This is a genomic window from Acinetobacter lactucae, assembly GCF_013122135.1.
GTDB classification, from domain to species: Bacteria; Pseudomonadota; Gammaproteobacteria; order Pseudomonadales; family Moraxellaceae; genus Acinetobacter; species Acinetobacter lactucae.
In genome coordinates this window covers 807,058-864,728 of sequence record NZ_CP053391.1, presented here as the reverse complement: position 1 = coordinate 864,728, position 57,671 = coordinate 807,058, and the positions used below count along the sequence as shown (strand labels likewise).

Genomic DNA, 57,671 nt, shown 5'->3' with positions numbered 1-57,671 from the left:
ACTTTGTAAGAACAGGAACATCACTAAAATAACTAAAATAATCGCTTCAATAAGTGTTTTAACAACTTCTTTAATTGACTCTTGAACAAACGGCGTATTATCTCGTGGATAAACAATTTTATAGCCAGCAGGTAATTTTGTTGTAAGCTGATCTAGAGTTTGATGGATGAGTTTAGAAGTCTGAATTGCATTTGCACCCGAAGATAGCGAAATACCTAAACCAGCGGCTGGATAACCATTAATGGTGTTAAAAGACTGATAATTTTCTGCCCCCAATTCCACTCTAGCAATATCTTTTAAGTAGACATAGCTGGCTGTTTGATTTGCTTTCACTACAATATTTTGAAAATCTTCGACTGTTTTTAGTCGAGAACCTGCAGTGACTTTAGTATTTAAATACTGTCCATCAATGACGGGTAAATCACCGATTGCACCTGCGGCAACTTGGGTATTTTGAGCAGTGATTGCATTCGCTACATCACTTGGCATTAGATTATATTGTTTTAATTTCTCTGGATTTAGCCAGATTCGCATTGCATATTGCGAACCGAAAACATCAGACTCACCCACCCCTTCAATACGGTTTAGGTTATCTACTACATGCGTAGTTAGATAGTCTGATAGCTCAATATTTCCCGATTTACCTGTCGAATCATATAAACCTACCACCATAAAAGTATCGCCGAGTGACTTACTCACGGTCACCCCTTGGCGTTGTACTTCATCGGGTAAACGTCTTATGACGCCACTAATACTATTTTGTACTTGGACCTGTGCTGTATCTGGATTTGTTCCATTATCAAAACTAATGGTGATTCGGCTACGTCCTGATGAATCACTGGTAGAGCTGAAATAAAGTAAATTATCAATACCTTGTATTTGTTGTTCTAAAATCTGAGTAACACTTTGTTCAACCGTTTGTGCATCTGCACCACTATAACTTGCCGATACTGTAATTTTAGGAGGAGCAATATCAGGATAGCGCTCTACGGGTAAATTCAGCACCGAAAAAATACCAAATGCCATAACAATAATTGCTAGTACACTGGCAAAAATGGGACGCTGAATAAAAAATTTAGATAGCATGGCTGCTCAAAATTAGGTCGTCAATTAACAAATGGCAATACCAAATTTGCCCTCTTGATCATCAACGAGCAATATAAAAAAGACAAGTAGAATTAACACAATAAATGCAATTAGAACAAAAACAAAGCAAGAACTCGTATTTCCTACAAACCCATAAACAAGGTTTTAACAAGTGTCACTGAAAATTCATGAATTCTTCATGATCATGTCAAGTTCAATTATCAGACTAAATGCGTTTCGACTAAAACAATATGAGTAGAATTATGTTTAAAAGAGCACTTTTATGCTTAAGTTTAATTAGCTTGGTTGGTTGTAATGACGATGATAAAACTGAAAACACACCGACCACACCAGAATATCAACTTCCTAAAATTTTAGTGGTAGGCCACCGTGGCGCTAGCGCTTTACGTCCAGAACACACATTAGCTTCATATCAAAAAGCCATTGATGATGGTGCAGATTTTATTGAACCAGATCTAGTATCTACAAAAGATGGCGTATTGGTTACTCGCCATGAAAATGAGATTGGTGGAACAACCAATGTAAGCACTTTAAGCCAGTTTGCAGATCGTAAAACAACAAAAAATATTGACGGTAAAGATTTAACAGGCTGGTTTACAGAAGACTTCACATTAAGTGAATTACAGCAACTTAAAGCACGCGAACGTATTCCTGAGTTCCGCCCAGCAAACACAGCCTATAACAATCTCTACCCTGTCCCGACGCTAGAGCAAGTAATTGAACTGGCTGAAGCAAATTATAAGAAAACGGGGAAAATTATTGGTTTATATATTGAAACCAAACATCCGACTTATTTTAAAAATCAGAAACTGGCAATGGAAGATACCCTTCTTAAAACCTTAGCCAAATACGAATATACACGTGATATTGCACCTGTCTATTTACAGTCGTTTGAAGTGAGTAATTTAAAATATTTAAAAGACCAGCTCGACCTTCATAAAACGATTAAGCATGCACAAATCATTCAATTATATGATGCTAAAACCTCTCAACCAGCCGACTTCGTTGAATCTGGTGAAACTAAAACTTATGCCGATTTAGCCACAGCACAAGGCTTAAAAGACGTAGCTAAATATGCAAATGGTGTAGGACCAAGTAAAGGCTATATTCTTAACTTTAATGACGATGGCTCGGTTCAAACGACTTCTTTTATTTCTGATGCACATACAGCTGGCTTAAAAGTACACCCTTATACTTTCCGTCCAGAAAATAATTATTTACCAAAGCCTTTAAAATGTAGTCAAGATAAACCAGCTGAACGCTGCCCATCTGGTGCTTTAAAAGAGTTTGAAGCCTATTTCAAAGCTGGTGTTGATGGCGTCTTTACAGATGACCCAGCACTTGGCCGTGAAGCCGTTATTAATTTTGAGAAAGCCGCAAAATAAATAAAGTTAGTAAGAAAAAACAGGGCAATAAATGCCCTGTTTTTTTTATTTCTCTATGACATTATCGAAATAAAGAGGAATCCACTGATATTGCTGTGCATTCACTTTATATACATGCCCAATGCCTGGGAATGGTAAATGTGGTGCTGCAACCCATTGCTGTTTATTTGAAATTTCAGCAAACATTTTTAGACGGGTATTAATTGCCTGCTCAGAATTTACATCAAAATCTACCCCAGTTTTTGGAGCATCAAATTGCAAAGAATGTGAATGAACGATGTCTCCAACAAAAATGATTTGCTGATCATTACTTTTTAAGCGAAAGCTATGGTGGCCTGGTGTGTGACCACGAGTATCAATCACCTCAAAACTTTGAATAACATCGCCATCTTTAAATGTCTTAAAAGCTTTTTTTGCTTGATATGGAGCAAGAGCAGTTTTTACGTTTTTAACGGTGCCCAAATAACTTTCTTTTTTGTCTGCTGGCACTGTTTTTTCAGAAGCAGGATTTAACCAGTAATCAGCTTCACGCTCATGGGCATATACAGTTGCGTTAGGAAATACGGCTTTTCCATTTTGAGCAATCCCACACACATGATCTGGGTGTAGATGAGTAAGCAAAACAGTTTTTACATCAGCAAGCTTATAACCTGCCAATTCAATATTTTTTGCAATCGAACCAAGTTGAGGACCAAAACAACTTGCTGCCCCACTGTCTACAAGCGTTAAGCTTTTACCATCATCTACTAAAAATGCATTTACCGAAGTCTGAATCCCTTTCTCATTAACAGCAGCATATTTAGTTAAAATTTTAGTTTTTTGCGCCTGATTTAAATTTTTGAATAAATCAGGCTTTAAATAAATTGTACCATCAAGCAAAGAGGTAATGCGGTAGTTGCCAAATTGATGGTGATAATATCCCGGTACTTGCGAGGTTGCAGTTGGCTCAGCATAACTTGCATGTATGCTACCAATTGCAAGACCTAAAGCGACACATAATTTTTTCATCTATTCTTCTCTATCAAGTTATAAAGTCAAAATCTTTAAAAAAGATTTAATAATTTTTTAAGACCCAAATTATATAATGCATGAAAAGTGTCAGAAATATAAGTAAATGAATAGCTATTCTCCTTATAAGGGTAAAAGTGGTCTTAAGCGTATATTGAATGCGATGGGCTACTCTATTTCAGGATTTAAAGCAGCTTATAAAAATGAGGCCGCTTTTCGCCAAATTGTTTTAATTAATATTATTTTGATTCCAGTTAGTTTTTTTCTAGATGTGAGCCGTAGCGAACATATATTACTGATTATCGTATGTCTTTTTGCAATGATCGTTGAACTATTCAACTCGGCTATTGAGGCAGTAGTTGATCGAGTCTCTCTTGAAAAACATCAGCTTTCCAAAAATGCAAAAGATATGGGAAGTGCTGCCCAATTTGTTGCACTTTCTATCATTGCTATTACATGGTTAATTATTTTATTAGGCTAAAAAAAACCATGCCTACAAGTAAATAAGCATGGTTGTAACAAAAGAGGAACTTCTAGCTGCTGTTCCTGTTTTTTAATATAAATAGTTAAACTTAATTATTTCTTAAAATCACATGAAAAATAAAAAAATCCCTGCATAAGCAGGGATCTTTTGGGTAAAGCGTTGATGCGTTATTACATCATTCCGCCCATACCACCCATACCGCCCATATCTGGAACAGCTGGTTTATCTTCTGGAATGTCAGTAATCATACATTCTGTAGTTAACATTAAGCCAGCAACAGAAGCTGCATGCTCAAGTGCAGAACGAGTTACTTTAGCTGGGTCAAGGATACCCATTTCTAACATATCGCCATATTCACCAGTTGCAGCGTTGTAACCAAAGTTACCTTCACCACCTTTAACAGCATTAATCACTACAGATGGCTCATCACCAGCATTTGCAACGATCTGACGAAGTGGAGCTTCGATCGCACGGCGTAAAATGTTGATACCTGCTGTTTGATCTTCATTAGCGCCTTTTAAGCCATCTAATGCATTTACCGCACGTACTAGAGCAACACCACCACCAGCAACAACACCTTCTTCAACTGCTGCACGAGTTGCATGAAGTGCGTCGTCTACACGGTCTTTCTTCTCTTTCATTTCAACTTCAGTCGCTGCACCGATTTTAATTACAGCAACACCGCCTGCTAATTTAGCAACGCGTTCTTGTAATTTTTCACGGTCATATTCTGAAGTAGATTCTTCAATTTGAGCACGGATTTGTTGAACACGCTCAGCAATACCAGCAGCATCACCAGCACCATCAACAATAACAGTGTTTTCTTTAGAAACAGTAATCTTGTGCGCTGTACCTAAATCTTGAAGAGTTGCTTGCTCTAAAGACATACCAACTTCTTCAGAAATAACAGTTGCGCCAGTCAAGATTGCGATGTCTTGAAGCATTGCTTTACGACGGTCACCGAAACCAGGAGCTTTAACAGCACACACTTTGATAATACCGCGCATGTTGTTTACAACAAGCGTAGCAAGCGCTTCACCTTCAACATCTTCAGCGATGATAAGAAGTGGCTTACCAGTTTTTGCAACTGCTTCTAAAACAGAAATCAATTCACGGATGTTGCTGATTTTTTTGTCAACAAGAAGAATGAATGGGTTTTCAAGTTCAGCAGTTAAAGTATCTTGCTTATTTGCGAAATACGGAGAGATATAACCACGGTCAAACTGCATACCTTCTACAACGTCTAACGCGTCTTCGAAGCCAGAACCTTCTTCTACAGTAATTACGCCTTCTTTACCTACTTTTTCCATCGCTTGAGCGATAAGCTTACCAACAGTAGTATCAGAGTTAGCAGAGATAGAACCTACTTGTTCGATCGCTTTGAAATCATCAGCTGGTTTTGAATTTGAACGAATATTTTCAACTACAGTTTTTACTGCGATATCGATACCACGTTTTAAATCCATTGGGTTCATACCTGCAGTTACAGATTTGATCCCTTCATTCAAAATTGCTTGAGCAAGTACGGTTGCAGTTGTCGTACCGTCACCAGCGATGTCGTTAGTTTTGCTAGAAACTTCACGAACAAGTTGAGCACCCATGTTTTCAAACTTGTCTTTTAATGAAATTTCTTTAGCAACAGTTACACCGTCTTTAGTAATGTGCGGAGCACCGAAAGAACGATCAATAACAACGTTACGACCTTTAGGGCCTAAAGTCACTTTAACCGCATCTGCAAGTACGTTTACACCTGCAATCATTTTTGAGCGAGCTGAATCACCAAATTTTACGTCTTTAGCTGACATATTAAACTCCGAATCTTTTTAAATACTGAATCTGATAATGAATTGAGTTATGGATTGATTAGCCTTCCAACACAGCTAAAATGTCTGACTCTTTCATGATTAAGAGTTCTTCACCACTTACTTTCACTGTTGTACCTGCATAAGTACCAAACAATACTTTGTCACCAACTTTAACATCCAAAGCACGTACGCCATTCTCAGTGATTTGACCATTACCTACTGCAATTACTTCACCTTGAGATGGTTTTTCAGCAGCAGAACCTGGAAGTAAAATACCACCAGCAGTTTTGGTTTCTTCTTCTACGCGACGAATTACAACGCGATCATGTAATGGACGAATGTTGCTCATAATTAACTCCATCAGACTAAGTCTTTTTGATTAATCGTTATTGCTTTAATCCAGAGCAATAACAAAATATTTAGATGTCACTTTTGTGGGGATGAAAAAAAAGGCTTCAAGGGGAAAATGAAAAAAAACTTATCTTTTTTGGTCATTTTTTAACAGGTTGTGAAGAGTTTTTATTAAATTTAAAGCACAAAATAAAAGAGGCCATTTTCATAGCCTCTTTTATAAAGATAAATTTTATTGTTAAACAAAGAGTTGCTGATTATTTAACAATTCATCTAATGTTGTATTGACCTGATTTAAGGTTATCAATGACGCGCTACTAAACATTGTACCTTCACCATCTCGGTCAAGACTAATAGTCGTGTTTCCAGCATCTTGCTCAACAGTAATAAATTTCGCTAATGTGCTCACATCTTTAGAATAGTCAATCAATAGTTCACTTAAATCGATTTTGTCAGCTTGGGGGTCAGTTCGTACATCACCTAAAGTAAAATCTAACACCGTATCATGTCCATTCCCGCCTGTCGCATCTTGGCTATTTAGCAATTGGAACAGAATGGTATCAGCACCTTCATTAGTCATATAGGTATCGTTACCTTCACGCCCATTCAAAACGTTATTACCAGAGTTACCTGTTAAAAGATTATCTAAAGCATTACCTGTTGCATTTAGATGAGCAGAACCAACCAGCTCCAAATCTTCAACATAACGCCCGCTTTCAATTAATATTGATTCACCAGTTTCAATATTGGTCATCCATTGAGAGTTACCTACTAGATTAAAACTAACAGAACTAATTATTTTATCGTGCCCACCAAAATCCGTATCTTTAAGTTCGGACCCAACTATTTGTGTTTCTGAATACCCACTTTGAATCCACACGTTTTCGTAATGGCTCGTATCTATCCAAGTCTCTTCATTATAACCATCAAACACATATTGTTGCTCATAATAACCTTGTTCAATCCATTGAGATTCATAGTGCCCATCTTGAACGAGTTGTTGTTCAAGATGTCCAACCTCTAGAGTATTAGGACCCGATAGTTCATATCCTGACTGCCACTGATTTAAATGATAATCATAGTAGGTATTCACATATTGATTATACGAACCATCATCTGAATAGTAATTTATGCCATTTGAGTCCATGTAAACGTCTATTACGCCATCAACGACCCATGTATCTTGATAATAGCTCGTATCAATCCAAATATCTTGCGAATAGCTTGTGTCAATCCAAACATTCTCAAAATGGCTTGTATCTACCCATATATAATCAGTATAACCAGAAGCTACCCATTGCTCCTCATAATGACTTGTATCTATCCAGACATCCTCAAATACTTCAACAACAGCAACCCCATACTCTTGAACAAAATCACTTATATGATCAACTATATAAGTATTATCCGCAGCATCACCTTTAAACTGATCGACAGTGATCGTATGTAAATCAGTAATCGCTTTGCTGATAGTTTCACTACGATTTCCTGCACGATCAATAACAGTAATGTCAAATGATGTCGCATTGTCATATATATAAAGAGAGAAAGTTCCATCTGGCCATGTTGAAGTAATATCCATATACGATTCTTGGTCAGCAAAATGATAAGTGACTTCAATAGCAACGTTGGTTTCAGCATGTCCAACCAACATATTTCCCCAATCATTAATGGCAAGCTGCGTGGCTACACTCGGTGCTGTTGTATCATTTGTAGCAACAATTGTTGTACCCTCACTCTCATTTTGATTAGCATCAACTACTTTTACCGTCAATGTTTCACCATGCCAATAATGAGACCGTAACTCTATTGAGAAAGTTCCATCAATCCTAACTATAGTTTGACCAACCTGATTATTATTAGCATCAAAAATATTAACTGTTGAATAGGCTTCTGCCTGTCCTGAAAGAATATTTCCATCTTCCAAAACAAGCTGCGTTGCTGCACTTGGTACAACTATGTCTATGGGTGCAATAATTTCTGTATATGTACTTTGATAGCCATTTTGTTCCACAACCACACGTAAAGTCTGTCCACTTGCCTGAGGTGGGTATAACTGGACATTAAAATGCCCCACTTCATCTACATAACCACTTGCAATAGGATTACTATGTATATCAAAAATACGCACACTACTATCTGGTGTAGCAGTTCCCTCAATAAAGAAACCATTTTCAGAAACAACAACATGATCTGCTGATGGCGGTGCATTAGTATCTGCATTAAAAGTAATATTAAATGGAGTACTTATATTTTTAGCTAAATCCGTAGCCGTAATAAATAACTGCTCTCCACGTAATAATGGTGGATAAATACCAACATTGAAATTTCCAGACATATCCGTTTGGAACTCTGCTCTTACATCCCCATCCATATCTACTATCTTAATAGTTGCTTTTGAATCAACCCATCCAGTAACACTATCTCCATAATTACTAATCACCAGTTTATCAATCACTGGAGCAATATTATTTAAGGGGGCAATAATTTCAGTGATTAAGCTATATTGATTCGTATTCTGGTCATAAACTCGAACTTGTAATGTCTGTTCTTGTAAATCATGATAATCATTGAACGAAATAGTAAAACTACCATCTTCATTAACTATACTGTTTCCCAACCAACTAATACTCTGACCTTTAGTGGATGTAACGGTAATTGTCATTCCCGCTGTCGCCACTCCTGTCAAAATATAATTATCTATATCGAATTTTAGCTCTGTTGCAGCAATTGGTGAGTTCGTAAATACTGGCACTAATTCGTGAACAGCTTCACTACGGTTACCAGCTTGATCTTTGACAACAATACTTAAATTTTGTGTTTGATATTGACTCAGATTGATCCATTGATAAAAGCCTCCATAATATCCGCCATTAGTTGTTGTGATAATTGCACCATATTGGTCAATAATTTCAATAGTTGCATTAGGCTCAGCCTCACCAAAAAGCAATCCTTCTGAGCTTAAAGTAATATTTGTAGCTGCTGCTGGTGCTACATCATCAATTAAAGCATTGTGTTTAACCTCAATACTTCGGTTACTTGCTTGATCAATTACAACAAAAGTAAGCTCCTCGCCATGTAAATAGATTTGATTAAAATAACCTGAAACATAGCCAGTGCTAGTTGCTGAACCATAACCTATGATTTCACCATTGGCATTTTTAATTTCAATTTGGCTATTTGCTTCTGCTTGTGCCGTAAAGTTTTGACCGTTTGAGTCAAGTACAATATTTTCAATCGGATTTGGTGCGACATCGTCATTCAAAGCATTTTTTTTAACTTCTGCACTACGGTTACCAGCACGGTCTACTACAACAAAAGTAAGTTCCTCACCATGTAAATACACTTGGTTCAAGGAACCCGATACATTACCAAAGATACCTACATAACCAGAACCTATCACTTCACCGAAAGCATTTTTAACTTCGATTTGACTGTCTGCTTCCGCTTGCGCTGTAAAGTTCTGTCCATTGATATCAAATATAATATTTTCGATCGGATTCGGTGCAATATCATCAATTAAAGCATTTTGCTTAAATTCAATACTTTGATTACCTGCTCTATCTATAACGGTAAAAGTGAGTTCCTCACCTTTTAAATAAATCTGATTGAAATGACCTGTCACATTACCAGTACTATCGACAACACCATAACCGACAAACCCACCCGCGGCATTTTTGACACTAATAAAACTATTTGCTTCCGCCTGTGCTGTAAAGCTTTGACCGTTTTCATTAAAGGTAATATTTTCAATCGGATTTGGTCCAATGGTATCCATCAAAGCATTTTGCTTAAATTCGATACTGCGATTACCCACTCTATCTATGACAACGAAAGTTAATTCTTCTCCATGTAAATAGACTTGATATAAATAACCTGAAACATTGCCCATACTATCGGTTGAACCAGACCCGATAATCTCACCTGCAGCATTTTTAACTTCGACCTGAGTATTTGCTTCTGCCTGTGCTATAAAATTTTGACCATTCGCATCAAATACAATATTTTTAATTTGGTTTGGAGCAATATCATCAAGTGGAGCCTTTATCGAAACAGCTTCACTCACATTTCCAGCTCGGTCTTTAACAATGACTGTAAATTCTTCACCATGTAAATTGTAGTTACCTAGAGAAATGTTGAATGTACCATCAGCATTTACGCTCTGACTCCACGTATTCACCTGTTGACCATTTTGATCAAAAATCTGAATGAACGTATTCGGTTCAGCTACACCAGAAAGGGATGAACCATCTTCACTAAACGTGAGATTACTTGCAGCCACAGGAGCAACATCATCAAGCGGTGCTTTTACAGTAACCCCACCACTCAAATTACCAGCCCGATCTACTACAACTACCTTAAACTCTTCGCCATGCAAGTAGTTACTGTATAAAGAGATGTTAAATGTTCCATCCCAATTAACATTATTATTCCACTGATTTACCAATTGACCATTCTGATCAAATATTTGAATCGTAGCATTTGGCTCAGCCATACCAGTTAGATATGAACCATCTTCGCTAAATACTAAATTAGTCGCATTTTCTGGTGCCGTATTATCAAGAAAGGCTGCTTGTTTTACTTCAACGCTACGATTACCAGCTTGATCAATCACAACAAAAGTGAGTTCCTCACCTTTTAAATAAACTTGATTCAAATAACCCGAGACGTTACCAGCACTATCTACATAACCAGTACCTACAACCTCACCCACAGCATTTTTAACTTCAACTTGAGTATTTGCCTCTGCTTGCGCTGTAAAGTTTTGACCATTTTCATTGAAGATGATGTTTTCAATCGGATTTGGTGCAATATCATCAGTTAAAGCGTTTTGCTTGATCTCTGCACTGCGGTTACCCGCTCGGTCTACTACAACAAAAGTGAGTTCTTCTCCATGTAAATAGACTTGATATAAGTGACCTGAAACATTACCCATACTATCGGTTGAACCAGACCCTATAACTTCACCAGCAGCATTTTTGACTTCAATTTGAGCGTTTGCTTCTGCTTGAGCTATAAAGTTCTGTCCGTTCGCATCAAGTACAATATTTTCAATCGGATTTGGTGCAATATCATCAATCAAGGCATTCTGCTTAACTTCTACACTACGGTTACCCGCTCGGTCAACGACAACAAAAGTGAGTTCTTCTCCATGTAAATAGACTTGATATAAATAACCTGACACATTACCAGCACCATCTACGTAACCTGAACCGATGACCTCACCCGCAGCATTTTTAACTTCAACTTGAGTATTTGCTTCTGCTTGCGCCGTGAAGTTTTGACCGTTTGAGTCGAGTAAAATATTTTCAATTGCATTTGGTGCAATATCATCAATCAAGGCATTCTGCTTAACTTCTGTACTACGGTTACCCGCTCGGTCAACGACAACAAACGTGAGCTCTTCGCCATGTAAATGTACTTGATAAAAAGATCCTGAAACATTGCCTGTACTATCTGCTGATCCATATCCGATGACATCACCATTGGCATTTTTAATTTCAATTTGGCTATTTGCTTCTGCCTGAGCTGTAAAGTTCTGTCCATTGATATCTAATATAATATTTTCAATCGGATTTGGTGCGACATCGTCATTCAAAACACTCTGCTTGACCTCCGCACTGCGGTTACCCGCTCGATCTACTACAACAAAAGTAAGTTCCTCACCGTGTAAGTAAACTTGCGGGAAATAACCAAATACATTACCTGAGCTATCGGTATAAACAGAAGCAATCTTATTTCCAGCCTGATCGAATACATCAATAGAGCTTCCCGCTTCTGCCTGAGCTGTAAAGCTGTGGCCATCTTCGTTGAAGATGATATTTTCAATCGAATTTGGTGCAATGGTATCAATTAAAGCATTTTGCTTAAATTCGACACTTCGGTTACCAACTCGATCTATGACAACAAAAGTAAGTTCTTCACCATGTAAATAGATTTGACTGAAAAAGCCTGAGACATTACCAGCACTATCTGTAGAGCCCCAACCTGTCTGATTACCCAATGAATCAAAAACTTCGATCTGACTATTTGCTTCTGCTTGTGCTGTAAAGTTTTGTCCGTTGGCATCAAGTAAAATATTTTTAATTGGATCCGGTGCAATATCATCAAGTGGAGCATTTATTGAAACAGCTTCACTCACATTTCCGGCTTGGTCCTTAACGGTGACCGTGAATGCTTCTCCATGTAAATTATTGCTACCTAAGAAAATAGTAAATGTACCGTCCGAGTTGACGGTATTATTCCATATATTCAATGGCTGACCATTATGATCAAAAACCTGAATCGTAGTGTTCAGTTCTGCTATACCTGTAAGATATGAACCATCTTCTGAGAAAACTAAATTGCTGGCTGGTGTAGGAGCAACCGTATCAGCGGTAATTACTGTATCAGCACTTACTTGCCCACGAGCATCCTTAATTGATAAGAACAATTGCTCACCATCAATAAGAGGGCGGTCAAGCTGGAGTTTAAAGTAACTTGATCCATTCCAACCGTTATCTTCACCGACTTTAATTTCGGCTACGATTTCCCCTTTGGCATCTTTAACAATGAGAGTACTATTATTTTCAGCTTGCCCACTGATCACTCCGTCCGAAGTAAAGCTATCTACATATGGGGCAAAAGCATAGTTAGGCGCCTGTATCTGAGCTGCTAAACTTACATTTCCATTTACATCTGTAGCCGTGACATAAACTGTCTCGGCATTGGTTAAAAACATACCTAGTTCTATCGAGAAACTTCCACTTTCATCGGTCCAGTTATTCCAGAACCATTTATTAAGAATGTTTCCTTGTCCATCTTTAACTAAAATTTCAGAGAAAGGTTCTGCATGACCATAAACTAGATCACCAGCATCATTGAAATTTAAATCTGTTGGAATAGGTGGAGGAGTCAGATCTACAACAATATTCTGCTCAGGACTCATCAAACCTTTATTATCAATAATTTGAACGGAAATTTGCTCTCCATCAATTAAAGGTCGGTTTACACTCAAGCTAAAATGACTAAATTCATTCCAACTATTATCATCACCTAATGTAACCTTTCCTAATTCATTTCCTTCAGCATCACGCACGATTACCGTACTATTATCTTCAGCAACTCCAGAAATTAAGCCTTCTTGTGTAATACGTTCGACATGTGGAATATAAGCAAAGTTTGGAACTTCAATTAGGGTTTCACTAACATTCTGATTTTTATCCACTACCTGTACGGTAACCGATTCGCCTTCTTTTAAAAATTGGAACACTTGTAAACTTGCAAAGCCTTGCTCATCGGTAAAACCTGTAGCAATTAAATTGCCTTCTCCAGAAAATGCACGAATAAAGCTGTTCGGCTCATTAACATGTACTGATAAAGTTTCACCACTAACATCAAACTGTGGAGTTTCTATAAATACCGCGGGCGTATAGTCTGCAGTAATATATTGTGGATGACCTGAAACATTATCTTTATCTGTAGAGATAATAATTTGAGTCCCTTCCTCCAAAGGCTGATCGAGGGACAAAGTAAATGGTGTGACTTCACCTAATGCCATTACACTAAATGGTGTAATACCAGAGCTATCAAATACATTAAAATTAAATTCTTGTAGAATATTTCCATTCTGATCTTTTACAATAAAATGACTGCCTTCGGTCGCATAACCAGTGATCACACCTTCTGGACTAATTCTTGTAATACTAATTGCAGGAACTTCAGTAACTAGGCCAATTGACGAATTTTCACTGCTGTATCCATTATAAGTAGCGACAGCATAAACCTCTTGATTTGAGTTAATTGAAAGGTCTTGTAAAGTAAATTTACCTTCTTCATTAGCTATTGTAGTTGCAAGCAATTCACCATTTTTATTATAGATATCGACCTTACTTCCTTTATATGCACTACCTGAAATGATAGCTCCATCTATATTATTGAAAGTTAATGAATCTAGAATTGGAGAATTCGGAGTATGATCTACATTATAATTTTGGGTCTGTTTAATAATGGCTGTATTGCCAGCTTGATCAGTAAGACTAATATCAATTGATATATTGGTTTGCGATTCTTCTGACCACAAGAACTCTGCCGGAATTTCAGTAACCCACTCTTGGGTGACCTCATCAAAATGAAAGTTATAAACAGCATCGTTTAAAGTCGTATTTACTGAAGTCAGAGAATTATTTAAATCTGTTGGTAGATTACCTACTTCCAGTCTTATAGAAATAATTTGATCTTTTTCAAGTAGACTTATTGTATTGTCTTCAGTAATTGGTTTAACAGTTACTGTAGTTGATTCAATATTTAAAGAATTATCTATAATTACCTTTTCCACAGCAGTTTCTGATGTGTTGCCTGCGAGGTCTGTCACTACAGCTTTATAAAGGTAACTTCCATCAGCTAAATCTTTTTGATCAGCTGTTGTCTCCTGCCAAGTTTTTCCTTCATTGGTAGAGACTTCATAGTGATCTAGTAAAGCAGCTTGCTCTCCGATTACAATCGGTTGAGTTAGCTTCAAAGTAAAATTATTATCTTGCGTAATTTGGTCTGTTGCCGAAACACCTGTATCACTTAAATCAGATAAAGTCAGTTCACCTGCTTGCGGCACTGTTGTATCGACAACAACTTTTTGTATAGCAGTTTCAGATGTATTGCCTGCAACGTCGGTTACTACTGCTTTATATTGGTAAACACCATCAGCCAAATCTTTTTGAACTACCGTTGTTTCCTGCCAAGTCTTTCCATCATCTTTCGATATCCAGTAAGTGATTTGGCTATTCACTTCTTGTCCGCTAACATTTAAATCAAAAGTTTTATCTTGCGTAATTTGGTCTGTTGCTGAAACACCTGTATCAGTCAAATCAGATAGAGTCAGTTCACCAGCTTTAGGCGCTGTGGTATCTACAACAACTTTTTGTATAGCAGTTTCAGATGTATTGCCTGCAACGTCGGTTACTACTGCTTTATATTGGTAAACACCATCAGCCAAATCTTTTTGAACTACCGTTGTTTCCTGCCAAGTCTTTCCATCATCTTTCGATATCCAGTAAGTGATTTGGCTATTTATTTCTTGTCCGCTAATCTTTAAATCAAAATTATTATCTTGCGTAATCTGATCTTTTGCAGAAACACCTGTATCGCTCAAATCAGATAAAGTCAGTTCGCCTGCTTTTGGCGCCGTAGTATCCACAACAACTTTCTGTACAGCAGTTTCCGATGCATTTCCAGCTCGGTCTGTTACTACGGCTTTATAGAGATAAGTACCATCAGCTAAATCTTTTTGAGCTACTGTCGTCTCCTGCCAAGTTTTCCCTTCATCGGTAGAAACCAAATACGTTACTCGACTACCACCTTCCTGTCCTTCAATCTTTAAATTAAAGTTTTTATCTTGAGTAATCTGGTCTGCAGTTAATAACCCCGAATCTAATAAATTTTTGAGATTCAACGTACCAGGCTCAGGAGGTGTCGTATCTTTAGAATCTTTTCGAGACAATAAAGCAACTGTTCCAACCCCGGCTAAAGCACTAACTACCCAAGACCATATAGGTACAGAAGATGAAGAATCTATAAACTTTGGTGCATCTTTTAATTCTAAATAATTAACAGTGGTCTGTCCGCTAACATCTTCTCCCAGATTAGCAGCCCAATAACTCTGCCCTTCATTTAAAAGAATTTGCGGATTTTCGCTAATAAAATAGTTTTCTAAAACAATTTCAGTTCCATCTTTTAGATGAACAATTGCACTGTTTCCTTCTCTTGTTATTGAAGAAATTTTTTCTGGATTTATATCGATTTTTGCAACTTCTTTAGGATTTACTACAATATTTTTTGTCTGGCCTACATTAATATCAACTGTATTATTTTTTGAAGCGTTATTTGCCATTAATGATACTTGTACCATTTTTCCACCATGAAATTTCAAATAGTTATTAAGTTTTTCTAAAATATTAAGTCAAATAGATACTCATTTTAATCAAATATTATTAACTATCATAAAATACTAAACCCTTATTGTAGCTACTTAAAATCGTGGCTTTTTATATAGTTAAAAAAATTTATGCGTCCATTAATATTATTTTTAAAATGATAAAACATTTAGAATGTTTTCCTATTCCCCATATATAGAATTTAAAGCTTAGGCATTGTAATGGATAAAATTTTATCAATCTACTCTTAAGTTAAATGTCTTATAGAATTTTTATAAATTAAATTAATTGAAAAATCTTTAAATCGTAATTAAACCAATAATGATTAATTTTTCCTTCATTTGAAATGACATTAAAACTATTTGGAACATGATAATGCAAACGGCTAGAAGTTGCTGTTCCTGCATGAATATCATAAATAGGATGATCTATCTTTAACTGATAAATTTGCGTTAAATCATATACAGCAGTTTTATGTAAATGCCCATGTAACATTCCAAATAGTCCCGTTGTACTCCATTTTTCGAGTGCCATTTTTCCTAATACAGGACAATCTTTAATACCATGCTCGTCATCAGGTGGAGTATAAAAAGGTTGATGGAAAACAACTAATTTGATTTTATCCGCTGGCGCTTGCTGTAATCGCTCATATGTAGTTTGAATTTGCTCAATCGAAATATGTCCACGAGTATGATAACGACGGCGGATACTATTCACCCCAACAATATAAAAATGTTCAGTTTCTAAAGTTGGTTCAAGCTGACCAAAAAAATATTGATAGCGAGTAAATGGTGAGAAAAAACGGTTCCAAACATGGTACAACGGAATATCATGATTACCAGGCACAACAAGGTAAGGAATATTAAGGCTATCTAAAAACTGACGGCATTTATAAAACTGTTGATATCGAGCACGTTGAGTAATATCTCCACTTACAACAATGACTTCAGGTCTATGTTGAGTGCAAAAAAGTCGGATCGCATCTAAACATGCTTCGATTTCTGTTCCAAAGTGCAGATCAGACAGATGTAACAGCATTTGGCACCATAATATTTAAAGCGTTCTTTTCTACAGAGAAATTTAAAGGTGTTTTCATCACTATTATTTCACCATCTAATGCGACTGTAAGTTTTGATCTTTTTGCACAATCCACCACCACATGGTCTGCACAAAAACTATAAACATCTTGTGCCTCTTCGACTTTGCCCTGAATCCATTGCCACAACATGTTTAATAAACTAAGCCTATCACTTTTTGTAATGACCACTCCAGCGACCCGCCCTTGTGCAGCACAATCGGCAATTCTTAATTTCATATCACACAATTGCAGTTGATTATTACCAAAGAAAATTAAAGGTGTTTTGACTGGATATTTTTTTCCATCCACTGTGACAGAAAGCTTCATGGATTTATTTTCTCTTAATAAGACATCCAAAGCTGAGGTATAGGCATGTAAAGGTAAACGTCCTAAGTACTTATTATAAAGCTCACGTTTTTTTATAAATAATGGATACAACCCTAGGCTCGCATTATTCAAATAAACATGATCATTAATTGTCGCAATATGTACAGAGCGTGGTGTACCTGTAGCGATAACTTCAGCAGCTTCTAACAAATCTAAGGGGATATCTAAAACTTTAGCGACATAATTAAAGGTTCCCAAAGGTAAAATTCCCATAGGTATATTGGTATGTCTAAGCTTTGATGCTACCGCATTTAAGGTTCCATCCCCACCTGCTGCGACAATAACACCTAAATTTGTATTTTGACTATGCCGGTGGATCACTTGACTCATTAAATCATCAAAAGAAACATCTTCTGCCAATTCAAAAACTTGTATTTCGAAACCAAATTCGGTGAATAAAGTCATTAACTGTTCATACATATCTTCATGTTTTGACGCATGAAAACCCGATTTTTGGTTATAGATGATAGAGAGAGGTTTTAAAGTCCGCATTTTTATTATCTTAGAGGGATTCATCATAAATATTGTATATAAAAACGCCTAATAAAAGTCTCTTTATGTAAATTTCGAATGAACATCATTTGTATAATCAATAATAATTCTCAAGAAAAAATTAAGAATCAAGTATATGATTTTTAAAGAAATAAATAATATAAATAACATACATACAACATAAAAATATGCCGACCAAGATATTGTAAAAAACTATAACCATATGATTTAAATAACAAAAAAATTAAAAATCAAAATATCTATTTCTTAGTCTTTAGTCTTATTTTTTTTATGATTTTGTGCTTTAATACAGCCACTTTTTTATTTGATCTTTCATTGTACCTCTCAATGAATGACTTGTACGTTGTACATATTTTGAATAGGCCTCACCATGACCACAGTGAACGCACCAGAATTCGTTCGTCATCCTAAGCTTATCGCATGGGTTGAAGAAATTGCAAACTTAACCAAACCAGCAAAAATCGAATGGTGTGACGGAAGCGAAGAAGAATATCAACGTCTAATCGACTTGATGATCGCTAACGGCACCATGCAGAAATTAAACCAAGAAAAACATCCTGGTTCTTATCTTGCAAATTCTGACCCATCTGACGTTGCACGTGTTGAAGACCGTACTTACATCTGCTCTCAAAATAAAGAAGATGCTGGTGCGACAAACAACTGGGAAAACCCGGCTGTTATGCGTGAAAAATTAAATGGTTTATTTGAAGGCTCAATGGAAGGCCGTACAATGTACGTTGTTCCTTTCTCAATGGGTCCTTTAGGTAGTCACATTGCTCATATCGGTATTGAGTTAACTGACTCTCCTTACGTTGCTGTTAGCATGCGCAAAATGGCACGTATGGGTAAAGCAGTTTATGACGTATTAGGTACAGACGGCGAGTTTGTTCCTTGTGTACATACAGTAGGTGCTCCACTTGCTGAAGGTCAACAAGATGTTGCTTGGCCATGTAACCCTGAAAAATACATCGTTCATTATCCAGAAACTCGTGAAATCTGGTCTTTCGGTTCTGGTTACGGCGGTAACGCATTACTTGGCAAAAAATGTTTAGCTCTTCGTATCGCTTCTGTCATGGGACGCGAACAAGGTTGGTTAGCTGAACACATGCTTATTCTTGGTGTAACTAACCCTCAAGGTGAGAAACACTACATCGCTGCAGCATTCCCATCTGCATGTGGTAAAACAAACTTTGCAATGCTAATTCCGCCAGCAGGTTATGAAGGTTGGAAAATCGAAACTGTAGGTGACGATATTGCATGGATCAAACCAGGTGAAGATGGTCGTTTATATGCGATTAACCCTGAAGCTGGTTTCTTCGGTGTAGCTCCTGGTACAAATACCAAGACTAACCCTAACTGTATGGCAACTCTTCATAAAGATGTTATCTATACAAACGTAGCGGTAACTGAAGATGGTCAAGTATGGTGGGAAGGTCTTTCTAAAGAAGTTCCAACAAACTTAACAAACTGGAAAGGTCAACCTCATGTAAATGGTGAAAAAGCAGCGCATCCAAATGCTCGCTTCACTGTTGCAGCTGGTCAATGTCCTTCTATCGATGCTGACTGGGAAAATCCAGCGGGTGTTCCAATTTCTGCATTCATTTTCGGCGGTCGCCGTGCAGATACAGTTCCTTTAGTTTCTGAAGCTTTCGACTGGGTTGACGGTGTCTACAAAGCTGCAACTATGGGTTCTGAAACTACTGCTGCTGCTGTTGGTCAACAAGGTATCGTTCGTCGTGACCCATTCGCGATGCTTCCATTTGCTGGCTATAACATGGCTGACTACTTCGATCACTGGTTAAACATTGGTCAAGAAGTAAGTACAAAAGCTGAAGCAGCTGGTAATAAATTACCAAAAATCTTCAATGTAAACTGGTTCCGTCGTGATGCTGAAGGCAACTTCGTATGGCCTGGTTTCGGTCAAAACATGCGTGTTCTTGAGTGGATCATTGACCGTTGTGAAGGTCGTGCAAATGCTGTTGAAACACCAATTGGTCTTGTTCCAACATATGACGACTTGAACTGGCAAGGTACTGAATTCTCTAAAGAAGAGTTTGACCTCATCACAGCTCAAAATAAAGATCAGTGGATTACTGAAATTGAAAGCCACACTGATTTATTTAATAAATTAGGTGATCGCTTACCGAAAGCATTAAAAGAACGTCAAGCAGCTTTACTTGAAGCTGTAAAAACTGGCTTCTAATTGCTAAATATAAAAAAGGTCGCTATGTGCGACCTTTTTTATTATGCGGCATCGTCTTTTTGTCGGCGCCCCGATAAATAATCTTCTAATACTTTTACTTGTTTTTCATCAAATGCTAGACCCAATTTGGTTCTACGCCACAATATATCCTCAGCAGTACTCGCCCATTCATATTCACATAAATATTTAACTTCGCATTCAAATAAATCATGTCCAAAATTCTGGCCCAATTGCTCTAATGCATTTCGCTCTTGAAGCATATTCCACACTCTTGTGCCATATGCATGCGCCCAACGGTTAGCAAGTGCCTTAGAAACCCCACTTACACGTGACTGAATCTGATGCGTTAAATCATCTAATGTTGTCCAGTTTTCAGCGCCAGGTAAAGGTTCGTTTGCAGTCCACTCATCTGCCATGTCATTAAAAAACGGAGAAAGATGCTCTAAAGCAGCTTCTGCCAATTTTCGGTAAGTTGTGATCTTGCCACCAAATACAGATAATAAAGGTGCTTTTTTATGTTCAGCCTGTAGCGCCAAAGTGTAGTCACGTGTAATGGCTGAAGGATTATCCGACTCATCATCACATAAAGCACGCACACCCGAATACTGACTTACAATATCAGCTCGAGTTAACTGCTTTTTAAAATGTGAATTGGTCACTGTTAAGAGGTAATCAATTTCTACCTCTGTAATCTCTACCTTTTGCGGGTCACCTGTATATTCCTGATCTGTCGTACCAATTAGGGTATATTTTTCTAAATATGGAATCGCAAAAACGATGCGTCGGTCTTCATTTTGCATGATAAAAGCTTTATGACAGTCATATAGTTTTGGCACAACAATATGACTTCCTTGAATCAATCGGATTTGATAAGGCGATCTTAAGTTTAGATTTACACTAATAATTTCTTCAACCCAAGGTCCTGCCGCATTCACTAAAGCTCTTGCACGAATCTGATAAAACTCAGCCCCACTTTGTAAATCCAAATACCACAGTTCTTGTTCTTTATAAGCCTTAACACATCGTGTTCGTGTCACGACTTTGGCACCTTTCTCTTTGGCCTGCAATGCATTTAACACTACAAGACGTGCATCATCTACAGTACAGTCAGAATATTCAAAACCACGCGTGATAGCTGGTTTTAAAGGGCTATCTTCTCTGAAGTAAATAAGATTCGAACCTAATAATTTTTCTCGTTTTCCCAAGTGATCATAAAAAAACAGTCCTGCACGAATTAACCATGCAGGGCGTAAATGTGGTCGATGAGGCATAATAAAACGCATGGGTTTAATAATATGTGGAGCTTTAGCCAATAGCACTTCACGCTCGGCTAAAGCTTCTCTAACCAATCTAAATTCTTTATGTTCTAAATAGCGTAAACCACCATGGATTAATTTGCTACTAGCAGATGAGGTGTGGCTAGCTAAATCATCTTTTTCACATAAAAATACGGACAGTCCACGGCCTGCTGCATCATTAGCAATACCGACACCATTAATACCGCCACCAATCACGGCAATGTCATATATTTTTGAATAATCATTAGCCTGTACTTTCATTTCTCATTTCTTTTTATTGTTGATCTTATAAAAATTAAAACATCAAATTGATGAAACAACAATCAAAAAAGTAGAATAATCAATTTTAAATAACCAAGAATTTAACCGTTAATTGCTTACCCTACTATTGAATTCAACTAGTTAAATAGCAGATCAATCTTCAGCCCAATTTTGACTGCGCTTCACTGCCTTGAGCCATCCTTTATAAATCAGCTCGGATTGCTCAGAAGACATTTTCGGTTCAAATACCTTTTCTATGGCAGATTTATTCCTTAACTCGTGAAGGTCTTGCCAGAAACCCGTCGCTAGTCCAGCAAGGAAAGCCGCACCCAAAGCTGTAGTTTCTTTCATTATTGGACGTTCTACTGGTGTTGCTAAAATATCGGCCTGAAATTGCATTAAGAAATTATTTTCCGTCACTCCCCCATCAACACGGAGTGTACGCAGCTCTTCTTCTGCATCTTGCTGCATGGCATCTAAAACATCTCGAGTTTGAAAAGCAATCGACTCGAGAGTTGCACGAATAATATGTTCAATGCTGGCACCACGAGTAAGTCCAAAAATTGCTCCACGCGCAGTTGGATCCCAATACGGTGCCCCTAATCCAGTAAAAGCAGGAACGACATATACCCCATTGCTGTTCTTCACACGTGTTGCATAAAGCTCAGAGTCTTTAGCGTTCTTAATGACCTTTAACTCATCACGTAGCCACTGTACGCAAGAGCCACCATTAAATACGGCGCCCTCTAAAGCATAGTTCACCTCACCACTTGCACCACATGCAATCGTCGTCAGTAATCCATGTTCTGAGCGGACAATCTTCTTACCTGTGTTCATGAGTAGAAAACAGCCTGTGCCGTAGGTATTTTTTGCTTGGCCTGACTCAACACACATTTGTCCGAAAAGTGCGGCCTGTTGATCGCCTGCAATTCCTGCAATGGGGATACCAACTTCTTGCCCACTAATGGTATGTGTATATCCATAAACCTCAGATGAGCTACGTACCTCGGGTAAGATTGCTCTAGGAATATCTAAAGCTTGTAAAAGTTTTTCATCCCATTCAAGCTTTTCGATATCAAAAAGCATGGTTCGTGAAGCATTGGTAAAATCAGTAACATGGACCGCACCGTTGGTGAGTTTCCAAATTAACCAGGTGTCCACTGTACCGAACAATAACTCTCCTCGCTTAGCGCGTTCACGACTTCCTTCAACATGGTCTAAAATCCATTTAATTTTTGTGGCTGAAAAATATGGATCAATCACTAGACCTGTGGTTTTTCGAATGTATTCTTGCCATCCTGCTTTATGCAATTGATTGCATATTTCAGTTGTCTGTCGGCTTTGCCAAACAATCGCATTGTAAATAGGCTTACCTGTTTTTTTATCCCACACAATTGTGGTTTCCCGCTGATTGGTAATGCCAATTGCTGCAACTTGCTCACTCTTGATGCCTGCTTGAGCTAGAGCTTCTACCCAAACAGCACTTTGTGTGGCCCAAATTTCCATAGGATCATGCTCGACCCAACCAGGCTGCGGATAAATCTGAGTAAATTCTTTTTGAGCAATACTCACAACGTTAGCATCATGGTCTAAAACAATTGCTCTTGAGCTTGTTGTGCCCTGATCAAAAGCAACAATATATTTTTTTGGGCAATTTGACATCTGAATGTCCTTTTCATTATTCACACACATCTAGTCCACAATGCCAAGACATCATGCCTAACTGTATTTACTTAAAATTTTCTTTGGAATATATCATTATTTTTAAGGGATATAGTTTTTCTTCGTCCAAACATTACTCATTCTTTATCAGTTTTTTACTACTTGGAAAAAAGAATATTCGAAAAATAAGAATTAGATGATGAAAATGTGCTGATCGGCTAATTTGAAAACATATAAATATTCAATTTATTCCTTTGCTTAAATAATAAACATTGTTTTACAGACATAAAAAAAATAAAGTGAAATACTCCTCTAGAAAATATGTAAAAACGGAATAAATCTCTCTTTTAGCATTCAACCCAAGCGAAACATGGAGCGACTCATGGTTGATCAACCTTCTACCGCAACAACTCCACAATCTAACCTAGATACAAAAACCCGCCTAAAATCAATTTTGGGTGGTTCTGCGGGTAACCTTGTCGAATGGTACGACTGGTATGTATATGCCGCATTTACGCTCTATTTTGCTCATGCTTTTTTTCCAAAAGGTAGCCAGACTGCTCAGCTCCTTCAAGCAGCCGCAATTTTTGCTGTAGGCTTTTTAATGCGCCCAATCGGTGCATGGATTATGGGAATCTATTCAGACCGTAAAGGGCGTAAAGCAGGCCTTACACTTTCGGTCACATTAATGTGTATAGGTTCGCTGCTTATTGCCGTGACACCAAGTTATGAAAGTATTGGTGTATTTGCCCCTCTTCTTTTAGTTGTCGCTCGTTTAATTCAAGGTTTAAGTGTAGGCGGCGAATATGGTGCTAGTGCTACCTATTTAAGTGAAATGGCGGAAAGAAATCGTCGAGGTTTTTTCTCTAGCTTCCAATATGTAACATTGATTGCTGGCCAGCTCACCGCTCTATGTGTTCTATTAATATTACAGATGGTATTGACTGAAGAACAACTACATGATTGGGGATGGCGTATCCCATTCTTTATCGGGGCTTTACTTGCAATTGTAGTTTTCCGTATTCGACGTGGCCTATTAGAAACTCAATCTTTTAAAAATGCTCAGACAGAGACAGACCAGCCAAAATCTGGCATGTTTTCTTTATTTAAACATTACCCTAAAGAAGCCTTCACAGTATTGTTTTTAACCGCTGGCGGGACTTTAGCTTTCTATACTTACACGACTTATCTGCAAAAATATTTAGTCAATACTTCTGGATTTACCAAACCTGAAGCCACTCAAATTACAACTTTAGCGCTATTTATTTTTATGTGTCTACAGCCTGTAGCGGGTGCTTTGTCAGATCGTATTGGGCGTAAGCCACTTATGATCGCTTTTGGTGTAACTGGAGTTTTATTTACTTACATTCTATTTAATACCCTTGCAACAACAAACAACTATTGGACAGCTTTCTGGTTATGTTTAGCTGGTTTGGTCATGGTAACAGGCTATACATCAATTAATGCCGTGGTTAAAGCTGAGCTCTTCCCTGCGCACATTCGCGCTTTAGGGGTAGCTTTACCTTATGCGATTGCCAATACATTATTCGGTGGTACAGCAGAGTTCTTTGCTTTAAGTTTTAAAGAGGCTGGACATGAATCTTGGTACTTTATTTATGTCAGTATCATGATCTTCATTTCTCTCATTATTTATATTTTTATGAAAGATACCAAGCATCACTCAAAAATTAAAGAACATTAATACTTTACTCACAAGGGCTAATATCGTTCGCCGATGTTAGCTCAAATCATGCGATTAAGCCCTAACAACCTTTGTATTTTATGAGATACTAGCTATAAGAAAATAAGGACGATACTGATGAATAAAAGTATTTTATGCTTGGCATTAAGTAGTATGTTTGTTTTAACTGCTTGTCAGACCACCCCTCGACAATATAATGGTTCAACTGGATACCAGATTGAAAACAAAACAGATACTTCAGCGACCTTAGCTTACACTTTAGCTAGTCGCAATAACCAGCAACTCGATGAGCGTAAATTACAACGCGCTTGTCAAAATGTGCTCGGTGCTCAGAAAGTTTATAAATTATCAGTTTTGAGCATCAACGAAATTCCTAATCCAGCAAAAGATGAGCATTATGGAATTCAACTCGGCGAAACTCGTGCTTCTTTTGGCTTATCCAATACACCTAGCTTAAATAATGGTGAAGACTATGCGACTCGCCAAGCACTTGAAGCTCGTCCAAGCACGCTAAAAGTTGTTCGTTATACTTGTTCATAAAAATATAAAAAAAGACGCTGTTCTTTTTACAGCGTCTTATAAAAACTCACATTTCTAAACTCTTTAGCTTCATCCAGATCAGGCCATGTAGAAGCACTTCTTTCATCAATCTTTTGATATTTAGGATGACTAAAGTTTTTAACACGGCTATCAGCTACCCAGACTTCTGGCGCAAACTTTAAAAACTCATCTAAGAAAAAGCGGTTGCATTGATCATATAAAACATCAGCTGCCAATAAAACATCGACTTGCTCAGCCTTATATAAATCATCCAAATATTCTAGCTCAACATCATTCAACAAAGCGTTTTCACGGCAAGCATTTAAACTAACTTGATCAATATCACAGCATATTACTCGTTTTGCTCCTGCCATTTTTGCAGCAATTGCGACTACACCGGAACCCGCACCAAAATCCAAAACAACTTTATCTTTAACATGGTGTGGCTCTGCAAGTAACCACTGGGCCATTGCTAAACCCGATGCCCAACAGAAAATCCAATACGGTGTATCATTCCAAATACGGCGAATAACTTCATCATCTAAGCGATCAGTTGGAAAAACAGGTGGAATCAACCACAAAGAAATAGGCGTTTCTGGTAACTGTTGTACCATCAATTCACAATTGGGAATAACTTCATTGAGTGCTTGAAGTAAATGTTCAGGGGCTTTGGTCAATTGAAAGGTGCAGCTCATCAGATTTCTTTTAATTCATTTTTATAACAAGCATAACAGAGTCATTCCATTATGATTTGAATTTTTAGAATAACCTTCGGTTAGACCTACTTTTCTTTCGGGAAAAGTAGGCAAAACCATTGTCACCCGCAAAACTCGGCAGATACTCTCTAGAATCGAAAGCATCGCAGAAACATTAATTTTTTAATGTATTTCTGCCTCAAACAATTGCGGATGACGGTTACGCGTATCAATAACAGCCTAGCGTTAATTAAATTAACCTAAAGCTTTTTCAGCAGCTTCTACAGTTTGACGAATCAAAGTAGTAATTGTCATTGGACCCACACCACCCGGTACTGGTGTGTAAGCAGAAGCAATTTCTTCAATACCTTGTAGTTGAATATCACCTACACCACCGCCATCACGTGGATGAAAACCAGCATCAACAACCACTGCACCTTGTTTAATCCAATCTTTTTGGATAAGTTCAGCTTTACCTACAGCACCAACAATAATGTCAGCTTGTTTCACAAGCTCAGGTAAGTTTTGTGTGCGTGAATGACAAATCGTTACCGTTGCATTGGCTTGCAAAAGCATCATTGCCATTGGTTTACCTAAAATTGCTGAACGACCAACTACAACCGCGTGTTTGCCAGCAATTTCGATATTATTTTCTTTAAGAATCGTCATAATGCCAGCAGGAGTCGCTGAACCATATGCAGCTTCACCCATTGCCATACGGCCAAAACCAAGGCAAGTTACGCCATCTACATCTTTTGCTAAAGAGATCGCATCGAAACATGCACGCTCATCAATTTGCTCTGGAACTGGATGTTGTAAAAGAATGCCGTGTACATCTGGGTTAGCATTAAGTTTTTCAATTTCAGCTAATAATTGTTCTGTTGTCGTTTCTTGTGGCAATTCAATTTTTAAAGAGTCCATGCCTACTCGACGGCAAGCATTTCCTTTCATGCGTACATAAGTTGCAGATGCACCATCATCCCCAACTAAAATAGTCGCCAAAATTGGGGTACGACCTGTTTTAGCTTTTAAAGCTTCAACACGTACTGACAAATTTTCTTCAATTTGCTTTGCTAATGCGCGACCGTCTAAAACCAATGCCACAGCACATCTCCAAGGTAGACATGAATTTAATGTGCCAATAATACATGATTATTTGGGCAAATTTATTCTAGATGTTGCTTTTATGTTCATCTTATCTCAAAACAGTATTGTTTTTTTTGTAAAGGTTGCTAATATGTGCATCACCAAATGTAGGCGGGGTGGCAGAGTGGTCATGCAGCGGACTGCAACTCCGTGGACGCCGGTTCGATTCCGACCTCCGCCTCCAAATTTGGTAAAGCCCGGGTGGTGAAATAGGTAGACACAGGGGATTTAAAATCCCCCGCCCACAAAGCGTGCCGGTTCGAGTCCGGCCCCGGGCACCATTTTCTAGTACAGAAATTGGTGTCATAAAGAATCCAGCGAAAGCTGGTTTTTTTATGTCCAAAAAAAGGATACTTATTAGCATCCCTTTCTCGTCCCATATATTTAAGCGGTTTTTTGCTTATCTCTTTCAGGTGTTAAATTCGCATCCAACACTAATTGATAGTTTCGACTTGAATCCACTTTATATTCTGCATTTTTAATTGAATCTACGAAAATCCAATCTGACTGTACCTGCTTATCATCCAGCGCAACCATCAAATAGCCCCGCTGATTTAAATTACAATAAGCCAATTCATCAATAAGCGTAGTAAAGGCAAATTCAAATTGTTGCAACTGAGCCAGTGGAATACTTAAATATTTTTCAAGACCTGGCGAAGAAACTGAACTCGTCGCCAGTTCCACACCGACATATTCACCCTTTTGGTCATACAAGTAAGATGTCCATGCATTATGAGTATCGCCAGCCAAAACAATAATTTTCTTATTAAACTCTGCCAATTTACCGTACACAAACTCTCGCTCAGCATAGTAACCATCCCAAGCATCAAGGTTATATGGAACTAATGTTGTGACTCGCGCTTTTTCTTGAACAGTTAAAGTTGGATCACCCTGCTCTAAACGTAATTTTAATGTGACTAATTCTATAATTTGCGCAGTCATTTTAGCTAATGTATCAGACGAAGTTCCGCCTGAAGTAATTTGCCCCAGCGATGCCAACAACTCAGCTGGAATCCACATTTTACTCATTAAGACTTGCTGTCCCACTACATTCCAGATTGCTGTAGATTGCTTTAATTTATCAACCAGCCAATCTCTTTGTGTATACCCCATTAAAGTACGTTTTGGATCTGTTAAATCAGTCTGAAATTTTTGCGCATCTAAACCAGAAGCTGTCATGTAGTCTTTATATTCAAGCTGTTTATCCCGCGCAATAATACGGGTATCTAGCATTGTTAGCTGTACGAGTGAGCCAAAATTAAATTGACGATATATATTCAAATGATCTGTACTAGAAACTGGACGAATCGGCATCCATTCAAAATAAGCTTGTAGAGCTTCTAGTTTACGTGTCGAAAATGATCCTTCATTATCTTGATGGTTTTCCGCCCCATCACGCCACGTATCATTTGCCAATTCATGATCATCCCAAATCACAATAAAAGGATGACGCTGATGAGCTGCCTGTAAGTCTTTATCTTGACGATACAGTGCATAACGCTTGCGGTAATCATCTAATTTAATAATTTCTTTATTATTATCTGATGGCAAAGTACGACCCAGCTTCGCAGCATCTTCCGTCGCATAGCCATCAGCCCCATATTCATAAATATAATCCCCCAGATGAATAACTACATCCACATTCTGTTTTGCCATTTCACGATAAACGTAAAAATAACCCGCAGGATAATTAGAACAAGAACATACTGCAAAGCTGACCTTATTAGTACTTACTGGCAATGTTTTTGTTTGCCCTACTGGCGAGATTTTGCTACCAAATCGAAAGCGATAATAATAAATCGTACCCGCTTGTAGACCTGTTGCATCCACCTTCACAGTAAAATCGTCAGTTTTAGTTGTTTGAACCATGCCAGTCTTTAAATTCTGGTTAAACTGGTCATTGGTAGCAATTTCCCAAGTTACCTTAAGAGATGCACTAAGGTCTACTGGTGTTAAACGCGTCCATAAAATTACTTTATCCTGCAAAGGATCGCCACTTGCAACGCCATGAAGGAAATCTGCTTGCGCTTCTGGACTTTCATCATCGGAACCATCGTTACACCCCGTAAAAGCTACAGGCAAAGATAGCGCCCCAAAACCGAATAGACTTTTTTGAATTAATTCTCGGCGTGAAATTTTCTCTGACATAAAATTACCTAAGTTTTAAGCAATGAGTGTCTTAAATTTAGGTAGATAAGATGAACAACTGATCTCAGTTTAATGAACAAATCATGACATAAACTGGTTAATTTATATAAATACCGACAAGAACTGATTGAAAATAAAGCAAACTCTCTGATTTTCTCTTGCCAATCGCGCACTTGTCCTCTATTATTGCGCACATGCCCGGGTGGTGAAATAGGTAGACACAGGGGATTTAAAATCCCCCGCCCACAAAGCGTGCCGGTTCGAGTCCGGCCCCGGGCACCATTTTCAAATATTGAATTTGGTGCTACAAAGAATCCAGCGTATGCTGGTTTTTTTATGCCTAATTAAAATGAATTTTATGATAAGAATATTATTACTTTTATGTATGACACTTTCCATAACAAAGGTTTATGCCACAGATCTTTTCTCAGGCACTATTTCTTTCAAAGATAACCATTGGTATTTTTCACGTTGCTCTATTACTAAAAATGATTATTTAGTTAAAGCACCTGAGCACATCGTAGATAAATTTAGACAATTGGAACAAAAACGAGAAACTTATTGGGTCAGTTTATTAGCAGACGCAGATTATCAAGAAAATGATATTTTAGTTTTAAAAGTTAGAGAAATAGACGAAATACATTTAAAGACATCTTGTCACTTGTTAGATGCATTTGAAGATATTGAAAATCGAGAGTAATCACCACTCTCGATTCATAACCAGCTCTTCCATTTCAAGATCTAAATATCCTGCATCCTGCGCCACCATCATCATTGCTTCAGCAATATAGTCAGCTGCACTATCATCCAAGGAAGAATCTAGATCCTCAAACTGAGGTTTCATTTCATTAATTTCAATCACAGTTTGATGAGCATATCGATAGATATCCTGCTCAGCTAACGCAGGCTTCTGAACTTTTTTAGCAAATTGTTCAATGAGCTGCTTGAGTTCAGCGACCAAAATATCTGGATAATATTCATCATCAAACATCGGGAGAAGTAAGTCTTCGAGCATACAAAAGTTTACACAACAGCAAAAACTTGCCGCTTATAACATATTTTCAAAAGAATAACGATATTTTTCCCTGACTCAATCATCTAGCTCATTAAATTAATGGGCCACAACCTCACGTTATATAGCCTACTTAGCTAAGCTTGTATCATCGCTTTCCAAACTAGAATTGCATCAGTCATTGCTTTCACGTCATGTGCTCTGACAATCGATGCTCCTTGCTGAATACTAAGCAAATGCCCCGTAACGCTTCCTATAGCACGCTGATCTGCAGCTGCACCCTGTAATGCTTCACCAATAAAACGTTTACGAGAAAGACCTGATAAAATTGGATAACCCATTTCATTAAGCTTCCAAAATTCATTGAGAAGTCTCAAATTTTGCTGCGCATTTTTTGCAAAACCAAACCCCGGATCAATAACAATATTATGTTTTTTCACACCTGCATTCAGAGCTTCATTCACGCGCTGCTGAAGCTCCGTTATTACATCTAATGTTACGTCCGTATATTGGTCTAACTGATTCATTGTAGTAGGCTCACCACGCATATGCATGATCACTACAGGAATATCCAGATCTGCTGCTGTTTTTAATGCATTTGGCCGAGTAAGCGCACGTACATCATTCCAAATATGTGCTCCTGCTTCTTTCGCTGCACGAATGACATCAGGTTGACTTGTATCAATTGATAGAACAATCTTATGTTTAGCTAAAACTTCAACTATAGGTACAACGCGTCTAATTTCTTCTTCTATGCTTACTTCAGATGCCCCAGGACGGGTAGACTCCCCACCAATATCAATAATGGTGGCACCTTGCTCTATCATGCCTAGCGCATGAACAATCGCTTGATCTACTTGATTATGCTTTCCACCATCACTAAAAGAATCTGGTGTGACATTTAATATACCCATAACATGAGGCTGTGATAGATCTAACTGAAGCTGTCCACACTGTAAAATTTGTTGAGGCAAAGGCATTAGTTGCATAAAAAGCTCCAGTTTAAAATCAGTCTGTATTTTAGCAACTATCCTCTATGTATGGTGTTGATTTGTTTTTAGCTTTTAACAAAATCAAACCCATAAAAAAAAGCCACATGACTGTGGCTTTTTTAATTCACTCATTAGTTCATTGCTGGCAATGGTGGCGGTGTAGATGGACCATCTTTTGGTGGTTCAAATGCAGCCACTGGATTTTCAGCAACATATACTTTAGGCGGTTGTGGCTCACGACCTTCCATAATGTCACGGATTTGATCACGATCAATAGTTTCCCATTCCATCAAAGCTTTTACCATCGCGTGTGCAATATCTTTATTACCTTCCAAGATATTACGTGCAACTTTGTATTGCTCATCAAGAATACGGCGTACTTCTTCATCAACTAACTGTTGAGTTGCTTCAGAAATCGTACGGCTTCCTACATTACCAAAGAATCCATTTTGGTTTTCATCTTCGTAAACCATGACACCCATTTTGTCAGACATACCATACTTAGTAACCATTGCACGCGCCATTTTAGTAGCTCGCTCAAAGTCATTTGAAGCACCAGTAGATTGCTGTTGGATAAATACTTCTTCAGCAATACGACCACCAAACAAAATTGCAATTTCGTTTAGCATCTTGTCTTTATAGTGGCTAATTTGGTCTTGTTCAGGTAACTGCCAAGTTACACCTAAAGCCCAACCACGCGGCATAATCGTTACTTTATGAACAGGATCTGTACCCGGTAAAATCTCGGCAACAATCGCATGACCAGCTTCATGATAAGCAGTTGCACGACGCTCTTCTTCACGTAGAACCATCGACTTACGTTCTGGTCCCATGTAGATTTTGTCTTTTGCATCTTCGAAGTCATGCATGTCGACAGTGTTCTTATTACGGCGTGCAGCAAATAATGCAGCTTCGTTAACAAGGTTTGCCAACTGCGCACCAGAGAAACCTGGAGTACCACGTGATAGAACTTTAACGTCCACACCCGTAACCGAAGGTAATTTTTTCAAATGTACATTCAGAATCTGCTCACGACCACGAATGTCAGGTAAACCTACCATTACTTGACGGTCAAAACGACCTGGACGTAATAATGCTTTATCCAATACATCGACACGGTTTGTAGCAGCAATTACGATTACACCTTCGTTACCTTCAAAACCATCCATTTCTACAAGCATTTGGTTTAAGGTTTGCTCACGTTCATCATGACCACCACCTGTACCCGAGCCACGATGACGACCTACTGCATCAATCTCATCAATAAAGATAATACAAGGCGCATGACGCTTCGCTTGCTCGAACATATCACGAACACGGGACGCACCCACACCCACGAACATTTCGACAAAGTCAGAACCTGAAATGCTGAAGAAAGGAACTTTAGCTTCACCAGCAATTGCTTTGGCTAATAACGTTTTACCAGTACCTGGAGGACCAACCATAAGTACGCCACGAGGAATAGTAGCGCCCAAACGTTTGAATTTTGCAGGGTCTTTTAAGAAATCTACAATTTCAACAACTTCTTGTTTTGCTTCATCACAGCCCGCGACGTCAGAAAAATTGACTTTGATTTGGTCTTCAGAAAGCATTTTTGCTTTCGATTTACCAAAACTCATCGGTCCATTTTTTCCGCCTGCACCACCACCCATGTTACGCATAAAGAACATGAATAACAAAATGATTAACAGTACAGGGAAACTAGCAATGAGAAGTTGCATCAAAATGCCTTGACGTTGAGGAGCCGTTCCCTCTACAACAACATTTTGCTTATTTAAGCTCGGCATAAGCTCAGTGTCTTCAACTTGCGGACGAACAGTTTCAAACTGTGATCCGTTAGTTTTTTCACCATTAATATTTAAACCGTCAATTGTGACTTGCTTAATTTGGCCAGCATTCACCGCTGCAACGAAATCTGAATATTTCATCGCAGTAGGCTTATTGCGGTCACTGATATTACTGAAAATTAAAATCAGAACACCAAGTATTATTAGCCACAATACGGCATTCTTGAAGTAATCGCTCAAAGCTTTATTCCCATATCGATCTAATTTGATCATGCCCAATCTTGGCCGATCGTCATAAAAACAGCAACTGTATTGCTTGCGGATAACCTAAAAGTACAAAATGCACAATTTTTAGGAGCTTGGCAAGTAAACTTTATTGCAATGCTTTCTTACGCCCTTGTCCAATCAAAAAAACTTCCTTAGAGCGCGCCCGAGAAGCTGCTGGTTTTGCTGTCTTTAACACATCAAAACTATCAACCACTTGTTTACGAAACTCATCAAATCCTGCGCCTTGGAACACTTTAACCACAAACTGTCCATTGGGACCCAGAACTTTTTGAGCAAAATCTAAAGCCAGTTCACATAAGTAAATCTGTCTAGGTTGATCAACAGCCCTATTACCTGATGTATTGGGGGCCATATCAGAAATTACAATGTCTACTTGTCGCCCATTTAAAATATTTAACAATTTTTCAAATACAGCTTCTTCTCTAAAGTCGCCTTGTAAGAAAGTGACATCAGGCAAAGCATCCATGGGCAAAATATCGGAAGCAATTACTAAACCCTTGCTACCCACAAGTTTTCCAGCAATTTGAGACCAACTACCAGGAGCTGCACCCAAATCGACTACCGTCATGCCTGGCTTGATCAGCTTATATTTTTCTTGAATTTCAAGAAGTTTATAGGCTGCTCGCGCACGATACCCTTCCTTTTGTGCTTTTTTTACAAAAGGATCGTCTAGATGCTCCCTCATCCACGCACGACTACTTTTCGACAATTTCTGGTTTGTAATGCGTGTTGCCATAACTCACTAAATATCAAAAAAACTTCTGATCGTTCATTGTACGTGAAAATTACTCTCATTACAGTACGGATGTAGCGTAATCTCACCAAGTTTTACAGTTTTTTTTCAATAATGTTGATCGATTATTTATACAGTTTTTCGTACATCTGAATTTAAGTTTTTTGCTATACTAAGTCGTTTTTAAAATCAGGTATTTTTAATGGCCGCTTTATCTATCCATGAACGTAAACGTTTACGTCAAATTGGTCATGTGCTTAATCCGGTTGTCATGATTGGTGGACAAGGCTTAACAGATGCTGTAATCGAAGAAACTCTTCGTGCTTTAAATGACCATGAACTTATCAAAGTTAAGGTTGCCGGTGAAGATCGTGAAGCACGTACTGCAGTAATTGATGCAATTGTAGAAGCGACTGGCGCAGAAGCTGTGCAAAAGATTGGTAAAATTGTTTTACTTTACAAAAAAGCAGCTAAACAAAACCAGCATTTGTCTAATCTTGTTCGCCACGCTCACTTAGCAAACTAATTTGATTTGACAAACTATGGCAAGTTACGAACTTTCAGCTTTTGATCGTTTTCATGCTGTTTCTGTTGTTGGCGCAATTGAACAGCAAGCTCCGCACACCTTAAATGTCGGTTTTTGGATTCGTGATCCAAATCAACTCATTGTCTGGCCCCAAGAAGTCGCGGCTCATCCTCGTCAGGATTTTCTGTGGGAAGAAACTTGTTTCGAAATTTTTGTTGGCGTGCATGATGAAGATTATTATCGGGAAATTAACCTTTCCCCTTCTCAAGCATGGCAGTCTTATCAGTTTGAAGAATATCGCTATCCAGAAAGTATGCCTCCCCTCGCTGCTTACGATATTGAACTGAACCATCTCAAGCGTACTCATTATGGCTTAAATGTTAGTCTTGATTTGGGACAATTTATGCAACAGCATCGTTTAAAATGGGCAAACCTTTATTTAGGTTTAACTGCAGTTTTAAAAACCAAAGAAGGTATACAGTACTATGCAATGCAGCATAGTGGAAAAAGTGCAGATTTCCATAATAAGCGTGACTGGTTACATCAGTTTTAAAAATAAAAAAGCGAGAAATTAATTCTCGCTTTTTTATAGCTCGGAAAAACTGAGACTATTAATTATCTCGCGCTTTATTCCAAGCTTCGACTGCATTATTTTTAGTACGCTTAATGCTTTCACTTAAAGAGTCTTTGTGCTTCAAAGAAATCTGGCTAATATCACCTTTAAGCTCTTTACTTACTTTGGTCAGATCTTCGATAAGTGCATTAATTTCTGCTTTCAAAGCATTTTTAAGTTCAGATAACCCTTCCTGTGAAGTACTAAACTGAGCTTTAATCACATCAAGACGTTGTAAAATATCTTGTTTAATTTGAACAAATTGATTCTGAATATTCTTGTTTAACTCATGAGTTTCAGCTTCAATTTTTTCTTGAGTCTCGCTTAAAACTTCTTTGACCTGCTCTTGAGTTTCAGTAATTGCTTCTTTCACCTGAGTTTTCGCTTCTGTAGCAACTTCTTTAATCTGCTCAGTTTTCTCGGCAACACTTTCTTTTACTTGCGCAGTTTTAGCAGTTACTGTTCTTTTCGCTTTAGTTGTAGTAGCAGCTACGGTTTCTTTCACTTCATTCACCTCAGCTTTTACTGAATCAACTACTGCTTGAGCTTTTTCGCTCACATCTTTTGAAACTTGATCGTTACTCATACTATTTCCTCATATTGTTTATTTTTTAACTAGCAATACAATAAATCCAGTTCTAAAAATCGACCTTGCAAATTGTTAGACAATTTATCAAAAGTAACTGATTCGGATGAGCGGATAATTTTTTTGTAAAAAGCAAGCAATGAATTATGTTTTTTAGCAGAAAATAAATAGACTTTTTGAGGTTCCATGCGTATAATGCGCTGTTAAGTTACAAGCGAGCAGACCGATAGGGAGGGGCATGTTTTATCACAACATCGCCTATCTTTTTTGGGTCTACTCGCTTTTTTACAGCCGAAATTCAGGAGCTTTGGTTTGAGCACCCCCGCCATTTTAGCCCTCGCAGATGGAACGATCTTTAAAGGAACGTCAATCGGCGCAACGGGAAGTACGACTGGAGAAGTCGTTTTTAACACAGCCATGACAGGCTATCAAGAAATTTTGACTGACCCAAGTTATGCACAACAAATTGTGACATTAACTTACCCACATATTGGAAACACTGGCTGCAACGCGGAAGACGTTGAATCTGGTCGTATCCATAAAGTATGGGCGAATGGTTTAATTATTCGTGACCTTCCACTATTATACAGCAACTTCCGTGCTGAACAGTCATTGAGTGAATATCTGCAAGCGCACAATGTTGTTGCGATTGCTGATATTGATACACGTAAATTAACGCGTATTTTGCGTGACAAAGGTGCACAAAATGGTTGCATCCTTGCTGGCGAAAATATTACTGAAGAAGAAGCAATTGCCAAAGCTCGTGCTTTTGGTGGCTTAAACGGTTTAGACCTTGCAAAAGAATGTTGCGATCCAACTGGTTTTGAATGGTCTGAAGGTTCATGGACTCTAGGCCAAGGCTTCTCTCAACCTGAATTAAAATATCATGTAGTTGCATACGATTACGGTGTCAAAACCAACATCTTGCGTATGCTTGCAGACCGCGGTTGTAAATTAACCGTTGTTCCTGCAGAAACTCCGGCTGAAAAAGTATTGGCACTTAATCCGGATGGCGTATTCCTTTCAAATGGCCCTGGCGATCCAGCTGCTTGTGATTATGCAATCGAAGCTGTAAAAACTATTGTTGAAACCACAACATTACCTGTATTTGGTATTTGCTTAGGCCACCAAATCTTGGCACTCGCTTCTGGTGCAAAAACTGTAAAAATGAACCATGGTCACCACGGTGCTAACCACCCTGTACAAAATCTTGAAGATGGTACAGTGATGATTACTTCACAAAACCATGGTTTCGCTGTAGATGCAGAAACTTTACCGGCTAACTTAAAAGCAACGCATAAATCATTGTTCGATGGCACCTTACAAGGAATTCATCGTACAGACAAACCAGCTTTCAGCTTCCAAGGTCATCCTGAAGCAAGCCCAGGTCCACATGATTGTGCCCCATTGTTCGATCACTTCATCGAACTTATTGAAGCATCTAAACAGTAATTACGGAGCGAATAATGCCTAAACGTACGGATATTAAAAGCATCTTAATTATTGGTGCTGGCCCGATTGTGATTGGTCAGGCATGTGAGTTTGACTACTCAGGTGCTCAAGCGTGTAAAGCTCTTCGTGAAGAAGGTTACCGTGTTATTTTGGTTAACTCTAACCCAGCAACCATTATGACAGACCCATCAATGGCTGATGCAACGTATATTGAGCCGATTACTTGGCAAACAGTTGCTCAAATCATTGAAAAAGAACGTCCAGATGCGGTATTGCCAACTATGGGTGGCCAAACTGCATTGAACTGTGCTCTTGCACTTGATGAACACGGCGTTCTTGAAAAATATAATGTTGAATTAATTGGTGCAACTAAAGACGCAATTGAGAAAGCCGAAGACCGTAAACTCTTCGATATCGCTATGCGTAAAATTGGCTTGGAATGTCCAAAAGCTGCCATTGCTGAAACAATGGAAGAAGCTTTAGAAATCCAGTCACGCTTTGGTTTCCCAGTAATTATCCGTCCATCATTCACAATGGGTGGTTCGGGCGGCGGTATTGCATATAACCGTGAAGAATTCCTTGAGATCTGTGAACGTGGTTTCGACCTCTCTCCTACTCACCAGTTATTGATTGATGAATCTTTAATTGGTTGGAAAGAATACGAAATGGAAGTTGTTCGTGACAAAAACGACAACTGTATTATCGTATGTGCCATCGAAAACTTCGACCCAATGGGCGTACACACTGGTGACTCAATTACTGTAGCACCAGCTCAAACATTAACAGACAAAGAATATCAATTGATGCGTAACGCTTCGGTTGCAGTTCTTCGTGAAATTGGTGTTGAGACAGGCGGTTCTAACGTTCAGTTCGGTATTAACCCGAAAGACGGCCGTATGGTTGTTATTGAGATGAACCCTCGTGTATCTCGTTCATCTGCGCTTGCTTCTAAAGCAACAGGTTTCCCAATTGCTAAAATCGCAGCAAAACTTGCTGTTGGTTATACCCTTGATGAATTGAAAAATGACATCACTGGTGGCATAACTCCTGCAAGCTTCGAACCATCAATTGACTACGTTGTAACGAAGATTCCTCGTTTTAACTTCGAGAAATTCCCGCAAGCAGAACCAGTTCTTACCACTCAGATGAAATCTGTTGGTGAAGTGATGGCAATTGGCCGTAACTTCCAAGAATCTGTACAAAAAGCATTACGTGGACTTGAAGTTGGTGTAAGCGGTTTTGATGAAAAAATCGAAGCTGGCGCAACAAATGCAAAAGAAACTATTTTAAAAGAGCTTAAAGTTCCGGGTCCTGAGCGTATCTGGTACGTAGCGGATGCATTCCGTCACGGTTTCTCTTTAGATGAAGTTTTCGAAGCGACTAAGATTGACCGTTGGTTCCTTATTCAGATTCAAGACATCGTTAAAACTGAAGCTCAAGTGAAAACTTTAGGTTTTGGTGACTTAAACGCTGACAACATCCGTTCGTTCAAGCGTAAAGGTTTATCTGACCTTCGTATTGCTCACCTCATGGGCATTTCACAAAAGCAATTCCGTAAACAACGTTGGAACTTGGGTGTTTATCCAGTTTACAAACGTGTTGATACATGTGCAGCAGAGTTTGAGTCTGGTACTGCATACATGTATTCAACTTACGATGAAGAATGTGAAGCAAACCCATCAAACCGTGACAAGATCATGGTCATTGGTGGCGGTCCAAACCGTATTGGTCAAGGTATCGAATTTGACTACTGCTGTGTACACGCTGCATTAGCTATGCGTGAAGACGGTTACGAAACAATCATGGTGAACTGTAACCCTGAAACTGTTTCTACCGACTATGACACATCTGACCGTCTATACTTCGAGCCTGTAACACTTGAAGATGTACTTGAAATCGTACGTACCGAGAAGCCTAAAGGCGTAATCGTACAGTACGGTGGTCAAACTCCACTTAAATTGGCACGTGCTTTAGAAGAAGCAGGTACTCCAATTATCGGTACATCACCAGATGCGATTGACCGTGCTGAAGACCGTGAACGTTTCCAACAAATGATCCAACGTTTACAGCTTCGTCAACCAAACAACAGCATTGTAAAATCTGCTGAAGAAGGTATTTCTGAAGCTGCAAAAGTAGGTTATCCGCTTGTTGTTCGCCCATCTTATGTATTAGGTGGTCGTGCAATGGAAATCGTATATAACGAAGAAGAACTTAAACGTTACCTTCGTGAAGCAGTTCAAGCATCTAATGAAGCCCCTGTTCTTCTTGACCGTTTCCTAGATGACGCAACTGAAGTTGATGTTGACTGTGTATCTGACGGTAAAGACGTTGTGATCGGCGGCATCATGCAGCATATTGAACAAGCAGGTATTCACTCAGGTGACTCTGCATGTTCAATTCCTCCTTATTCTTTATCAAAAGAAATTCAGGATGAAATGCGTCGTCAAACGATTGCGATGGCAAAAGAACTTGGTGTTGTTGGCTTGATGAACGTTCAGTTCGCTGTAAAAGGTGACGATATTTACGTTCTAGAAGTTAACCCACGTGCTTCACGTACAGTTCCATTCGTATCGAAGTGTATTGGTGATTCTTTAGCTAAAGTTGCTGCGCGTTGTATGGCAGGCCAATCTCTTGAATCTCAAGGATTTACTAAAGAAATCATTCCAACTCACTTTGCTGTGAAAGAAGCAGTTTTCCCATTCGCTAAATTCCAAGGCGTAGACCCTATGCTTGGACCTGAGATGAAATCTACAGGTGAAGTGATGGGTGTAGGTAAAACATTTGGTGAAGCATTCTATAAAGCTGTTTTAGGCTCAAATGAACGCTTACCAGGCTTACCAACTGAAGGCGAAGTAAAACATGCTTTCTTATCAGTACGTGAATCTGACAAGAAATACATCGCTGATATCGCTAAGAAATTAGTTGAATATGGCTTCAAGCTTGTTGCAACAGGTGGTACTTACCAAGTGCTTAAAGAAGCAGGTTTAGAATGTGAATCTGTAAATAAAGTTACTGAAGGTCGTCCACATATTGTTGACCGCTTGAAAAATGGTGAAATACACCTTATTGTCAATACCACTGAAGGTAAACAGGCTCAATATGACTCTGCAATGATCCGTCGTGCTGCCCTACAAGGCAAAGTGTATTACACAACGACAATCAATGGTGCAGAAGCTGTTTGCCAAGCCTTTGCTGTGAAATTGCCAATGGATGTATACCGCTTGCAAGATTTAACTGTAGGTTAATTTTTTTACCGATAAGTCCCGTCACCTTATCGGTGGCGGGATTTTTTCATTTTTTTAACTGTGTTTTCTCAACTTAAGAGGGACCGAAATGCAACGTTATCCAATGACCCCTGAAGGTAAAATCGCCTTAGAGAAAGAATTACAACATCTGAAATCTGTTGAACGTCCACGTATTACTCAAGCAATTGCTGAGGCGCGTGAACATGGGGACTTAAAAGAAAATGCAGAATACCATGCTGCTCGTGAACAGCAAGGTTTCTGTGAAGGACGCATCCAAGATATCGAAGGTAAATTGGGTGCTTCACAAGTCATCGATGTTAAAGACTTAGAACAAAACGGTCGTGTTGTATTCGGTGTTACGGTAACGATTGAAAACCTTGATACTGAAGAACGCAAGACTTATAAAATTGTTGGTGATGATGAAGCAGATTTTAAAATCAATAAAATCTCGGTGAACTCACCAATTGCTCGCGGTCTTTTGGGTAAAAATGAAGGTGATGAAGTAAAAATCACTACTCCTCAAGGCGAAGTTGAGTACGAAGTTGTAAGCGTAGAATATCTCTAAGATACTACTCTTGAACCCCTCTTCCTGAGGGGTTTTTATTTAATATGGGTTAGCTCATTTTTTGGATAATAGATTATGGATACGCCTCTGATTAACACACCAGTCCGTCATTGGTGCGAATTTGAGTTTATTTCCAAAACTGTGAAAAATCCCAACATCCATATTAAAGGAAATTATTCTTACTATTCAGCTTATTGGGATCAAGGCTTTGAACGTTGTGTAGTCCGTTATTTACATGACAAAGCTTCAACGCCAGAGAAACCGATTGATCAACTTTATATTGGCAATTTTGTTTGTTTTGGCGCTGAGTGTGTAATCATGATGGGCGGTAATCAGCTGCATAGACCCGACTGGATTTCAACTTTCCCTTTTGATACTCGTAGTTTCTTGGCAGCTGGCGATACTGTAATTGCTGATGGCTGCTGGATTGGTAGCCGTGCGATGATTATGCAAGGTGTCAAACTGGGTGAAGGTGCAGTGATTGCAACTGGAGCCGTGGTAACTAAAGATGTTCCACCCTATGCAATTGTCGGTGGGGTACCTGCGAAAATTATTAAATATCGCTTTCCTCAAGAACAAATAGACAAACTACTTGCTTTAAAACTGTATGATTTAGATGAGAAGCAAATTTTAAAAATACGTGAATATTTGCAAACTGATGATATAGACGATTTATCTATACATTTAGAAAATTTACGCAATTTATAAAAAATATATCTAAAACATTTGCTGTTATAAAATCACAAATGATTACGTGCTTGAATTTAAATCGTCAAAAAATAAGTATAAAGTATTAATAAATAAGCATCATTACAATAAGGAAAATACTCATGTTATATCAACATATTCTGGTACCAATTGATGGTTCTGAAACGTCTATGGTCGCCATGAAAGAGGCGATCAAGCTGGGGAAAGCCCTAAATAGTAAAATTACAGTTGTACAGGTGATGGCACTAGATCCATTTATTGCTGATGTCTATGTAAAAACTGGCCAAACTAATGATTTGATTGAACGAACACGAACTTATTTACTCGATATTTTACAACAAGCAAAACAAGAATTTTCTAATGAAGGCATCACTGTTGAAACTAAACTGTTGGAAGGTTTTGTGGTACATGAGGAAATCATTCAGGCTGCCCAAGATTTAAATGCAGATCTGATTGTTATGGGTTCTCATGGGCGCACTGGGGTCCGAAAGCTTGTATTAGGAAGTGTGGCACAAAAAGTCTTAGGTGAAAGCCATATTCCTGTTTTAATTGTGCGCTAAAGCGAGATTGCCTGTCTGGCTAAATTGAGCAAGATAGGCTTTTATTTCTTAAAAGGTTGAGCTGAAGCCTCTCTTTTCAGCATAACTCATCTGTGCCATCAAACTTAAAAATCATATTGCTCCACTAAACCGTTTATTATTTTTTTCATGTGTAATTACGCTCTAATTTGAACATTAAGGCTGCCAAGCAAACTGCTTTAAGTTAACTTTTCCATTTAACAAATAGACGCCTTCAGCTTCCAACTTTAATTGCTGAATATTTTCACCCTTTTCATTAAATTTACTTAGGCTAATTTTGCCTTGAGAATTAATCACACGATACCAAGGGACTTGATGATCAGCTTCAAGATGTTTCAAAACATAGCCCACTAATCTTGCATGTTTAGGTAATCCTGCCATACGAGCAACTTGCCCATAAGTTGCAACTTTTCCGTAAGGAATCAAAGCAATGACTTCTAAAATCTGCCGATGTAGTTCATACTGAGTTGTCAAAATGGACTCCATAAAAATTGACATAATTCATATCATATAAAAATTTTTGACTAAAACTAAATGCAATCCAAGGTGGGCTTGAGGGAGATCTGCATGAAAAAAATATTACTGGTGGTTACTGGAACTTTACTATGCGTTTCTTGTACTACACGTCCTCCTTTTACGTCAGGAGAACCCCCTAAGGTATCTATAGATGGTCGCCCTATTGTTCCAGTCACTTTTGTTTTTACAACCAATACTCCAGAAGCCAAAAAATTTGATAATTATCAACAGATGCGTAAGGAAATTAAAATATTAAATAAATATTATGTTGATGATAAAAATAATAAAATTTTTAAATTTAAATTACATCGTTATATCCCTTATGAAGAGTTTTCAAAATTACATTGCGATTTAAAACAACAGATTAACCAGCCTTACCCAATTACGACTGAAACCATTCCTGCAAGTGTAAATACGTGTTTTCCGAAACGAACTACAAGTAAAGAAGTGATTGTTTTTATTTATGATGCCTATTCAACCAAATGGAAATTTGAAGATGTAACAAGTAGAGCTTTCCGTAATAATGGCAGACCTTTTGTTTTATTAGACTGGAACCGCCTTAATTATAATATTCAGGCGGGTAGCGTACACGAAATGGGACATGTATTTGGTCTAAAACATGTCTGTGCGCCTAAAGCTACAAAACGTACGCCAACCAACATCATGGCGAGTGCTGAATGTAAATTAGGCAGTGGTGGCTTAAGAAATTTAGGATTTACTCCAATACAACTTCACACTATTTTATCGACTTACCAACGATATCCCTAAAATTTAATTTCAATATATGGCCCTAAATTATCTTGGGTAGCGATGTAATTTTCAGGGGTCAATAAAGATGTCATATAACTACTGGCCTTTAAGAAATCTTCAGCATTGACTGGATACGGCTGCCAAAATGTTTTCAAATTATTGGTGTAGATTGGATATAAACATAGCTGATCTTTTGACAAATCTAACCTTGCTATACATCCATAAGGTAAAGCATTGTGTTTTTCATATTCGCCATTGCTATTAAATACAGCATTTCCAATACCAAACACGACTGGCTTTTGGTTGATGATCTGGACAGGTTGAATGGTATGAGCACCATGGCCAATGACCAGGTCAGCGCCAGCTTGGGTTAGAATCGCAGCAAGCTTACTTTGCTCTTTTGTAATGGGCTTAAAGTCGACACCCCAATGGCAAATAACAATAATTTTATGCTCAGGGTTAGTCTGCTTATAGCGGCCTATTTGATCAAGCAAAACTCCATTTAAACACGCAACTCCATTTTTATGACCTAAAGCATAAAAATCATAATCGAGATAGGCCGTTTCTCTGTGCCAATAGCCATTAAAAATAGCATAGCGCTTATTTTCAAAAGAGAGCTCAAAGTAGTTATGAGCAGCTTTTTGGTTTACACCAGCACCGATATAAGAAATGTTAGCCTGATCCAACTGTTGTAATGTATAGGTCAGCCCGCGATCCCCATAATCTTTTAGATGGTTGTTTGCCAAGACCACCTGATTAAGGTGAATATTTTTGAATGCTGCTAATGTTTGTTCGGCATCAGCTTTAAGAATGTATGGCTTTTTATGTGCTAAAGGAGATTGGTTTTCTAAAGAAAATACTGCTTCAAAGTTAGCAATATTTAAGTCATGTTCACCTAAAAAAGCTTTTATTTTATCAAATGAATAGTCATATCCATATTGCTGCAGAGCATCCGTTTGTCCTCTCGCCTTACGTTTTTCGGTGTAAATTTCCCCGAAATATGTATCCCCTAAAATGTTAATAATGCCACTTGGAGCAGAGCAAACTTTAGGTGTTACCGTCTGTGCTTGAAAACAATGATAGTAAGGAATCAAATGCTCAGCACGATGAATATCATCTAAAAATAAAAAGAAACCAATCGTTTGGTTTTCTTCAAAGAACGTCAGATAAATTTTTCTAAATGAATTTGCAAGATATAAGACCTCTACTACGTTCTTTGCAATTAACGGGGTCTGAGGAAGATAGGACTTTCCTTGAAAATTCATCTCTTTTATAAAGAATAGTTTTTTTATTTCACTGGGATAGCTAAAAATTTTTCTAAGTAATAAAAACAAATGCTTTAGCTGATTTCGGGTAGCTTCATTTTTTAAGGTTAAGTTATAGGCAGCGGCTCTTTTTGACAAAATTAAAGATGCTTGCTCATTTGTACCGCAGAGCATCTTACTTAAAGCTTCTCTTACATCTACTGCTTGAGTAAAAATTAAGAACTGCAATAACTCGGTAAATGTATAACTTTCAGATGCTTTTAAACCTAAGTTTTGCTGTCCAATTTGCTCACTCATTTTTTGTGGCACGACATAGACGCCTTGAGCCTGTACTTTTTTTTGTTGAAATTGTTCTAATGCATAGTCGATTAGCAGTAGTGTTGAAATATCATCGTCAAATTCGAATTGCCATAAAGCTTCATCGAAACTTGTCGTACCGATATGTGCTAATAGCTTGATCTCAACGGGTTGATACTTCATGACTCATCACCTTTGTAATCTTTTACATAGGCGATGTAACCCGATAAGTTGTGTTCCTGGTCATCAATCCGTACCCGAAAGCGGTCATGGCGAATATAGAAAGCATGTAAAATTTTATCGGGCCGTGCCATATACATTGCTATTTCCGGATAAAAAAAGCCTGTTGTTTGAAAATCAGCTCTAAACTCAATTAGTTTTTGAAGCTCTGGCATATAAGCTTGCTCAAAAAGTCCTATGCGTCCCTGCTCTTTTAAGCGACTTACCATTTTATAAGCAGCCATTAACATTTCTAATAGAGTTGCATAGGTCGTTTTTCGATTTCGAATAAAAATAAAATGTTTTAAATAATTATTTAAACCAAAAATAAAATATTTATCTTCAGGACATATTTTAGTGAGTTCATTAGTACAATAACTTAGCCAATGATCATGATATTTTTCATATCTCTTTTCAATAAAACATTCAAACATTAATTTAACAGTTTCTAATAATTTAGAATCTTGGTTAATTTGATATAACCTCAATAAAGCTAAAGCAGCTTCACCATCATAATAAATAATTCTGAATTTTTCTTTTAAATCATAATCTGGATAATTTAATACATGAGTGGTTGAGCCATTTGAATCTATTAATTTTAAAATACCATTTGCAAGTTTCTCTGCATATTTTTGGTAATCAGTTTTTTGAGTAATTTCTTGATATTTAGTTAACATTAAAATAGCAGCCGCATTGGCACCTAATTTAATTTCAAATTCCCCTTCTTTACCATCAATCATAAAACTAGTTTCAGAGTCTTTTTCTTTATAAAAGTTGGTCAGCGCATATTGGATAGCAGCATGTATCTTGGGCCAATATTCTGGCTTGCTCTGCACTTCAAATGTTTCTAGCAAGGCATATAGTGAGGTACAGTGACGTACCGTATTGTAGTTACGGATATCTCGATCATAGGCAGAAAAATAGCCGTAGATAAATTTGCCATTTTCTTGAATTTGGCTGTGCAAAAATGCTGCATTTTTTTCAATTAACGACTGAAAATGCTGTTTCTTATTGCTCGAAATCGCTCTAATACCATTCGCATCATAGCGGCTCGCTAAATTAATGAATTGCTCATTTTCATAAAATGCTGCGTAGGTATCAAAAGTCCAAATGTCTTGTAGCTCTTGGAGTTTAATCTGTGGTTTAGTAGCGTTATATTTTTGCTTAATTGCATAATTTAGATTTGTTTCATCAAAAAAGTTGGGTTTGTCATAGCTCAAACCTCGAATAATTGCTTTTCCATAAATCTCTTGCTCAAGAAATGCAACCGAACATTGTTCATCAAATCCAATACCTTTACGGTAATGGTTATTGTGAAATTGATGATGGACCTGCTGCTCTATTACTTTCCAAGCTTGTTGCGTTAAATTATATGCAACATCAATTTTTATATAATCAGTAAGTGATTCCTGTACAAACTGATCATTAACGAAATCTAATAGTTCTTTTTTTGCTTGTGAAAAGCTTGTTTTTTCACTATGCCAAACATTACATCTTTGGTCTTTGGGGCCAAATGATATAAATAAAATCGTTTCTTTCTGAAGATCTGAAACATGGGGAGCGATATGTTCTAACCAAAGATTCAGTTGTCTTTGGAAGTTTAAAAATGCTGTCACTCGAAATCAGTCCCTATCCGTTATTTGTTGTTCTATAAAGTTTCCAATCTATCATAGCATGAACATATAAAAAGCTAAGTTAACGTATTGTTTAAACATAAAAAAAGAGCCCGAAGGCTCTTTTTTTTATAAGTCGATTGTCGGATTAGAAAATGATTTGACCATTGTTGATCAAGTCATTCAATGTGACTGGACCAGTAAGGTTAGTCAATTGAAGCAATGGTGTTTCAGTGTAAGTACCTTCTACAAGTAATCCACCATCACGGTCTACGCTGATTGTCGCAGTTTGAGTACCAGCATCGTAGCTTACTGACACATATTGACCGATTGTTAAGCTAGTTTGTGAACCAATTAACAAGTTACTCAAGTCAATCTTATCAGCCTGATCATCCGTTGCAGTATCACCTATATGGAAGTCAGTCCATACATCTACACCACCTGTTGTTGTGTTACCACCAGTTGCGTTAGTTACACTTGCAGCTGTTAATGTGTTGTAGATCAAGGTATCCGAGCCATTACCAAGAGCAAATGTATCATTTGCCGCAGTACTTACTGCAAGGCTATTCAACTCTTGACTCAAGTTAATCGTCAATGAAGAAACATATTCACTGCCATCAATCACTGAAACCAACTTGTAATCAATCACATCAACTGTCGCATTTGCAGCGCTGTCTAATGGTTTGTAGAAGTAAGAACCATCATTGTATAGATATAACGTACCTTCACCTGTATTGACTCCTTGACCAGCAGCTAGTTCATATGTGCCAGTTGTTGAGTTCATTACATAGAGCTGAGTACCTTCTACGACATCATTAGTAAGGACGTTTCCAGTAATCCAATCTGTTTGACCATCTGGTGTGTATTGGTCTAGATGCGTAGCAGTAGTATTCACTACAGTATCCAGAGTTACGTTACCAATTGAGATCAAACTAGATAAACTGAACTGTACTCGGTATAGGCCTTCTGACAGATGAGCTACCGAATCAGATAAAGCAGGTGCTCCAAGTACACCAGCTAAAGCAGTTTGAGAGCCAGAGTACACTGTATCTACCCAAGTTGTGCCGCCATCTGTAGAGCGTTGGATTACATAACCTACAGTTGGTAATGCCGATAAGCTTAAAGTAGCCGTATAAAGCATTTGTAGATTGACATCCGCTACAGTATTGGCCGCTACAGTAAAGTTATTTGACAATACAGTATTACTATTATCAAAAAGACTAATCGAAACATTTGGACTTGTTACATCCACAACTGGATCTACCACAGGTGCCATGCTGATTGTTGCATCATCTGTATCAGCTGTTACAGATGGCGTTGGAAGAGTAGCATCTGCCGAAGGATCTGCTGTATTCCAAGTGACATCAACATCTGGCGAACCAACTTGAACATGTAATGTAGCGGTATCAGTTCTACCAGTTACAGGATCTGTCACTGTGTAAGTGAAGCTATCAACTTTACCTACATTCGCCATATCCGCAGTTGCCTGATAACTATAAGTACCATCTGCATTAATAGTCAGAGTTCCATATACGCCTACAACCGTTGCTGGAGTACCCGCTACAACTGTAGTTGTATTGCCATTTTCAGCTGTAACAGCAGTTACTACTGAAGTTGTTGTAATGTAGTCCGGCACATAGTTTGTACCGTAAACCGCAGAGTTATCATCAGAGAGTACATTACCAGTTACAGGGTCAACAACCAGTACAGGCGGTTGAGTGATATCACCATGATTTAGCGTGATATCCGCAGTAACACTACCTAGAGCTGTAAGTAATGTGTTGCTTTCCATGAACAACTCATAAGTACCGGCACTTAAGTTATCAATCTTGAATTGAACTTCAGAACCAAAGATACCTAACAAATCAATCACGCCAGTATCAGAACTATCCGCTACTACAGTACGAGTGCCATCTGGATTTAATCGTGTTAATACCACATGTAAACCATCGACAACCGTAGCAACCGAACCAAAGTTCACTGCAATAATCGCATCAGTCAGGTTACCTGGGTCAACTGTAAATGTTGCTGTACCTTCTTTCGAACCGATAACAATTCCACCTACACCGAGTAACCAGTTATAGCTGATCGCGTTATCAAGTACTTCAGTTGTTACAGGATAAACCATGTCTATTTCAGCAGAAGCAACGTTATCCATTGCATCTACAGGAAGCGGACTAGTGATTACAGCTGGTTGAGATGGATCTGCATCGTTCCAAGTCATATCTACACTGTCACTATCGAGACGAACATAAAGTGTTGCCTCAGAAGTGTTACCTGTTACAGGATCAAGCAAGGTGTAGGTAAATTGATCTACCTGACCTAGATTTGCTCCGTCTACAGTTGGGGTATAAGTGTAGTTACCATCTTGGTCTATCACCAATGTACCGTATGTACCAGTGATTGTTGCACCAGCAACTGGATCAACCGCAATACCATTCACTTGAGAGATCACAGCACTGCTGCTTGCTGCATCAACTTCACCAGTGAGGCTCGCATCTTTGATGAGATTGCCAGAGATCGGCTCAACAGAGTAACTAGCCACGATGTATGGATTGTAGACATCCATCGTACCAGTTAATGTTCCGCCCAAACCTACACCTAGCAAGCCTTCATATCCGATGAATGCGCGATACTGACCGGCATCCAATCCTTCAAGAACAGCTGTTGGCGTACCACCGATAAGCGTTAGATCGATGAGTGAAGCTTCTGGGTTAGTACCACCAATCGATACCCATTGACCTGTTGCTTCATCAAATTTCTGAACAACAATCGCATAATCACTGAGTAAATCTGCTGTGATTATCGCATCGAATGTGAACGTTGCTGTACCTTCGCGGTTTGGATCAACAGTAAACTCAATTGCGTCGTTACCAAGCAATTGTAAGTCCAGACCAGCCAACGATACTGCTGCAAGGTAAGTTGAACTACCTAGAGCAACATCATCTGCAACTAGCAACGGTTCTGGGTTGATCTCTGCAGTTACAACATTATCCATTGCTTTCACAGAGCTCAATTGAATATTGAGGTTTGCTTCAGCCGTATCACCAGTTACAGGATCAGTTAATGTGTAGACAAATACATCTGTTTGACCTACACCGGTTGCACTTGCATTAGGCGTATAAGTGTATGTACCGTCTGGATCGATTACCAACGTACCATACAACCCATTAATCACAGTATCTACCGCTGTAACAGGCTGACCATTTACCGCTGTAACTACAGTCGTAGCGGTTACAACGTCTGTTTCACCACTGGTATTGATATCAGTAATCACATTCCCATCAGCAACTTCAGTGTAATATCCACCTACTTGTGTTGTGTCATAAACATCCATTGTGCCAGTTAAGGTACCCAGTAAACCGATACCTAGAAGACCGTTGTAAGTCATGAATGCACGGTATTGTCCTTCTTCTAGACCATCAAGAACCACACCAGGAGTTGAACCTAGTAAAGTAAGATCAAGAATATCAGCCTCACCACCACCATAGACCGAAGTCCATTGGCCTGTTACTGGATCAAGTTTCTGAACTACTAGAGAGTAATCAGATAATGCATCTACTCCAATTAAAGCGCTGTAAGTAAAGGTCGCATTGCCTTCTTGACCAGCAGCTACTGTAAAGCCGATTGACTCTGATCCTAACTGCAAATCAAGTCCAGCAAGTGATACAAGTGCTAGATAAGTATTGCTTCCTAGTGCTGCATCATCTTGTACAAGCAATGGTTGAGGAGCAAGTACAGCTGTATCAGTGTTATCGAAAGCAATGATAGAGCTTGCAAGAGTATAAGTTTGCGTATCTTGAAGTGTACTAGCGTTTCCTGCGAGGTCTGTGAATGTCGCAGTAGCATCAACTGTTAAATCTAGATCTGCTGCAAGGTCACTACCTAATACATCAACTGTCCAAGTTCCTGCTACTGCATCAACTGTCGCTGTATAGTCAACACCATTTACAGTAACCACAACACCTGTTGTAGCTGCATCTGTAGGAATGTTAGTCAATGTACCTGTTAAGGTCACTGATCCACCAGCTTCTGTCGCATCCAAAATGTTATCAGCAGTAACTGGGTCAATTGCTAACACAGTTGTAGTGATATCAGGTGGAGTAACATCTAGAGTTACCGTTACATCTGCATCAGCAACATCGACGTTACCTTGAGCATCTACAGCCTCAGCATGAATCACAATCTGACCAGTCACAGGATCTGCTGCTGTTGCATCCAGAGTTGCTGTGATAAAGCCATTTACAAGGTCAGCTGCTGTCACGGTGTAGTTAGTACCGTTCACATTCACTACTGTGCCATCGATTGCATCTGGTCCCAACGCCACTTGTGCATTGAATGTACCATCTGTACCAAGTTCTGCTGCATTTAAGATACCATCGCCATTTAAGTCTTCAGGAACCGTAATCGCTGTAATCAGATCTTGTGGAGTTGTATCAATGGTTAAGGTTACATCGGCATCAGCAACATCGACATTACCTTGAGCATCTACAGCCTCAGCATGAATCACAATCTGACCAGTCACAGGATCTGCTGCTGTTGCATCCAGAGTTGCTGTGATAAAGCCATTTACAAGGTCAGCTGCTGTCACGGTGTAGTTAGTACCGTTCACATTCACTACTGTGCCATCGATTGCATCTGGTCCCAACGCCACTTGTGCATTGAATGTACCATCTGTACCAAGTTCTGCTGCATTTAAGATACCATCGCCATTTAAGTCTTCAGGAACCGTAATCGCTGTAATCAGATCTTGTGGAGTTGTATCAATGGTTAAGGTTACATCGGCATCAGCAACATCGACATTACCTTGAGCATCTACAGCCTCAGCATGAATCACAATCTGACCAGTCACAGGATCTGCTGCTGTTGCATCCAGAGTTGCTGTGATAAAGCCATTTACAAGGTCAGCTGCTGTCACGGTGTAGTTAGTACCGTTCACATTCACTACTGTGCCATCGATTGCATCTGGTCCCAACGCCACTTGTGCATTGAATGTACCATCTGTACCAAGTTCTGCTGCATTTAAGATACCATCGCCATTTAAGTCTTCAGGAACCGTAATCGCTGTAATCAGATCTTGTGGAGTTGTATCAATGGTTAAGGTTACATCGGCATCAGCAACATCGACATTACCTTGAGCATCTACAGCCTCAGCATGAATCACAATCTGACCAGTCACAGGATCTGCTGCTGTTGCATCCAGAGTTGCTGTGATAAAGCCATTTACAAGGTCAGCTGCTGTCACGGTGTAGTTAGTACCGTTCACATTCACTACTGTGCCATCGATTGCATCTGGTCCCAACGCCACTTGTGCATTGAATGTACCATCTGTACCAAGTTCTGCTGCATTTAAGATACCATCGCCATTTAAGTCTTCAGGAACCGTAATCGCTGTAATCAGATCTTGTGGAGTTGTATCAATAGTTAAGGTTACATCTGCATCAGCAACATCGACATTACCTTGTGCATCTACAGCCTCAGCATGAATTACAATCTGACCAGTCACAGGATCTGCTGCTGTCGCATCCAGAGTTGCTGTGATGAAGCCGTTGGTAATATCAGCTGCTGTCACGGTGTAGTTAGTACCGTTCACATTCACCACTGTGCCATCGATTGCATCTGGTCCCAACGCCACTTGTGCCTGGAATGTACCATCTGTACCAAGTTCTGCTGCATTTAAGATACCATCGCCATTTAAGTCTTCAGGAACCGTAATCGCTGTAATCAGATCTTGTGGAGTTGTATCAATAGTTAAGGTTACATCTGCATCAGCAACATCGACATTACCTTGTGCATCTACAGCCTCAGCATGAATTACAATCTGACCAGTCACAGGATCTGCTGCTGTCGCATCCAGAGTTGCTGTGATGAAGCCGTTGGTAATATCAGCTGCTGTCACGGTGTAGTTAGTACCGTTCACATTCACCACTGTGCCATCGATTGCATCTGGTCCCAACGCCACTTGTGCATTGAAGGTACCGTCTGTGCCTAGCTCGTCTGCATTTAAGATACCGTCGCCATTTAAGTCTTCAGGAATCGTGATCGCACCGATCAGGTCTGCAGGTAAGGTATCAACAGTCACGGTGATGTCTGCATCTGCAACATCAAGGTTACCTTGCGCATCCACTGCTTCTGCATGGATGGTCACAGGGCCTTCGCCTGTGACAGGAATCGCTGCGGTGATGAAGCCGTTGGTAATATCAGCGGCTGTCACGGTGTAGTTAGTACCGTTCACATTCACCACTGTGCCATCGATTGCATCTGGTCCCAACGCCACTTGTGCATTGAAGGTACCGTCTGTGCCTAGCTCGTCTGCATTTAAGATACCGTCGCCATTTAAGTCTTCAGGAATCGTGATCGCACCGATCAGGTCTGCAGGTAAGGTATCAACTGTTACCGTCACGTCTGCATCTGCAACATCAAGGTTACCTTGCGCATCCACTGCTTCTGCATGGATGGTCACAGGGCCTTCGCCTGTGACAGGAATCGCTGCGGTGATGAAGCCGTTGGTAATATCAGCGGCTGTCACGGTGTAGTTAGTACCGTTCACATTCACCACTGTGCCATCGATTGCATCTGGTCCCAACGCCACTTGTGCATTGAAGGTACCGTCTGTGCCTAGCTCGTCTGCATTTAAGATACCGTCGCCATTTAAGTCTTCAGGAATCGTGATCGCACCGATCAGGTCTGCAGGTAAGGTATCAACAGTCACGGTGATGTCTGCATCTGCAACATCAAGGTTACCTTGCGCATCCACTGCTTCTGCATGGATGGTCACAGGGCCTTCGCCTGTGACAGGAATCGCTGCGGTGATGAAGCCGTTGGTAATATCAGCGGCTGTCACGGTGTAGTTAGTACCGTTCACATTCACCACTGTGCCATCGATTGCATCTGGTCCCAACGCCACTTGTGCATTGAAGGTACCGTCTGTGCCTAGCTCGTCTGCATTTAAGATACCGTCGCCATTTAAGTCTTCAGGAATCGTGATCGCACCGATCAGGTCTGCAGGTAAGGTATCAACTGTTACCGTCACGTCTGCATCTGCAACATCAAGGTTACCTTGCGCATCCACTGCTTCTGCATGGATGGTCACAGGGCCTTCGCCTGTGACAGGAATCGCTGCGGTGATGAAGCCGTTGGTAATATCAGCAGCTGTCACGGTGTAGTTAGTACCGTTCACATTCACCACTGTGCCATCGATTGCATCTGGTCCCAACGCCACTTGTGCATTGAAGGTACCGTCCGTGCCTAGCTCGTCTGCATTTAAGATACCGTCGCCATTTAAGTCTTCAGGAATCGTGATCGCACCGATCAGGTCTGCAGGTAAGGTATCAACAGTCACGGTGATGTCTGCATCTGCAACATCAAGGTTACCTTGCGCATCCACTGCTTCTGCATGGATGGTCACAGGGCCTTCGCCTGTGACAGGAATCGCTGCGGTGATGAAGCCGTTGGTAATATCAGCAGCTGTCACGGTGTAGTTAGTACCGTTCACATTCACCACTGTGCCATCGATTGCATCTGGTCCCAACGCCACTTGTGCATTGAAGGTACCGTCTGTGCCTAGCTCGTCTGCATTTAAGATACCGTCGCCATTTAAGTCTTCAGGAATCGTGATCGCACCGATCAGGTCTGCAGGTAAGGTATCTACAGTGACTGTGATGTCTGCATCTGCAACATCAAGGTTACCTTGCGCATCCACTGCTTCTGCATGGATGGTCACAGGGCCTTCGCCTGTGACAGGAATCGCTGCGGTGATGAAGCCGTTGGTAATATCAGCGGCTGTCACGGTGTAGTTAGTACCGTTCACATTCACTACTGTGCCATCGATTGCATCTGGTCCCAACGCCACTTGTGCATTGAAGGTACCGTCTGTGCCTAGCTCGTCTGCATTTAAGATACCGTCGCCATTTAAGTCTTCAGGAATCGTGATCGCACCGATCAGGTCTGCAGGTAAGGTATCAACTGTTACCGTCACGTCTGCATCTGCAACATCAAGGTTACCTTGCGCATCCACTGCTTCTGCATGGATGGTCACAGGGCCTTCGCCTGTAACAGGAATCGCTGCGGTGATGAAGCCGTTGGTAATATCAGCGGCTGTCACGGTGTAGTTAGTACCGTTCACATTCACCACTGTGCCATCGATTGCATCTGGTCCCAACGCCACTTGTGCATTGAAGGTACCGTCTGTGCCTAGCTCGTCTGCATTTAAGATACCGTCGCCATTTAAGTCTTCAGGAATCGTGATCGCACCGATCAGGTCTGCAGGTAAGGTATCAACTGTTACCGTCACGTCTGCATCTGCAACATCAAGGTTACCTTGCGCATCCACTGCTTCTGCATGGATGGTCACAGGGCCTTCGCCTGTGACAGGAATCGCTGCGGTGATGAAGCCGTTGGTAATATCAGCGGCTGTCACGGTGTAGTTAGTACCGTTCACATTCACCACTGTGCCATCGATTGCATCTGGTCCCAACGCCACTTGTGCATTGAAGGTACCGTCTGTGCCTAGCTCGTCTGCATTTAAGATACCGTCGCCATTTAAGTCTTCAGGAATCGTGATCGCACCGATCAGGTCTGCAGGTAAGGTATCAACTGTTACCGTCACGTCTGCATCTGCAACATCAAGGTTACCTTGCGCATCCACTGCTTCTGCATGGATGGTCACAGGGCCTTCGCCTGTGACAGGAATCGCTGCGGTGATGAAGCCGTTGGTAATATCAGCGGCTGTCACGGTGTAGTTAGTACCGTTCACATTCACCACTGTGCCATCGATTGCATCTGGTCCCAACGCCACTTGTGCATTGAAGGTACCGTCTGTGCCTAGCTCGTCTGCATTTAAGATACCGTCGCCATTTAAGTCTTCAGGAATCGTGATCGCACCGATCAGGTCTGCAGGTAAGGTATCAACTGTTACCGTCACGTCTGCATCTGCAACATCAAGGTTACCTTGCGCATCCACTGCTTCTGCATGGATGGTCACAGGGCCTTCGCCTGTGACAGGAATCGCTGCGGTGATGAAGCCGTTGGTAATATCAGCGGCTGTCACGGTGTAGTTAGTACCGTTCACATTCACCACTGTGCCATCGATTGCATCTGGTCCCAACGCCACTTGTGCATTGAAGGTACCGTCTGTGCCTAGCTCGTCTGCATTTAAGATACCGTCGCCATTTAAGTCTTCAGGAATCGTGATCGCACCGATCAGGTCTGCAGGTAAGGTATCAACTGTTACCGTCACGTCTGCATCTGCAACATCAAGGTTACCTTGCGCATCCACTGCTTCTGCATGGATGGTCACAGGGCCTTCGCCTGTCACAGGAATCGCTGCGGTGATGAAGCCGTTGGTAATATCAGCAGCTGTCACGGTGTAGTTAGTACCGTTCACATTCACCACTGTGCCATCGATTGCATCTGGTCCCAACGCCACTTGTGCATTGAAGGTACCGTCCGTGCCTAGCTCGTCTGCATTTAAGATACCGTCGCCATTTAAGTCTTCAGGAATCGTGATCGCACCGATCAGGTCTGCAGGTAAGGTATCAACAGTCACGGTGATGTCTGCATCTGCAACATCAAGGTTACCTTGCGCATCCACTGCTTCTGCATGGATGGTCACAGGGCCTTCGCCTGTGACAGGAATCGCTGCGGTGATGAAGCCGTTGGTAATATCAGCGGCTGTCACGGTGTAGTTAGTACCGTTCACATTCACCACTGTGCCATCGATTGCATCTGGTCCCAACGCCACTTGTGCATTGAAGGTACCGTCTGTGCCTAGCTCGTCTGCATTTAAGATACCGTCGCCATTTAAGTCTTCAGGAATCGTGATCGCACCGATCAGGTCTGCAGGTAAGGTATCAACTGTTACCGTCACGTCTGCATCTGCAACATCAAGGTTACCTTGCGCATCCACTGCTTCTGCATGGATGGTCACAGGGCCTTCGCCTGTCACAGGAATCGCTGCGGTGATGAAGCCGTTGGTAATATCAGCAGCTGTCACGGTGTAGTTAGTACCGTTCACATTCACCACTGTGCCATCGATTGCATCTGGTCCCAACGCCACTTGTGCATTGAAGGTACCGTCTGTGCCTAGCTCGTCTGCATTTAAGATACCGTCGCCATTTAAGTCTTCAGGAATCGTGATCGCACCGATCAGGTCTGCAGGTAAGGTATCTACAGTGACTGTGATGTCTGCATCTGCAACATCAAGGTTACCTTGCGCATCCACTGCTTCTGCATGGATGGTCACAG

Annotated in this window: 36 protein-coding genes and 3 tRNA genes (2 of these 39 only partly in view); 17 read left to right on the top strand and 22 right to left on the bottom strand. The window is 39.5% G+C overall.

Features of this window, described 5'->3' with window-relative positions; translation table 11 throughout:
* Nucleotides 1–1,086, bottom strand: partial view of a multidrug efflux RND transporter permease subunit gene (locus HLV59_RS04060; RefSeq protein ID WP_081172930.1) — the 5' end (the start) only. Its footprint begins 2,010 nt before the window's first position; the window shows 1,086 of its 3,096 coding nt (coding positions 1–1,086); the start codon lies at nucleotides 1,084–1,086; its stop codon lies beyond the left edge, outside the window.
* A gap of 263 nt (nucleotides 1,087–1,349) precedes the next feature.
* Here HLV59_RS04060 and HLV59_RS04055 point away from each other — a divergent pair, with 263 nt between their 5' ends.
* Complete coding sequence (locus HLV59_RS04055; RefSeq protein WP_031949117.1) at nucleotides 1,350–2,492, top strand: glycerophosphodiester phosphodiesterase; 1,143 nt, start codon at nucleotides 1,350–1,352, stop codon at nucleotides 2,490–2,492.
* A gap of 45 nt (nucleotides 2,493–2,537) precedes the next feature.
* On the opposite strand, the gene HLV59_RS04050 is transcribed toward HLV59_RS04055, so the two are convergent.
* A complete protein-coding gene (locus HLV59_RS04050) occupies nucleotides 2,538–3,500 on the bottom strand; it encodes an MBL fold metallo-hydrolase (protein WP_031949118.1) in 963 nt (320 codons plus the stop codon).
* 106 nt (nucleotides 3,501–3,606) lie between these two features.
* Between HLV59_RS04050 and HLV59_RS04045 the strand changes: the two genes are divergently transcribed.
* Nucleotides 3,607–3,981, top strand: a complete 375-nt coding sequence (locus HLV59_RS04045; protein ID WP_016146206.1) for a diacylglycerol kinase — start codon at nucleotides 3,607–3,609, stop codon at nucleotides 3,979–3,981.
* Nucleotides 3,982–4,154: 173 nt separating this feature from the next.
* On the opposite strand, the gene groL is transcribed toward HLV59_RS04045, so the two are convergent.
* The 5 genes from groL to HLV59_RS04020 all read right to left on the bottom strand — a co-directional run bounded on the left by groL (nucleotide 4,155) and on the right by HLV59_RS04020 (nucleotide 18,005).
* A complete protein-coding gene (gene groL, locus HLV59_RS04040) occupies nucleotides 4,155–5,789 on the bottom strand; it encodes a chaperonin GroEL (RefSeq protein WP_016146207.1) in 1,635 nt (544 codons plus the stop codon).
* Nucleotides 5,790–5,847: 58 nt separating this feature from the next.
* On the bottom strand, nucleotides 5,848–6,138 hold the full coding sequence (locus tag HLV59_RS04035) for a co-chaperone GroES (RefSeq protein ID WP_002120604.1): 291 nt from the start codon (nucleotides 6,136–6,138) through the stop codon (nucleotides 5,848–5,850).
* Nucleotides 6,139–6,378: 240 nt separating this feature from the next.
* Nucleotides 6,379–16,023 (bottom strand): Ig-like domain-containing protein, encoded by a 9,645-nt coding sequence (locus tag HLV59_RS04030; RefSeq protein WP_171429382.1) that lies wholly within the window; start codon nucleotides 16,021–16,023, stop codon nucleotides 6,379–6,381.
* A 304-nt stretch (nucleotides 16,024–16,327) separates the two neighbouring features.
* Complete coding sequence (locus HLV59_RS04025) at nucleotides 16,328–17,086, bottom strand: metallophosphoesterase family protein (protein WP_171429381.1); 759 nt, start codon at nucleotides 17,084–17,086, stop codon at nucleotides 16,328–16,330.
* Nucleotides 17,067–18,005: a diacylglycerol/lipid kinase family protein gene (locus HLV59_RS04020; protein ID WP_171429380.1), complete on the bottom strand. Its 939-nt coding sequence runs from the start codon at nucleotides 18,003–18,005 to the stop codon at nucleotides 17,067–17,069. Before HLV59_RS04020 ends, HLV59_RS04025 begins: the two co-directional genes overlap by 20 nt.
* A gap of 391 nt (nucleotides 18,006–18,396) precedes the next feature.
* On the opposite strand from HLV59_RS04020, the gene HLV59_RS04015 reads away from it, so the two are divergent.
* The gene (locus HLV59_RS04015) at nucleotides 18,397–20,229 is read left to right on the top strand and encodes a phosphoenolpyruvate carboxykinase (GTP) (protein ID WP_031949122.1); all 1,833 of its coding nucleotides are present in this window, start codon (nucleotides 18,397–18,399) and stop codon (nucleotides 20,227–20,229) included.
* A 41-nt stretch (nucleotides 20,230–20,270) separates the two neighbouring features.
* On the opposite strand, the gene glpD is transcribed toward HLV59_RS04015, so the two are convergent.
* Together glpD and glpK are read right to left on the bottom strand one after the other, a co-directional pair.
* Entirely contained in the window at nucleotides 20,271–21,788 is a 1,518-nt protein-coding gene (gene glpD, locus HLV59_RS04010) for a glycerol-3-phosphate dehydrogenase (RefSeq protein WP_171429379.1), read from the bottom strand.
* 153 nt (nucleotides 21,789–21,941) lie between these two features.
* Nucleotides 21,942–23,450 carry a glycerol kinase GlpK gene (glpK, locus tag HLV59_RS04005; protein WP_171429378.1) on the bottom strand — a complete coding sequence of 503 codons (1,509 nt, stop codon included), beginning with the start codon at nucleotides 23,448–23,450 and terminating at the stop codon, nucleotides 21,942–21,944.
* A gap of 370 nt (nucleotides 23,451–23,820) precedes the next feature.
* Here glpK and HLV59_RS04000 point away from each other — a divergent pair, with 370 nt between their 5' ends.
* Both HLV59_RS04000 and HLV59_RS03995 read left to right on the top strand, forming a co-directional pair.
* Nucleotides 23,821–25,152, top strand: coding sequence for an MFS transporter (locus HLV59_RS04000; RefSeq protein WP_080648728.1), 1,332 nt, complete (start codon nucleotides 23,821–23,823; stop codon nucleotides 25,150–25,152).
* A 117-nt stretch (nucleotides 25,153–25,269) separates the two neighbouring features.
* Nucleotides 25,270–25,692 carry a hypothetical protein gene (locus HLV59_RS03995; RefSeq protein ID WP_016146213.1) on the top strand — a complete coding sequence of 141 codons (423 nt, stop codon included), beginning with the start codon at nucleotides 25,270–25,272 and terminating at the stop codon, nucleotides 25,690–25,692.
* A 26-nt stretch (nucleotides 25,693–25,718) separates the two neighbouring features.
* On the opposite strand, the gene HLV59_RS03990 is transcribed toward HLV59_RS03995, so the two are convergent.
* Nucleotides 25,719–26,387: a class I SAM-dependent methyltransferase gene (locus HLV59_RS03990; RefSeq protein WP_025470246.1), complete on the bottom strand. Its 669-nt coding sequence runs from the start codon at nucleotides 26,385–26,387 to the stop codon at nucleotides 25,719–25,721.
* 255 nt (nucleotides 26,388–26,642) lie between these two features.
* Entirely contained in the window at nucleotides 26,643–27,491 is an 849-nt protein-coding gene (gene folD / locus HLV59_RS03985) for a bifunctional methylenetetrahydrofolate dehydrogenase/methenyltetrahydrofolate cyclohydrolase FolD (RefSeq protein ID WP_002115552.1), read from the bottom strand.
* A gap of 152 nt (nucleotides 27,492–27,643) precedes the next feature.
* Here folD and HLV59_RS03980 point away from each other — a divergent pair.
* Together HLV59_RS03980 and HLV59_RS03975 are read left to right on the top strand one after the other, a co-directional pair.
* Nucleotides 27,644–27,717, top strand: a tRNA-Cys gene (locus HLV59_RS03980).
* Nucleotides 27,718–27,728: 11 nt separating this feature from the next.
* Nucleotides 27,729–27,814, top strand: a tRNA-Leu gene (locus HLV59_RS03975).
* A gap of 103 nt (nucleotides 27,815–27,917) precedes the next feature.
* On the opposite strand, the gene HLV59_RS03970 is transcribed toward HLV59_RS03975, so the two are convergent.
* Nucleotides 27,918–29,681 (bottom strand): alkaline phosphatase D family protein, encoded by a 1,764-nt coding sequence (locus HLV59_RS03970; RefSeq protein ID WP_171429377.1) that lies wholly within the window; start codon nucleotides 29,679–29,681, stop codon nucleotides 27,918–27,920.
* 196 nt (nucleotides 29,682–29,877) lie between these two features.
* Here HLV59_RS03970 and HLV59_RS03965 point away from each other — a divergent pair.
* Both HLV59_RS03965 and HLV59_RS03960 read left to right on the top strand, forming a co-directional pair.
* Nucleotides 29,878–29,963, top strand: a tRNA-Leu gene (locus HLV59_RS03965).
* Nucleotides 29,964–30,003: 40 nt separating this feature from the next.
* Entirely contained in the window at nucleotides 30,004–30,381 is a 378-nt protein-coding gene (locus tag HLV59_RS03960; protein ID WP_228721991.1) for a hypothetical protein, read from the top strand.
* Here the strand turns inward: HLV59_RS03960 and HLV59_RS03955 are convergent, their stop codons facing one another.
* From HLV59_RS03955 to rlmE, 4 genes are all read right to left on the bottom strand, one after another.
* A complete protein-coding gene (locus HLV59_RS03955; RefSeq protein ID WP_016146216.1) occupies nucleotides 30,382–30,696 on the bottom strand; it encodes a DUF5713 family protein in 315 nt (104 codons plus the stop codon). It abuts the gene before it with no gap.
* Between the two features lie 134 nt (nucleotides 30,697–30,830).
* Nucleotides 30,831–31,682, bottom strand: a complete 852-nt coding sequence (folP, locus tag HLV59_RS03950; RefSeq protein ID WP_216606755.1) for a dihydropteroate synthase — start codon at nucleotides 31,680–31,682, stop codon at nucleotides 30,831–30,833.
* 134 nt (nucleotides 31,683–31,816) lie between these two features.
* Complete coding sequence (gene ftsH, locus HLV59_RS03945; RefSeq protein ID WP_005803954.1) at nucleotides 31,817–33,712, bottom strand: ATP-dependent zinc metalloprotease FtsH; 1,896 nt, start codon at nucleotides 33,710–33,712, stop codon at nucleotides 31,817–31,819.
* A 133-nt stretch (nucleotides 33,713–33,845) separates the two neighbouring features.
* The gene (gene rlmE / locus HLV59_RS03940; RefSeq protein ID WP_016146218.1) at nucleotides 33,846–34,496 is read right to left on the bottom strand and encodes a 23S rRNA (uridine(2552)-2'-O)-methyltransferase RlmE; all 651 of its coding nucleotides are present in this window, start codon (nucleotides 34,494–34,496) and stop codon (nucleotides 33,846–33,848) included.
* A gap of 199 nt (nucleotides 34,497–34,695) precedes the next feature.
* On the opposite strand from rlmE, the gene yhbY reads away from it, so the two are divergent.
* Nucleotides 34,696–35,019: a ribosome assembly RNA-binding protein YhbY gene (yhbY, locus tag HLV59_RS03935; RefSeq protein WP_002115576.1), complete on the top strand. Its 324-nt coding sequence runs from the start codon at nucleotides 34,696–34,698 to the stop codon at nucleotides 35,017–35,019.
* A gap of 16 nt (nucleotides 35,020–35,035) precedes the next feature.
* Nucleotides 35,036–35,572, top strand: coding sequence for a DOMON-like domain-containing protein (locus HLV59_RS03930; RefSeq protein ID WP_017385771.1), 537 nt, complete (start codon nucleotides 35,036–35,038; stop codon nucleotides 35,570–35,572).
* 58 nt (nucleotides 35,573–35,630) lie between these two features.
* Here HLV59_RS03930 and HLV59_RS03925 read toward each other — a convergent pair whose 3' ends face one another.
* Nucleotides 35,631–36,218 (bottom strand): hypothetical protein, encoded by a 588-nt coding sequence (locus HLV59_RS03925; protein WP_005072962.1) that lies wholly within the window; start codon nucleotides 36,216–36,218, stop codon nucleotides 35,631–35,633.
* 29 nt (nucleotides 36,219–36,247) lie between these two features.
* Nucleotides 36,248–36,406, bottom strand: a complete 159-nt coding sequence (locus HLV59_RS03920; RefSeq protein WP_079748505.1) for a hypothetical protein — start codon at nucleotides 36,404–36,406, stop codon at nucleotides 36,248–36,250.
* A 124-nt stretch (nucleotides 36,407–36,530) separates the two neighbouring features.
* Between HLV59_RS03920 and carA the strand changes: the two genes are divergently transcribed.
* The 5 genes from carA to HLV59_RS03895 all read left to right on the top strand — a co-directional run bounded on the left by carA (nucleotide 36,531) and on the right by HLV59_RS03895 (nucleotide 42,748).
* A complete protein-coding gene (carA, locus tag HLV59_RS03915; RefSeq protein ID WP_216606754.1) occupies nucleotides 36,531–37,670 on the top strand; it encodes a glutamine-hydrolyzing carbamoyl-phosphate synthase small subunit in 1,140 nt (379 codons plus the stop codon).
* A 14-nt stretch (nucleotides 37,671–37,684) separates the two neighbouring features.
* Nucleotides 37,685–40,915, top strand: a complete 3,231-nt coding sequence (carB, locus tag HLV59_RS03910; RefSeq protein ID WP_016146222.1) for a carbamoyl-phosphate synthase large subunit — start codon at nucleotides 37,685–37,687, stop codon at nucleotides 40,913–40,915.
* A gap of 88 nt (nucleotides 40,916–41,003) precedes the next feature.
* The gene (greA, locus tag HLV59_RS03905) at nucleotides 41,004–41,480 is read left to right on the top strand and encodes a transcription elongation factor GreA (RefSeq protein WP_016146223.1); all 477 of its coding nucleotides are present in this window, start codon (nucleotides 41,004–41,006) and stop codon (nucleotides 41,478–41,480) included.
* A 75-nt stretch (nucleotides 41,481–41,555) separates the two neighbouring features.
* Complete coding sequence (locus HLV59_RS03900; RefSeq protein WP_171429375.1) at nucleotides 41,556–42,188, top strand: CatB-related O-acetyltransferase; 633 nt, start codon at nucleotides 41,556–41,558, stop codon at nucleotides 42,186–42,188.
* Between the two features lie 122 nt (nucleotides 42,189–42,310).
* Complete coding sequence (locus tag HLV59_RS03895) at nucleotides 42,311–42,748, top strand: universal stress protein (protein WP_125738466.1); 438 nt, start codon at nucleotides 42,311–42,313, stop codon at nucleotides 42,746–42,748.
* 174 nt (nucleotides 42,749–42,922) lie between these two features.
* On the opposite strand, the gene HLV59_RS03890 is transcribed toward HLV59_RS03895, so the two are convergent.
* Complete coding sequence (locus tag HLV59_RS03890) at nucleotides 42,923–43,252, bottom strand: MGMT family protein (protein ID WP_079748510.1); 330 nt, start codon at nucleotides 43,250–43,252, stop codon at nucleotides 42,923–42,925.
* Nucleotides 43,253–43,333: 81 nt separating this feature from the next.
* Here HLV59_RS03890 and HLV59_RS03885 point away from each other — a divergent pair, with 81 nt between their 5' ends.
* Nucleotides 43,334–44,050, top strand: a complete 717-nt coding sequence (locus HLV59_RS03885; protein ID WP_171429374.1) for a zinc metalloprotease — start codon at nucleotides 43,334–43,336, stop codon at nucleotides 44,048–44,050.
* Here HLV59_RS03885 and HLV59_RS03880 read toward each other — a convergent pair.
* From HLV59_RS03880 to HLV59_RS03870, 3 genes are all read right to left on the bottom strand, one after another.
* A complete protein-coding gene (locus HLV59_RS03880) occupies nucleotides 44,047–45,777 on the bottom strand; it encodes a CapA family protein (RefSeq protein WP_171429373.1) in 1,731 nt (576 codons plus the stop codon). The two genes, HLV59_RS03885 and HLV59_RS03880, sit on opposite strands and share 4 nt — an antisense overlap.
* On the bottom strand, nucleotides 45,774–47,429 hold the full coding sequence (locus tag HLV59_RS03875; RefSeq protein ID WP_171429372.1) for a glycoside hydrolase family protein: 1,656 nt from the start codon (nucleotides 47,427–47,429) through the stop codon (nucleotides 45,774–45,776). The genes HLV59_RS03880 and HLV59_RS03875 overlap by 4 nt, the downstream gene beginning before the upstream one ends.
* 145 nt (nucleotides 47,430–47,574) lie before the next feature.
* A protein-coding gene (locus tag HLV59_RS03870) for a BapA/Bap/LapF family large adhesin (protein ID WP_171429371.1) crosses the window boundary here: on the bottom strand, nucleotides 47,575–57,671 show its 3' end. Its footprint extends 13,285 nt past the window's final position; only the last 10,097 of its 23,382 coding nucleotides appear in the window; its start codon lies beyond the right edge, outside the window; it ends in the stop codon at nucleotides 47,575–47,577.

What these genes read in the sequence shown, in the direction of transcription:
- HLV59_RS04055 (WP_031949117.1), top strand. Translation starts at nt 1,350, where the DNA reads ATGTTTAAAAGAGCACTTTTATGCTTAAGTTTAATTAGCTTGGTTGGT.
- HLV59_RS04050 (WP_031949118.1), bottom strand. Translation starts at nt 3,500, where the DNA reads ATGAAAAAATTATGTGTCGCTTTAGGTCTTGCAATTGGTAGCATACAT.
- HLV59_RS04045 (WP_016146206.1), top strand. Translation starts at nt 3,607, where the DNA reads ATGAATAGCTATTCTCCTTATAAGGGTAAAAGTGGTCTTAAGCGTATA.
- groL (WP_016146207.1), bottom strand. Translation starts at nt 5,789, where the DNA reads ATGTCAGCTAAAGACGTAAAATTTGGTGATTCAGCTCGCTCAAAAATG.
- HLV59_RS04035 (WP_002120604.1), bottom strand. Translation starts at nt 6,138, where the DNA reads ATGAGCAACATTCGTCCATTACATGATCGCGTTGTAATTCGTCGCGTA.
- HLV59_RS04030 (WP_171429382.1), bottom strand. Translation starts at nt 16,023, where the DNA reads ATGGTACAAGTATCATTAATGGCAAATAACGCTTCAAAAAATAATACA.
- HLV59_RS04025 (WP_171429381.1), bottom strand. Translation starts at nt 17,086, where the DNA reads ATGCTGTTACATCTGTCTGATCTGCACTTTGGAACAGAAATCGAAGCA.
- HLV59_RS04020 (WP_171429380.1), bottom strand. Translation starts at nt 18,005, where the DNA reads ATGCGGACTTTAAAACCTCTCTCTATCATCTATAACCAAAAATCGGGT.
- HLV59_RS04015 (WP_031949122.1), top strand. Translation starts at nt 18,397, where the DNA reads ATGACCACAGTGAACGCACCAGAATTCGTTCGTCATCCTAAGCTTATC.
- glpD (WP_171429379.1), bottom strand. Translation starts at nt 21,788, where the DNA reads ATGAAAGTACAGGCTAATGATTATTCAAAAATATATGACATTGCCGTG.
- glpK (WP_171429378.1), bottom strand. Translation starts at nt 23,450, where the DNA reads ATGTCAAATTGCCCAAAAAAATATATTGTTGCTTTTGATCAGGGCACA.
- HLV59_RS04000 (WP_080648728.1), top strand. Translation starts at nt 23,821, where the DNA reads ATGGAGCGACTCATGGTTGATCAACCTTCTACCGCAACAACTCCACAA.
- HLV59_RS03995 (WP_016146213.1), top strand. Translation starts at nt 25,270, where the DNA reads ATGAATAAAAGTATTTTATGCTTGGCATTAAGTAGTATGTTTGTTTTA.
- HLV59_RS03990 (WP_025470246.1), bottom strand. Translation starts at nt 26,387, where the DNA reads ATGAGCTGCACCTTTCAATTGACCAAAGCCCCTGAACATTTACTTCAA.
- HLV59_RS03970 (WP_171429377.1), bottom strand. Translation starts at nt 29,681, where the DNA reads ATGTCAGAGAAAATTTCACGCCGAGAATTAATTCAAAAAAGTCTATTC.
- HLV59_RS03960 (WP_228721991.1), top strand. Translation starts at nt 30,004, where the DNA reads ATGCTGGTTTTTTTATGCCTAATTAAAATGAATTTTATGATAAGAATA.
- HLV59_RS03955 (WP_016146216.1), bottom strand. Translation starts at nt 30,696, where the DNA reads ATGCTCGAAGACTTACTTCTCCCGATGTTTGATGATGAATATTATCCA.
- folP (WP_216606755.1), bottom strand. Translation starts at nt 31,682, where the DNA reads ATGCAACTAATGCCTTTGCCTCAACAAATTTTACAGTGTGGACAGCTT.
- rlmE (WP_016146218.1), bottom strand. Translation starts at nt 34,496, where the DNA reads ATGGCAACACGCATTACAAACCAGAAATTGTCGAAAAGTAGTCGTGCG.
- yhbY (WP_002115576.1), top strand. Translation starts at nt 34,696, where the DNA reads ATGGCCGCTTTATCTATCCATGAACGTAAACGTTTACGTCAAATTGGT.
- HLV59_RS03930 (WP_017385771.1), top strand. Translation starts at nt 35,036, where the DNA reads ATGGCAAGTTACGAACTTTCAGCTTTTGATCGTTTTCATGCTGTTTCT.
- HLV59_RS03925 (WP_005072962.1), bottom strand. Translation starts at nt 36,218, where the DNA reads ATGAGTAACGATCAAGTTTCAAAAGATGTGAGCGAAAAAGCTCAAGCA.
- HLV59_RS03920 (WP_079748505.1), bottom strand. Translation starts at nt 36,406, where the DNA reads ATGGAACCTCAAAAAGTCTATTTATTTTCTGCTAAAAAACATAATTCA.
- carB (WP_016146222.1), top strand. Translation starts at nt 37,685, where the DNA reads ATGCCTAAACGTACGGATATTAAAAGCATCTTAATTATTGGTGCTGGC.
- greA (WP_016146223.1), top strand. Translation starts at nt 41,004, where the DNA reads ATGCAACGTTATCCAATGACCCCTGAAGGTAAAATCGCCTTAGAGAAA.
- HLV59_RS03900 (WP_171429375.1), top strand. Translation starts at nt 41,556, where the DNA reads ATGGATACGCCTCTGATTAACACACCAGTCCGTCATTGGTGCGAATTT.
- HLV59_RS03895 (WP_125738466.1), top strand. Translation starts at nt 42,311, where the DNA reads ATGTTATATCAACATATTCTGGTACCAATTGATGGTTCTGAAACGTCT.
- HLV59_RS03890 (WP_079748510.1), bottom strand. Translation starts at nt 43,252, where the DNA reads ATGGAGTCCATTTTGACAACTCAGTATGAACTACATCGGCAGATTTTA.
- HLV59_RS03885 (WP_171429374.1), top strand. Translation starts at nt 43,334, where the DNA reads ATGAAAAAAATATTACTGGTGGTTACTGGAACTTTACTATGCGTTTCT.
- HLV59_RS03880 (WP_171429373.1), bottom strand. Translation starts at nt 45,777, where the DNA reads ATGAAGTATCAACCCGTTGAGATCAAGCTATTAGCACATATCGGTACG.